This is a genomic window from Burkholderia sp. ABCPW 14 (genome assembly GCF_001523835.1).
Taxonomy (GTDB): domain Bacteria; phylum Pseudomonadota; class Gammaproteobacteria; order Burkholderiales; family Burkholderiaceae; genus Burkholderia; species Burkholderia mayonis.
The window spans coordinates 110,810-166,093 of record NZ_LOVS01000072.1; the positions used below are offsets into that span (position 1 = coordinate 110,810).

The window sequence follows — 55,284 nt, forward strand, 5'->3', positions numbered from 1 at the left end:
CGACTTCACCCAGCTCCGGTACGCGACGTTCGCTTCCGCGATCGTCGACGCGCCCGCGATCGCGCTGCGCGCCGCGTCGAGCATGCGCTGCGCGTTGCGCTTCGGGCGCTTGAGCGGCGCGCGCTCGAACAGCAGCTCCGCGTCGCGCGCGAACAGCACGATCGATTCGTGCTGGTACGCGATCCCGCGCGCGTCGCCCTTCGGATTGCGCTTGTCCCACACCGCGACGCCGAGTTCGTTGTCCTCGCCGAAGATCTCGCGCATCACGAGCACGAGCGCGTGCTGTTCGTGCTCGTCGATATGCACGGCGATCACGCCGTCGTCGGCGAGCAGGTCGCGCGCGAGCTTCAGGCGCGGATAGATCATGTTGAGCCAGTCCGTGTGGAAACGGCCGCTCGCGTCGGTGTTGCTGCTGACCTTCTTGCCGCCCGTCGTCTGGCCGGTCAGCTCGAGATAGTGGCGCAAGCTGTCGGTGAAATTGTCCGGATAAACGAAATCCTTGCCGGTGTTGTACGGCGGATCGATGTAGACGAGCTTCGCGCGCCCCGCGTAGCTCTTCTGCAACAGTTTCAGCACCTCGAGGTTCTCGCCCTCGATCATCAGGTTGCGGGTCGACGCCCAGTCGACGCTTTCGCGCGGGTACGGGCGCAGCGTGCCCGTCGACGGCGTGAGCGCGAGCCGGCGCGCGCGGCGCTTGCCGTGCCAGTTGAGGCCGTATTTCTCGTCGGCATCGGCGACGGCCGGCGCGCCCACGAGCGCCGCGAGCGCATCGAGGTTCACCGACGCGCCATCCGGCCCTTCGGTCACCACGTCCGGAAAGAGCGCCTTCAGGCGCTCGACGTTCGCGGACACGAGATCCGCGGATTGCGCTTCCGGGCTCGCCGCATCGAGTTTTTGCATCATCCTTCCCATCCATTGCATGTCTTCGCGTCGGCGCGCGCCCGATTCCCGGGCTCGCGCGGCGCGGCAAAGGCGAAACGCTAGCGATCCGTCCGCCGCAGGTCAAGGACTTGCGGCCGGGGCGCCGGCGCGTGCCGCCGGGCAGGGGCCGCGGCGTCGGTGCCGGGGATCGCGCCGCGTTCGGCGACGCAGATGTTTACCACAGGTTCGAAAGGCGGCCGTCTTTGTGCGGTTTTGCCGGTGCCGAGGATCGAAAACAAAAAGCCCGGCGTGTGAGCCGGGCTGTCGAATACCGCATTGTCTCGCTGGAGATCGAGCGAACGGAACGGGAGAAGCGGAGGCGCGCGACACGGCCGCGTCGCGGCCGGCCGTACCGCGCAGTGGATCAGAATCGCGTGCGGATGCCGGTCGTCAGCTCGAGCTGATTGGTTGAGCCGTGCGTCGATGCAACCGTGTAGCCGCCGTGCAGCCGCATGTAGTCGCCGGCGAGATAAAGCTCGGTGCGCTTCGACAGGTGATAGAACACCGATCCGTACAGCGTCTCCTTGAAGCCGTTGCCGACGCCGGACGTCAGGCTGAAATTGCCGAGGTTCGCATTCGGAATGTCGCCGTCGGTGTTGTACGCGGCGTTGTGCACGCGCATCTGCTGATAGCCGAGCTCGTAGTCGAGCGGGCCCTTCGGCGCGACCTTGAACGACACGGTCCAGGCGTTGTCCTGGCGCTGGCCGAGCGCGCCCTGATCGCCGAGATAACGGAAGTAGCCGGCATTCATGCGGAAGATGTCGAACGTGTAGTTGCCGCCGACCGAGAACGACTTGTTCGCGTAGCCCGCATGGTTCACGTGGCTGAAGAAACCCGATACGTTGAACGGGCCGCCGTTGTAGCCGAGCGCGACCTGGTAGGTCGAGTTCTGCGCGAAGCTCGTCGAATTGCTGAACGCGTAGCCCGCGCTCGCGAAGATGCCGTTGCTGAACAGCTTCTTCCACGCGAGGCCGTTGTTGTAGCGCGTGCCCGTCGCGCCCGCCGCGTAGAAGATCATCTGCTTGAAGTTGTTCGCGTTCGTCCAGCCGCCTTCCTCCGTCGTCAGCTTCGCCGAACCGTACGGGTCGCCGTAGATCGCGGCCGCATCGCGCGCGATCGTGTTCTGGAAGCCGGCGGTAAGCTTGCCGAACGTGTCGTTTTCGATGCCGACCCACGCATCGCGGTCGAAGATCTGGCCCGGATCTTCCATATTGCCGTCGGCGGCGGTGTATTCGCTTTCGAGCCGGAAGATCACCTTCGTGCCGCCGCCGATGTCTTCCGCACCCTTCAAGCCCCAGCGGCTGCCGCTGAACCACGGCTCGCCGCCGAGCCCCATTCCGATCACGTGGTCGCCCTTCGCGTTCGCGTGCGACTGATAGGTGGGCACGCTCAAGTCGATGAGCCCATAGAGCTGGACGCTCGACTGCGCGTGCGCTTGCGGCGCCGCACAGGCGGCCGTCGCGATGGAAAGTGCCAGGTATTGTCGTTTCAAGATCGTCCCCTCCGATATCGTGTTGACCGCCATTCTTTCGTACTACGCAGCGTTGGCCGCGCCTACGCGATGCGATGCGCATCGAACGGCCACGTCATCGTAGTCGGCGCAATCCTTCGCGCCGCTTTCGCGCGCGGGTCGGATATCTCGGGATAAACACGGGTAGTACGCGTCTTTCCGATGCGTCAGGCGGACGAGCGCCGTCGCGTGACGCGACACCGGAAAACGTCGGACGATTCGCGAAGCAGGACGAAATAATTGCGCGCGGCGCATCCGCCGCGAGCGTGCGGCGTGCGACGAATCGAGCGGCGGCCTACTCGGCCGCGTCCTTCGTTCGAAGAATGTAGCCGAGCCCGCGCAGCGTGATGATTTGCGCGACCGAGCCTGACAAATGCTTGCGCAGCCGGTGGATGTAGATGTCGATCGCGTCGGCGCTCGGCTCGTCGTCGAGGCCGTACACGCTGTCCATCAGCCGCGCCTTCGGTACCGTCTTGCCCTGCTGCAGCATCAGCGTCTCGAGGATCGCGTGCTCGCGGCGGCGCAGCACGAGCGGCACGCCGCTGCATTGAAACTCACGCGTCGCGAACAGGTAGACGAGATCGCCGCATGCGAGCTGCGTCGCGCCGACGCCGCATTGCCGCCGGATCAGCGCACGGATTCGCGCGACGAGCTCGCGCGACTCGAACGGCTTCACGACATAATCGTCGGCGCCCGCACTGAAGCAATCGACCTTGTCGTCGATCGAGCCGTGCGCAGTCAGCATCAGCACGGGCACGTTGTCGCCGCGGCGGCGCAGCCGCGCGAGCAGTTCCTTGCCGCTCATGCCGGGCAGCCGCATGTCGAGCAGCAGCGCGTCGTAGCGTTGCGCCTTCAGTACCGTGTCCGCGCTCTCGCCATCCGGCGCCGAATCGACGCCGAAGCCCTCGCCGCGCAACAGATCGACGATCCAGTGCGCGAGTTCCGCATTGTCTTCCACGAGCAGCAGTTTCATCGAGACTCTCTCAATTGCGATAGGCGGGCAGGCGCACGGTCATCTTGACGCCGCGGTTGCCGGGGCCCGTCGCGAGCGCGACCGTGCCGCCGTGCAACTGCGCGATCTCTTCGACGATCGCGAGTCCGAGGCCCGTACCTTCCTCGTCCTTCGCGACCCGGTAGAAGCGCTTGAACACGTGCGGCCGCGCTTCGGCCGGAATGCCGGGGCCGTCGTCGACGACTTCGAGCACGGCTTCATCGCCGTCGCGCCGCGCGCTCACCGTCACGCGGCCGCCTTCGTTCGCGTAGCGCACCGCATTGTCGACGAGATTCATCAGGAGCGCCGACAAAAGGCTTTCGCTGCCCGCGACCTGCAGGTCGTCGTCGAGCTCCGCGCCGAGATCGATGCGGCGCCGCTCGGCGAGCACGATCACCTCCTCGAGCACGCCGGACACGACGGCCGCGACTTCGACGCGCGCGTTCAGGCGCGCGGACGACGCCGCTTCCGCGTGGGCGAGCAGGAGCAGCTTGTCGGTGACGTCCGCCATCTTGCGGCTGCTGCGCTGCATCGACGCGAGCAGCCCGGCGAGCGCCGCATCGCCGTTCTCGCGCTGCCGCGCGCACTGGATCTGCGTGTCGATCACCGCGATCGGCGTGCGCAGTTGATGCGCGGCGTCGGCGATGAAGCGGCGCTGCGTCGCCGCATGCAGGTTGAGCCGCGCGATGCATTGATTGATCGCGTCGACGATCGGCCGCAGCTCGAATTGCAGACGCTCGGTGCGGATCGGCTCGAGCTCCATCGGCTCGCGGTCCGCGACGTCGTCCTTCAGTTTCATCAGCGGCCGCAGCTCGAACGTGAGACCGAGATAAACGAGCGCCATCGCGAGCGCGAGCATCAGCGCGAGCCGCCAGAGCTGCGGATGCCAGATCGCCGCGATCATCATCTGCCGCGACGTCTGCGTCTTGCCGACGACGACCGTCACCGTCTCCGTGTCGCCCGCGTTGTACAGCTCGCGCGTGTATGCGACCGCGCGGATCGCGAGCCCGTTGAGCGTCGTGTCGAACAGCACCGGCTGAGCGCCGGGCCGGGTCGCGGCGGGCGGGCCGTCGAGATCGGGGCTGCCGGCGAGCAGCCGGCCGCCGCCCGTACGGACCTTGTAGTACACGTGGTCCTGCGCGGGCGATTCGAACAATTCGAGCGCCGCGGGCGGCACGTTCGCGACGAGCGCACCGCTTTCCCAGTCGACGTCCTCCGCGATCGCGCGCGCCGACGCGACGAGCGCGCCGTCCTGCACGAGGTCGGCCGTCTTGCGCGCGGTGTCGTACGACATCGCGCCCGCAATCACGACGAATACGGCAAGCGGCAGCAGCAGCCACCAAAGCAGCCGGCCGCGCAGGCTGTGCGACATGCCGTCATCTCCCACATTCCAGCCCAAAAACGAAACGGCGCACCGAAGATGCGCCGTTTCGCTGATGCATCGTCTTCAGAACGCGGCGGGCCGCCACTTCAGGAGCCGCTTCTCGAGCCGCGTCAGCAGGAAGTCGGCAGCGAGCGCCACGACGGCGAGCACGATCATCGCGGCAAACACGCCGCTCGCGTTGAACGCGCCCTGAGCGGTCGAGATTAGCAGGCCGATGCCTTGCTTGGAACCCAGAAATTCCCCAACGACCGCGCCGACGAGCGCGAAGCCGAAGCTCACGTGCAGGCTCGCGAGAATCCAGCTGAGCGCGGACGGAATCACGACGGACGTCGTGATCTGCCGGCGCGACGCGCCGAGGATCTGCGCGTTCGCGATCAGATAGCGGTCCGCTTCGCGCACGCCCTGGAACGCGTTGCCGAACACGACGAAGAACACCATCACGACAGCGAGCGCGATCTTCGACGCCATCCCGAGGCCGAGCGCGATCACGAATATCGAGCCGAGCACGACGCGCGGAATCGAGTTCGCGATCTGGATGTAGAGACCGAACACGTCGGCGAGCAGCTTGTTGCGGCCGAGCACGATTCCGCAGAAGACGCCCGCGACCGAGCCGATCAGGAAGCCGGCGATCGTCTCTTCGAGCGTCACCCAGACCTGCAGCAGCAGCGGGCCCTGCGACGTGCCGTTGACGAACCAGTCCTGGATCTGCGCGACGATCAGCGACGGCATCGAGAAGAAGAACGGGTCGATCCACTTGAGCCGCGCGGCGATTTCCCAGCCGCCGAGCGCAACGACGAGCACCGCGATGCGCAACCCGACGATCAGGTGCCGGCGCCGCCGCAGTCGGCGCTGCGCGGCGCGCTCGTCGTCTTCGAGCGATGGGGTGGTGGTGCCAAGCGGCGTCGGAAGCGTCATGTCAGTCATGCTCCAATCCTTTCCTGTTTATCCGATCTGCACTTCTTCGCGCAGATCGTGCCAAATGTCCTTCGAGATTTCGATGAAGCGCTGCTCGTAGCGCACTTCCGACGTGACGCGCGGGCGCGGCAGATCGATCTCGTACACGCGCTTGAGCGTCGCCGGGCGCGACGTCAGCACGAACACACGGTCGGCGAGTGCGATCGCCTCTTCGAGATCGTGCGTGACGAACACCACCGAGCCCTTGTTCGCCGACCAGAGCTGCAGCAGCTCGTCCTGCATCAGCGTGCGCGTCTGCATGTCGAGCGCCGAGAACGGCTCGTCCATCAGCAGGATTTCCGGCTGGTTGATGAACGTCTGCGCGAGCGCGACGCGCTTTCTCATGCCGCCCGACAACTGGTGCGGGTAGTGCTTCGTGAATTTATCGAGCCCGACGCGGCGAATCCATTCCTCCGCCTGCGCGTACGCGGATTCCTTCGAGCGGCCGCGAAACATCGGGCCGGCCGCGACGTTGTCGATCACCGTGCGCCACGGGAACACCGCGTCGGCCTGGAACACGAAGCCGATTCGGGGATCGATGCCGTCGACGGGCTTGCCCATCACGCGGACCTCGCCCGACACGGGCTTGAGGAGCCCCGTGATCATGTTGAGCGTCGTCGATTTGCCGCAGCCCGTCGGGCCGACGATCGCGACGAACTCGCCGCGCGCGACCGACATCGTGAAGTCGTGCAGCGCGACGGTTGCACGGCCGTCCGGCGAGATGAAGCGGCACGACACGTTGCGAAACTCGATCGCGGGTGCATTGGCCGAAACATGTTGATTCATCGCTTGAAGTCCTGCATCGAAACCGGCGCCTCCGTGCGGCGCCGGCGGCCCTCGTGAGCCTGGTTCAAAACTGGCCGCTTGTCGTTCGGATCGCTTACTTCGCGTTCACGAACTCGTTCGTATAAGTCTTCGACAGATCGATGTGCTTGCCCTTCACCGAAGGATTGAACGCGGACAGCACCTTCAGCACCATCGCCGGACCGTCGGCGGGCATCTTGCCGTCGGGCGTGTACATCGGCAGCGACGCCTTCAGCGCGCTCGCGTAGAGCGCCTTGTCCTTCTGATAGTCGGCGGGCATCTTCGCGGCGATCTCTTCCGCGCTGTGCGTGTGGATGAACTGCATCGTGCGCGCGAACGCGTGCGCGAGCTTCGTCGCCTCCGCCTTGTGCGTGTCGGCCCAAGCGGACTGCACGTACAGGCTCGCCGCCGGATACGTGCCGCCGAGCGCGGCGCGCGTGCCGTCGAGCGTGCGCATGTCGACGAGCACCTTCGCGTCGCCGCTCTTCTCGAGCACCGACACGGTCGGCTCGGTCGTCATCCCCGCATCGATGCGGCCTTGCTTCACGGCCGCGATGAAGCTCGCGTCGGCGCCGACGGGCAGCATCGTGTACTGGTTCGCCGCGATCCCGTGCTGCTGCGCGAGATACTGCGTGAGGAAGCTCGTCGACGAGCCGAGGCCCGTCACGCCGAGCGTCTTGCCCTTCACGTCGGCCATCGACTTGATCGATCCGGCCGCCTTCGTCGATACCACCTCGACCTCGCCCGGCACCTGGCAGAGCACGGCGATCGCCTTCACGTCCTTGCCCTTGCTCTGCAGGTCGATCGTATGATCATAGAAGCCGACGACGCCCTGCACCGCGCCCGCGAGCAGCTCGTTTTCGGCGTCGACGCCGGCCGGCTGCGACTGCAGGTCGACGTCGAGCCCTTCGGCCTTGAAGTAGCCGAGTTCCTGCGTGAGCCGCGCGGGCAGGTAGATGAGCTTCGTGATGCCGCCCACCATGATCGTGATCTTGCCGCCGTCGTCGGCGAAGGCGGACTGCGAAGCGAAGCCGAAGGACAGGCCTGCCGCGACCGCGGCCAAGCTGAGCGCGCGAAGAGTGGTGCGCATCGGGAGTCTCCAATGTTGTCTGTATGAAGCGATGCTTGCTGCATCGTCGAGACGAGTATAGGGAGACGAAGCCTTCCGCAACCTTTCGCGGGCGCGGCTTTCTTTTAGGGGTTTTCCAGCAAGTCGGAGACCGGGAGGGCGAGGGGCTGCTTGGTCGCGCTAGCCGATGCCGAGCATCGCAAGCGCGCCGAGCCGGTTCGCCGCCCAGCCCGCGCCGTACAGGCCGATGCCGAAGATCTGCAGCCGATGCCGCAGATCGCGTGCGTGACGACGCTATGGAAGCGCGCGGCCGCCGGGCGCGCCGCGCGCCGACGCCGCCGCGCGCGCACCGCTCAATGCAATCCGGCCGCGACGCGCCCGACCAAATCGACGCCGGTATTGAAGAGCCGTCCGACGAACGGCACCAGGTTCGGCGCCATCAACTGGACGAGCAGCAGGCCGACCAGCATCGTCACTGGAAAGCCGACCTGGAAGATCCCGATCTGCGGCGCCGCGCGGTTCAGGATTCCGAGCGCGAGGTTCGCGATCAGCAGCGCGGCGACGACAGGCAGCGCGAGCAGGAGCCCCATCTCGAAAATCGCCGCGCCGAACCCGACGATCGTCTGCCAGCCGGGCGCGCGCAACAGGTCGGCCGAGATCGGCACGAGCCTGAACGAATCGACGAGCGCGGCGAACACCTGCAAATGGCCGTCGAACGCGAGAAACGCGAGGATCGCGATCGCGTTCAGGAAGCGGCCCATCACGGGCGTCGCGCCGCTCGCGTGCGGATCGAAGAACGTCGCGAAGCCGAGCCCCATCGACAGGCCGATGATGTCGCCCGCCGCCTCGATCGCGGCGAACACGATCTGCATCGTGAAGCCGAGCGCCGCGCCGATCAGGAACTGATTGACGATGATCCACACGCCCTGCGCGGAGAACACGGTGACGGCGGGCATCGGTCCGAGCGTCGGCGCGACGACGAGCGCCATGAAGCCCGCGAGCGCGATCTTCACGCGCACGGGCGTCGCGCGGTGCCCCGTCACCGGTGCGATCGCGACGAGCGCGAGCATCCGCACGAACGGCCACAGAAATGCGGTGAGCCAGCCGTTCAGTTGCGCGTAGGTGACGGAGAACATCGGTCGATGGCGAAAGCGGGGCGGATCGGGAAATGCGCACGAGAGCGCCGCGCTCGGCGGCGTCAGCCCGCGCCGAGCGTCGCGACGCGCAGCAGGACCTCGCGCAGGTAGTCGGTCATCGTCGACAGCATCCACGGACCGGCGATCACCATCGTCGCGGCAACCGCGAGCAGCTTCGGGATGAACGACAGCGTCGCCTCGTTGATCTGCGTCGCCGCCTGGAACAGGCTCACGACGAGGCCGACCGCGAGCGCGACGAGCAGAAGGGGCGCGGCGAGCAACAGGCCGATGTACATCGCCTGATGCGCGAGCGTCATCACGTTTTCGGGGGTCATCTCGACTCTCCTCGTTGAACGGAGCCTAGGTGAAGCTCTGCGCGAGCGAGCCGATCAAGAGCTGCCAGCCGTCGACGAGCACGAACAGCATCAGCTTGAACGGCAGCGACACCGTCGCGGGCGACACCATCATCATCCCCATCGACATCAGCACGCTTGCGACGACCATGTCGACGATGAGGAACGGGATGAAGATCGTGAAGCCGATCTGGAAGCCCGTCTTCAGCTCGCTCGTGACGAACGCGGGCACGAGGAGCGACAGCGGCACGTCTTCCGGCCCCTGCATCGGCGCCGCCTTCGAAATCTTCGCGAACAGTGCGAGATCGGTCTCGCGCGTCTGCTTCAGCATGAACGCCTTGAACGGCGCGGTGCCGCGCTGGACCGCCTGGTCCATCTGCAGCGTGCCTTCGGAAAACGGCTTGTAGGCGTCGGTGTAAGCCTTGTCGAGCACGGGCGACATCACGAACAACGTGAGGAAGAGCGCGAGGCCGACGAGCACCTGGTTCGGCGGCGTCGACGCGGTGCCGAGCGACTGCCGCAGCAGCGACAGCACGATGATGATCCGCGTGAAGCTCGTCATCATCAGCAGCATCGCCGGCAGAAACGACAGCATCGTGAGCAGCAGCATCGTCTGCACGCTCAGCGAATAGGTCGTGCCGCCGTTCGGGCCGGGCGCCGAGTTGAATGCCGGCAAACCGGCCGCCTGCGCGCAGGCGAGCGCCGGCGCGACGCCGATGGCGAGCGCGGGCAGCCAGCGCACGGCGCCGCGCAACAGAGTGATCTTCATCGAACGACGGTCGGAGTGGGCGCGCGCGGCGGAATGCGCGCGCGGCGCGACGAAACGAAGGCGCGGCATCTCAGCGATCCCTGCCGCCGTCGCGCTTGAAGCGCTTCGCGGCTTCGCCGAGCATCGCGTCGCGAAAGCGCGCCCCGAAGGACGTGCCCTCGGGAAATTGGCCGGACGCGCCGGACATCGCCGTGCCGCCCGGCGCGCCGGGCGCACGGGGCATCCCGCCGCCCGCGGACGCGCCGCCTGCCGCGCCGAGCACGCCCGCCGAGCCGGCGGGCAGCGTGTGCAGCAGGCGCACGTTGCCGGGCGCGACGCCGAGCACGAGCCACGTGTCGCCGATCTCGACGACGGTCGCGCTTTCCTTGCCGCCGACTGCGACGCTCGCGACGACCTTCAGCGCGCCGCCGCGACGAGACGGCTGGAAGCCGAAGCGGCGCGCGAGCCAGGCGCAGCCGAACACGAGGCCGATCACGACCGCGAGCCCGACGAGCGTCTGCAGCACCGCGCCGACGCCGAGCGACGGCGCGGCCGAACCGACGACGACGCCCGACGCGATCGACGCCGCGTGATTCACCGCGTTCATGTCGGCGGCCGATGCGGGCAGCGCCGCCGCGCCGATCGCGAACACGGCGAGCCCGGCGAGCGTGCGCCTCACGCCGCGCGGCGGCGCCGCGAGCGGGCGCGCGACGCACACGGCCGGCCGGCGCGGCGAAACGAGCGGCGCGACGCGCGGTTTCATCGGTTGAGCTTCCGGATGCGTTCGGACGGCGTGATGATGTCGGTGAGCCGGATGCCGAACTTGTCGTTGACGACGACCACCTCGCCCTGCGCGATCAGGCAGCCGTTGACGAGCACGTCCATCGGCTCGCCGGCGAGCCCGTCGAGCTCGACGACCGACCCCTGCGCGAGCTGCAGCAGGTTGCGGATCGCGATCTTCGTGCGGCCGAGCTCGACCGTCATCTTGACCGGGATGTCGAGGATCAGGTCGATGTCGTTGTGCGTCGACGCCGCCGCGGCCTTCGACAGCGGCCGAAACACGCCCGCGCCCGTCGCGCCCGGCTCGATCGGCAATTGGTTCTGCTCCGCGAGCGCTGCCGCCCAGTCGTCCATGCCGGCGTCTTCCTGCTGCGCGTCGGCGGGCGCCTTGTCGGCCGCGGCGGCGCGCATCGCGGCGTCCGCGAACGCCTGTTCGTCGACGCCGTCGGTCTCGGGGGTCGAATTCAACTCAGTCATATCCACCTTCCTTCATCGTGTCGCTTGCGCTGACCATCTTCTGCACGCGCAACGCGTACTGACCATTGAAAATGCCGTATCCGCACTCCATCACCGGCACGCCGTCGACCGTCGCGGTGAGCGACTCCGCGATGTCGAGCGGCAGCACGTCGCCGGTGCGCAGGTTGAGAATCTTCTCGAACGTCGTCGGGATCTCGGCAAGATCCGCGACCAATTCCACCTCGGCCGACTGCACCTGCTGCGACAGCACGCGCACCCAGCGGCGGTCCACCTCGAGCGCCTCGCCCTGGATCGGCGAGCTCAGCACGTCGCGGATCGGCTCGATCATCGAGTACGGCATGCAGATGTGCAGCGTGCCGCCCGTCGGCCCGAACTCGATCGAGAACTGCGTGACGATCACGATCTCGTTCGGCGTCGCGACGTTCGCGAACTGCGTGTGCATCTCCGAGCGGACGAATTCGAACTGCAGCGGCCGCACGCTCTTCCACGCGACCGCGTAGTGCTCGAACACGAGGTTGAGCAGCTTGCCGATGATCCGCTGCTCGGTCGCGGTGAAGTCGCGGCCCTCGACGCGCGTGTGGAAGCGCCCGTCGCCGCCGAACAGGTTGTCGACGACGAAGAACACGAGGTTCGGATCGAACACGAACAGCGACGTGCCGCGCAGCGGCTTCACGTGCACGAGGTTCAGATTGGTCGGAATCGGCAGGTTGCGGGTGAATTCGCTGTACTTCTGCACCTTCACCTGGCTCACGGAGATTTCCGCCGTGCGCCGCATGAAATTGAAGATGCCGATCCGCAACAGACGCGCGAAGCGGTCGTTGATGATCTCGAGGCCCGGCATCCGGCCGCGGACGATCCGTTCCTGCGTCGCGATGTTGTACGGGCGAACGCCGGATGCCTCGGTCGGTTCGTCGGCCGAATCGTCTTCGCCCGTGACGCCCTTGAGGAGTGCATCGACCTCCTCCTGGGACATGAATTCTTCGTGGCCCATGCGCGTTCGTTCCTTTGCCGGCGGCGTTATTGAACGACGAACTCGGTAAACAGCACGTCGTCGATGCGTGCGCTCCGATTGCCGGGCTGGGTCGGCTGCTCGATCAGCGTCTTCAGCTCGTCGGCGAGCGCGCGCTTGCCTTCGAGCGTCGCGAGCTGCTCGGGGTGCTTGTTCGACAGCGCGAGCAGGATCCGGCTGCGCAGCTCCGGCATGTGCTGGGTCAGGTATTCCTGCGCCTTCGCATCGGTGAGCTTCAGCGACAGGCCGACGCGCAGGTAGTGCTGCATGCCGTCGTCCGACTGCAGGTTCACGGTGAGCGGCTCGAGCGCGAAGAAGACGGGCACCGCGAGCGGCGCGGGCGCGCTCGGCGCCGCGCCGCGCACGCCTTCCTTCGCCAGCACGAAATACGTGCCGCCTGCCGCGGCGGCGGCGGCGACGAGTCCGATCAGCAGGAAAAGGACGAGGCGCTTGAGCTTGCCGGACGAGGCCGGTTTGTCGACGGTCGGGTTTGCGGTCGTGGTAGCCATGGCGTGCATGCGAAAAGACTCTAGGTAGCCTGCATTGTTCGGCATCCGAGCCGGGCGCGATGGGCGGAATAGAAGGGGGATTTGCGGCTATCTCAGCCGTTTGTTTGTCGCTCGGGCGGGCGGGACGGGATGCGATCGGGTCGAACGGGCGCGGGCGGGACGGGACGACGCGAAAGGCGGAGGCGGGCGGAAGCCGCGAGCGGGCGCGTCATCGGGGCCGAAGGCGCGGAAACGGCGGGCGCGGCAGCACCGGTGGCGGGCCGCCGGCACGGGCCGGACGAATCGGATGGTCCGACGCCCGTCGGGCGCGCATCGCGAAAGCCGAAGGCGGAACGACAAGGCGATCGGCCGCGCGTCGCGGGCGCGCCCGGCCGGACCGGCAAGTCAGATCGGCAGCAGCGTCAGCAACGGCGCGATCAGCACCATCGCGACGCCCGCGATCATCATCGTGAGGCTCGACACGACGCCTTCCTCGCTGCCGATCTCGCGCGCCTTCGCCGTGCCGACCGCGTGCGCGGCCGCGCCGAAGAGCGCGCCGCGCGCGAGCCGCGAGCGCAGCGGCACGAGCGCGAGCACGAACTCGCCGACGAGCATCCCGCAGATCCCGGTCGCGATCACGAAGAGCGCGGTGAGATCGCGCGGCGCGTGAATCTTGTCGGACACGGCGAGCGCGAACGGCGTCGACACCGAGCGCGTGACGAGGCTGCGCTGCAGCTCGGGCGACAGGTGCAGCAGCTTCGACAGCAGCAGCGATCCGCAGATCGCGACCGTGATCCCGACCACGACGCCGACCGTCAGCGAGAACCAGTGGCGCTTCATCAGCGCGCGGTATTCGTAGATCGGCACGGCGAACGCGATCGTCGCCGGGCCGAGCAGCCACATCAGCCAGCGCGTGTCGTGGAAATAGACCGCGTACGGGATGCCCGTCAGCGCGACGAACGCGACGAGAACGGCCGGCACAAGCACGAGCGGCGAGAAGAGCAGCGTCTTGCGGTACGCGTAGAGACGCTTCGACGCGAAATAGAGCGCGATCGTCAGTGCGAAGCAGCCGGCGGAAATCGCGGCGCTCGCGGGCGCGGAGAGAAGCGAAGGATCGGGCGTCGTCATGATGCTCTCGATGAAACCGGTGCCATAAACAGATGGGGGAAAAGCGGGCGCGGCGGGGGCGTCAGGCCCGCGCGCGGCGGCGGCCCACACGCACGCGCATCACCGCGAGACGCCGTTCGAAGCCTGCCGCCATGTCGACCGCGACGGCGACCGCGAGCATCACGAAGGTCGTCCCGGCGACGACGACGAGCGCGAGCCGCCAGCCGTCCTCCTTGAAGAGCCCGCCGTACTGGACCGCCGCGACGGTCGCCGGGATGAAGAAGAGCAGCATGTCGGACAGCAGCCAGTTCGCGCCGTCCTTCACCCAGCCGGGCGCGACGCCGCCCGACAGCAGCAGCACGAGCAGCACCGCGAGGCCGACCACGCCGGACGGCACGGGCACACCGAGCGCGCGCACCGTCCAGTCGATCGCCGCCCACAGCGCGCCGAGCGCCGCCGTTTGCAGCGCGATGCGCGCCGCGCGGCTGGCGCGCGCATGCGGCGCTGCCGGGTAGGTCGCCGCCGTAGCCGAGAGTTTGGTCATGGATGCCCCGAAATGCCTTGCTTTACAGAATGGAGGCAGTATAGGATTCACGCGATCATAAATAAAATGACTTGCTTCTATAAAAATCATTCCGTTTAGGAATCTTCACCGACTCGCTCACTGAAGGAGGCGCCGATGGAGCTGCGCGCGTTGCGTTATTTCGTCGAGGTGGTCAGGCAGCAGAGCTTCACCGTCGCGGCCGAGCAGATGCACGTCACGCAGCCGACGATCAGCAAGATGGTGAAGGCGCTCGAGGACGAAATCGGCTCGCCGCTCCTGCTGCGCGACGGTCGCCAGATGGTGCTGACGGACGCCGGCCGGATCGTCTATCAGCGCGGCCAGGACGTGCTCGCCGCGCAGGCGCAGCTTCAGGCCGAGCTGAACGATCTCGGCACGCTCGGGCGCGGCGAGCTCACGATCGGCATCCCGCCGCTCGGCGGCTCGCTGTTCACGCCGGCGATCGCCGCGTTCAAGCAGCGCTATCCGAAGATCGAGCTGAAGCTGTTCGAGCAGGGCGCGCGGATGATCGAAGAAGCGCTCGCCACGGGCGAGCTGGAGCTGGGCGGCGTGCTCGAGCCCGTCGATCCGGCCGTGTTCGACGTGCTGCCGATGGTGCGCGCGCCGCTTTGGCTCGTCGCGCGCCACGGTTCTCGCTGGGACGACGACGAAACCGTGCCGCTTACCGATCTTGCGGACGAGCCGTTCGTGTTCTACGCGGAAAGCCTCGCGCTGCACGACGCGGTGCTCGACGCGTGCCGGAAGGTCGGCTTCACGCCGCAGATCGTGAGCCGCAGCGGCCACTGGGATTTCATGGCGGCGCTCGTGCATGCGGGCGTCGGCATCGCGCTGCTGCCCGAGCCTTATTGCCGGCGGCTCGACACCACGCAGTTCACGTGCCGGCCGATCGTCGAGCCGGAGATCACGTGGGCGGTCGCGATCGGCTGGCTGAAGAAGGGCTACCTGTCGCACGCGGCGCGCGCATGGCTCGACGTCGCACGCGAGACGGGCGCCGTCGATCCGGGCGACGACCTCGCGTTCGGCAGCCTGCGCGCACGCTGAAGCGGCGGGCGAGCGCCGCGCCATCGATACCCGGCGTCCGGCTCCGCCCGGTCTCGGCCGCCGCCCGCAACCGTGCGCCGCGCGGCGCGCGCGAGCGCCCGCTCAATGCCCCATCGCGGGCCCGGCGCCTTTCTTCGGCTTCGTCACCCACACGAGCGCCGCGAGCGCGACGAACGCGAGCGCCGAAATGTAGAAGAAGTCGTTGGTCGCCATCATGAAGCCCTGCTGCGTGACGATCTGGTTGATCTGCGCGGCCGATACCGGGCCGGCGATGCCGAGCTGCGCGAGCGCGCCCTGGTAGTCGACCGTGCTCTGCGCATAGGCGCTCACCGATTCCGCGAGGCGCGCGTGATGATAGATCGCATCGTTTTCCCAGAACGTCGAGCTGACCGCGGTGCCGATCGCGCCCGACAGCGTCCGCAGGAAGTTCGACAGCCCCGACGCGCTCGCGAGCCGCTCGTCGGAGATGCTCGACAGCGTGATCGTCGTCATCGGCACGAAGAAGCACGCGACGCCGATCCCCTGCACGAGCCGCGGCAGGATCACGTGGCTGAATGGCACGTCGAGCGTGAACGTCGAATTCCAGATCGACACGACGGCGAATACGACGAACGCGAAGCTCGCGACCATCCGCAGGTCGAGCCGGTGCATGTTGCGCCCGATGAGCGGCGACAGCACGAGCGCGAGGAAGCCGACTGGCGCGGTCGCGAGGCCGGCCAGGCCCGCCGTGTAGCCCATCACGGTCTGCAGCCACAGCGGAAAGATCACGACCGAGCCGAAGAACGCCATGAAGCCGAACGAGATGATCATCGCGCCGAGCGCGAAATTGCGGTCCGTGAAGAGCGACAGATCGACGACCGGCTCCTTCTCGGTCGACTCCCAGACGAGCATGAATGCGAGCGACACGACGGCGATCAGCGCGAGCGCGGTGATGAACGTGGAATTGAACCAGTCGCGGTCCTTGCCGAGGTCGAGCATCATCTGCAGGCACGACACGCCAATCACGAGGAGCGCGAGCCCGATCGCGTCGATCCGCTGCCTGGTCGTCTTCGTCTCGCGGCCGCGCAGCAGGAAGAACGCGCACACGGCGGAGAAGATCCCGATCGGCAGGTTGATGTAGAAGATCCACGGCCACGTGTAGTTATCGGTGATCCAGCCGCCCATCACCGGGCCGAAGATCGGCGCGACGATCACCGTCATCGCCCATAGGCCGAGCGCGAGCCCGCGCTTCGCGGGCGGATAGCTGCGCATCAGGATCGTCTGCGACAGCGGCACCATCGGGCCGGACACGAGGCCCTGCAACAACCGGAACGCGATCAGCGATTCGAAGTTTTCCGCAAGGCCGCAGAGCGCGGACGCGATCGTGAACGCGAGCACCGACAGGGTGAAGAGCCGAACCTCGCCGACCCGCCGCGCAAGCCAGCCGGTCAGCGGCACCGCGATCGCGGACGCGACCGAGTACGACGAGATCACCCAGGTGCCCTCGCTCGTCGCGACGCCGAGGCTGCCGGAGATCGTCGGCACGGCGACGTTCGCGATCGACGTGTCGAGCACCTCCATGAACGTGCCGAGCGCGAGCCCGACCGTCAGCAGCGCGAGCATGCCGCCCGACAGCGGCGCCGGTTCGGCGGAAGGGGAAGCGGAAGCGGGGGCCGTCGCAGCCATGCGTCTCTCCTACGGGGCGACAGTTGCCCCGACATCCTTTTGTGCATCGGCATCGACCGACAGTAAGTGACTTGTCAGCTTCTGCCCAGACAGATAAATACGCGGCGTACGGGCCGCGATCCAGTGGCTACCCAGTGTTTTTCCCGGTCAGTCGTCGTCCGGCCGCAACGCCGCCGCCGCGGCGCACGCGGTGTCGGCCGCGCCCGGCGCGTTCGCGATGAAGCGCTGTAGCAGGTTCGTCAGGAGCGCGAGATCGTCGGGCGAAAAGCCTTCGAGCTGCGCGTTCAGCTCGGCCGCGATCAAGCCCGGCAGCGCCTGCGCGGCGTGCGCGCCGCGCTCGGTCAGCGCGAGCTCGATCACGCGCCGGTCCGATTCGCTGCGCGCGCGCACGACGAAACCCTTCTTCTCGAGCCGGTCGAGCATCCGCGTCATCGAGCCGCTGTCGTACGACATCTTGCGCGACAGCTCGAACGGCGTGCGCGCAAAGCCGCGCGCGAGCAGCAGGATCACGCCGATCTGCTGCGCGGTCAGGTCGAGCGGGCCGAGCGCGCGGTCCAGCCGCTCGACGAGCGCCTGCCGCGCCTTCGTCAGGTAATAGCCGAGGCTCGATTCGAGCTCGATGTGCTCGGGGTCGTAAAGGCCGCTCATCGTTTAGCTGTCCGTTCGATTGCACGAACCGCAACAGTGCATTCCAGGAAAAACGCCGCCAGTATCTTGAATATTTATTGCATAGTCAATATTATTTCAGTCAATGAGTTATGCGCTTAACGCGCCGCCAGAGACGATGTTCTGACCAGATCGCTTTGCCCACGCAGCCGCATTCGTTCGGCGTGCGTCCCGAGGATTTCCCATGCCGTTCCTGAAACATGCCGCCGGCGCGCTGCGCCGCAACCTGTCCGACACCGCCCGCCACACGCTTTCCGGTCCGCATCGCGGCTGGAAGATCGCGCTGTACGCCGCGCTGCTGATCGTGCCGGGCGGCTCGCTCGCGGTGCTCGGGTTCGCATGGTTCGATCAGCGGCGGCACCGCGCCGCGCGCAACGGCGGCGGCCGGGCCACGTCGGCTCAGGAGCCTTCGGCGCGGCAGCTATGCCTCGCCGCCCCGCAGTGCGATCCCGTGCGCTGCTCGTAACAAGCCGCCGGCACGCCGCACCGGTGCGTAACACCCGGTAAACCGGCGCCCCGCGCCGGTAACACATCCGCCCCCGTCCGCGCTTTAACCTAACGCCTGCGCATTCCCGCTTCCGTCAGTTACCATTTCGGCCACGCCTTCGGTGTTTCGGCCGCATCGTTCGCTCGCCCGGTCCACGGGCGGCCGCCTCCCTCGACAGGAATCCAGAACATGTCGCAAGTCCCACACCCGCGCGCGCGCCGCGCGCTGAGCGCCGCCGTCGCGGCCGCCGCGCTGCTCACCGGCTGCGCGGTCGGGCCCGACTATCACCGTCCCGACGCGGCGATCCCCGCCGCATACAAGGAAGCGCCGCCCGGCTGGAAGGTCGCGCAGCCAGCCGACCGCGCGGATCGCGGCCCATGGTGGACGATCTACGACGATGCGCAGTTGAACGCGCTGATCGACAAGCTCAACGCATCGAACCAGACCGTCGCGCAATACGCGGCCGCGTATCGGCAAGCGCGCGCGCTCGTCGCCGAGGCGCGCGCGTCGTATTTCCCGACGCTCGGGCTGACGGCGAGCGAATCGCGCGCGTCGAGCGCGCTGTCGTCGAGCAGTTCGGTCTCGCGCGGCACGACGCGCACGATCGGCAACACGTATAGCGTCGGCCTCGACGCGTCGTGGGAGCCGGACCTGTGGGGCAAGGTGAGCCGCACGGTCGGCGCGCAGAAGGCGAGCGAAGCGGCGGCGGCCGCCGATCTCGCGAACGCGCGACTGTCCGCGCAGGCGACGCTCGCGCAGACCTATTTCCAGCTGCGCGCCGCCGACGCGACGCAAAAGCTCCTCGACGACACCGTCGCGTCGTACCAGAAATCGCTGCAGTTGACGCAGAACCAGTATGCGCAGGGCGTCGCCGCGCGCTCGGACGTGATCCAGGCGCAGACGCAGCTCCAATCGGCGCAGGCGTCCGCGATCGACAACGGAATCGCGCGCGCGCAATTCGAGCACGCGATCGCGACGCTCGTCGGCGAGCCCGCATCGACGTTCTCGCTGTCGCCGATGCCGCTCACGGCCGAGCCGCCCGCGATGCCGATCGACGTGCCGTCGGCGATCCTCGAGCGGCGGCCCGACGTCTCCGCCGCCGAACGGCGCGCGGCCGCCGCGAACGAGCAGATCGGCGTCGCGATCGCCGCGTTCTTCCCGACACTCACGCTGTCGGCGTCCGGCGGCTTCCAGAGCTCGGTGTGGTCGCAGCTCTTCACGCTGCCGGCGCGCTTCTGGTCGGTCGGCCCGCAGCTCGCCGCGACGCTGTTCGACGCGGGCCTGCGCGCCGCGCAGACGGAGGCCGCGCGCGCGACCTACGATCAGGACGTCGCCACGTATCGGGCCGCCGTGCTGTCCGCGTTCCAGGATGTCGAGGACAACCTCGCGTCACAGCGGATCCTCGAGCAGGAGATCGGCGTGCAGCGGCAGGCGGTCGAGTCCGCGCAGCACGCGCTCGATATCACGCTCAATCAGTACAAGGCGGGCACGGTCGGCTATCTGAACGTGCTGACCGCGCAGACGACCGCGTTCAGCGCGCGGCAGAAGCTTTCGACGATCTCCGGGCAGCGGATGGTGTCGTCGGTCGGGCTCGTGAAGGCGCTGGGCGGAGGCTGGGACGTCGCGCAGATCGCGCGCGAGACGGGCGGCGTGCAAGCGCCGGTGCCGGCGTCCGCGCCTGCCGGAGTGCCGGCGCCGGCGGCGACGCAACCGGCAGCGGCAGCCGCTGCCGCTGCGCAGGCCGCAACCGGCGGCGGCGCGGCCGGTGGTTCGACGACGACGGCCGCGCAACCCTGAAACGCGGTGGCGGCCGCTGACGGCCCGCGACGCTCGCGGGCACGGTCTCACCTCGTCGCATCCGGCGCGACGGTGGCCGTCGGCACGCCGGTGAAACGGCCGGCGCAGCCGGATCGATCTCGCGTCGCCGCCGCCCGGCATCGACCGCAGCTTCGGCGCATTGCCGGAATCGCCGCTCGAAATCAAGCGACCCAACCCGCTCGCTTCGCCGCATCGCCCGCGCCCGTGACGACGCGCGACTCGACGCAGTCGAGGCCGCGCGCTCAGCGCGCCGCGTCGCCGTAAATCAACGACACCGTGCCGTCGCCGATCGGGTGGCCTAACAGATTCAAGAGACCCGCGAGGTTGTCTCGCTGCTCGGGCGTGGCGCTCGCGGTGCCGCGGAACGACGCGCCCGTCGCGCCGAAATTCCCTTGCCCCGACATCATCAGCGGCCCCTTCAGCGTCGACAGATCGAGCGCCGAGTTCGCGCCGCGCGCCTCGATCACCGCGCGGTACGACCCGAGCGGCTTCACGCGCGACACGCGCGAGCTCATGTCGGTGATCGTCACGGTCAGCCGGCCGAACGCGTCGTTGCCGAAGAGCCGCCAGTCGGTCCAGTCGATCCGCATGTTGCCTTGCAAATCGAGCGTGTTGAACGGCGTGCCGAGGCCCGCGAGCAGCGACGCCGGCACCGCCATCGAGCCCGACGACAGCACCGCGCCGCGCAGCGTCGCGTCGAGCGTGACCGCGTCGGGCATCGCATCGGTCTGGCGCAGCCGCATCCGCACGCGCCCCGTGAAGAGCGGCCAGAACTGCGTGCGCCATTCGACGCGCCCCGGCAGCAGCGTCGACGTGCTGCGATCCGCACCAGGCGCGAGGAGGAGCGTCGCCGAGCCGCGCCAGAGCGAGCCGTCCGGGTCGACGAGATTGACGTGGCCGCCCGTCGCCCGGGCGAACCGTGGCGTGACCCACGACGCGGGCAGCAGCGCGACGAGCGTGACGAAAATCGCGAGGCCGCCGACGACGGCCCACGGCACGAGGCGCCGAATGCGCATCGGCCAGGTCATCGGCATTCGCACTCCGCCTTGTCGGCCGTATCGTGCATCGACGCCGCTCACTTGACCGACGCCGGCTGCAGCACCGCCGTCAGGTCGACCTGACCGTCTTCCTTCAGCCCGGTCACGTGCGCTTCGACGACCTGCGCCTTGAACTGGCGGCGCACGTCGTCGAGCCACTGCGTCCACGCGGGGAACGACGCGTTTTTCAACTGGATCTGCACGCCGCCGCCGACAATCTGCGGCGCCGCCGCAGCGAGCCCGTGATCGGACAGCGACGCGGTGAGCGCATCCTTCAGCGCGATGCCCGTCGGCGCGACGCCCTGCGCGGCGGCCGCGAGCGAGCGCGCCTCGTTCGCCTGCGCGGTCATCTCCGCGAGTTCGTGGCGCATCGTCGGCAGTTGGCGCTGGATCTGCGCGCGGCCTTCCTGCGCGGGCGACCACAGCACCGAATACGCGATCACGACCACGAGCACCGCTCCGCCCCAGCCGAGCAGCAGCTTCTCGCGCGCGGTGCGGCCTTCCCAGAACTGGGTCAGCGTTTCGTTCAATTCCGTTTTCATGAGCGGCTCCGAATGGTCCACTTGCCCGTGCTGCTGTCGATCTCGCCCGACAGGCCGTTGCGCGCGAGGCGCTGGGCGAAGTCCGGATCGACCTTGATCTCGGGCTTGAAGCCGACGTCGAGCCGGCGATCGTGATAATCGAGCGATGCGATGCCGTTCGGCGGCAGCGGCCCGAGCGAGCGCGCGAGGCCGCTCGCGAGCGACAGGAAATCGTTCGGCGACAGCTCGCCCGCCGCGATCCGCAGCCGGTCGAGCTGGCGCGTCATCTGCGCGGCCGGATCGAGCACCGTCGTCGTCTTCGGGAACGCCGACAAGAGCGTCTCGGTGATCTGCGCGGACAGCGCGTCGCGTTCGCGCGCAAGCTTCCACCAGTGCGCGTTCATCCCGATCACCGCGACCGCGAGCGATACCGCCGCGAGCGCGAGCGGCACGCGCAGGCGCGTGAGCGTCGCGCGGTCGAAGCGCCACGGCGCGAACTCGAATTCGAACTGGCAGAGGTCGAAGCGCACGTCGAGCGCGCGGCGCACGAGTGCGTCGAACGGCCAGATCGCGGCGCCCGGCAAGAGACGCTTGTCGTCGAGCGGCCGCACCGACGCGAGTTGCGGCTCGGCGCCCGGCTCGCCCAATTCGTAGAGTTCGAGCGGCGTGCCGTTCGCGAGCGCCTCGAGCGTCATCACCGCGCTCGACACCGGCGCTGCGAAGCCCTCGCCAAGCGCGCCGCGGGCGAGCGCGAGCTCGACGCGCGGCGCGGCGGCCGTCTCCGGCAGCAGCGTCGCCGATTCCTCGGCGAGCGACGGCGCGCTCGCCGTCGCGGCAAGACCGAGCGCGACGGCGACGATCGATTCGGACGGCTTCACGGCGTCCGCCGCCGCGCCTTTGGCGGCCGCATGGCCGTCGCTCGCCTTGCCGGCCGCCGCTGCGTGCCCCGCTTGCAGCTCGTGCGCGACCTCGGCTTCGGCCACGACTTCGGCCGCTTCGCGCCGCGTCGGCAGGGGCAGGCAGCGCGTGACGGGCACCGCGCGCAGATGGCGGTGTCCCGCCGCGGTGAACGCGTCGACGATGAACTTGAACCACGCGCGATCGATCACGGCAAGCACGCGGCGTCCGCCGTCGAGCGCCGCCGGGTCGACCACGATGTGGCAGCCCTGCGGATCCTGGATCAACTGATCCTCGATGATGTTCGGCAGCGCCTGCTTCAGTCTCGGCCCCTTCAGCGGCGGCACGGTCTGCTTGAGCATCAGCAGGTCGCGCGCGGCGACGACGAGCACCGTCGTCGCCGCCTGCGGCAGCAGCGACAGCGACGCGCGGCCCGCGCGCTGCGTGTGGCCGCTCTTGTCGACGAGCGCGAACGGCAGCTCGGGCCATTGCCATTCCTGCAACGGCACGGCCGGCTCGCGCGGCGGCAATAGGACAATCAACGTGCTCAAGAGCTCCTCTCCCGGATGGCGTTGTTATAGCTGATCGCGAATGCGCACGATGCGCGTCGTGTGCGTGGTCGGATCACGATACACGAGCGACGTGCGATCGACGACTGCACGATCGTGCTCGATCCGGCCATGGACGATGAAATAGCTGGACGTCACGTCGATCTGGCTCGAATCGAGGTTGATGTTCGGCGCGCCGGCGCCGCGCAGCGCGAGCTGCACGTCGCCGACATTGCGGAAAAACACGGTCTCGCGCCGCGACACGAGCGCCTGCGCGGACGACACCGACATCCCCGGCACGAGCGCCGCGATCACCTCGGCGGGCGCGGTGTTCAGATTGACGGGCGTCACCGTCGGCAGCACGGTGACGAACGGGCGCAGCCGCTCGACCATTTCCGGCGTGAAGCCTTCGACGTCGAGCAGCGAATCGGCGCCCGTCATCATCAGCGGCGCGGGCCCGCGGCCTTCGCCGCCCGCGAGGCCCGGCTCGTCGGTGAAATTGCCGCCGCTCTCGGTGCCGCCGTCCGGCAGCGGAATGGGCACGCCGCTCGCGGCGCCCGGCAGTTGGGCCGCCTGGAAGCGCGTCGCGGATTGCTTGAGCCCCGCGCGCACATGGCGCGCGACGACCTTCGCGAGCTGCTGGTCGAGCCCGAGCGTCGACAGGAGGCGCTGGAACGTCTGCACCTGCGCCGCGTTCAATTGCAGCGCGCCGGGCGCGGGCGACGACACGAGGTTGCGCAGATTGAACTTCGCCTGCGCGTCCTCGATCGAGCCGGACAGATAGGTGTCCGCGCCTTCGGCCGCGTCGGTCACGCCGATGCGGCCGAGAAAATCCGACAGCTTCGTTTTCGCGATCGGCACGGCCCAGATCCCGCCGAGATAGGTGATGCCGGGCGCGGTGTCGCCTTCGGAGCGCAGCACCATCCGGGTCCAGTCGAGCGCGCCGCGCGCGACCCATTGCGCCTGCGCGAGCAGCCGCTGGTTTTCGATCCGGCGCACCTGCACCTGCTGGCGCCACAGCATCCCGGACACGAGGATCGCCGACAGCGCGACGACCAGAAGCGCGTTGATGATCGCGACGCCGCGCTCGCGGCGGGCGCAGGCGCGGTTGCCTGCGCGGGTGCGCTTGCCCGCGCGGGCGCCCGCGACGCTCGGCGACCGTGGCGCGCGCGACGTGCTCGCGGTATGCGCCGCGAGCGGCGCACGCGGGCGGCGAAGCGAAGCAAGGCAAGCGAAGAGGGCGAGGAGGGCAGACGCGCGCATGTCACTCCCCGATCAGAAAGATGCGCGTGATCGGCACGCGCAGCGACGTCGCGCCGATGCTGACCTCGAGCCCCGTCACCGCACGCGGCGGCGGCGCATTGCCGAGGAGCGGCACCTTGAGCGCGTTGTTGTTCTGCTCGAGCGCGCTGTCGGCGTCGGGCATGCTGGTCGTCCAGCCGACCTTCGGCACGTACAGGCGCGCGTTGATCATGCCGACGCCGCGCATCAGCGGCACCGAGCTCCAGCCTTCGGTGTCGCCGCCGCGCACCGCGTCGCGCAACGCGTTGACGTCGCCGATCGGCGGCGACGCGTAGCGCACGACGCGGCCGTTCGAGATCCGGTAGCGCACGACCTGCAGACGCGGCGCCGCCCCCGGCGCGTCGAGCTCGCGCACGATCTGCAGCGTGTCGCCCGCGACGCGCACCGCGGGCTGGCCCGCTTCGTCGTCGGTCGCGGCGCGGCGCGCGTCGATGCGCATCTGGTCGAACATCTGCGCGAACACGCGCTCGTCCTCCATCGCGGCCGACACCTTCTCGCGGCCGCGGATGATCTGGTCGAGCCCGCGCCACGACAGGATCGCGATCACCGCGAGGATCGTGATCGCGATCATCATTTCGATCAACGTGAAGCCGCGGACGTCCCGAGGCGCGCTTCCTTGGGATGCGCGCCGCCTCCCCCGAGGAGACTGCCCGCGGGGCGCGCGGCGCTCAGAGCGAACGGCTGGTTTCATTCGCGACCACCGTGACCATCTGCGCGAGCACGCCGGCGCGGCCGTTCATCGACACCGCGATCTCGACGCGCCGGAACACCGGATTCGGCGTCGAGCTCACGCGCTGCGTGCAGGTGAGCGCGACGTTGCCCTGCGAGCAGTCGAACGTCTGCGTGCCGATGTCGGGCCACGCGTGCGCGAGGCGCAGCTGGGCGAGCGCGTTGTCCGCGCTCCAGCCGGCCAGGAGGCGCGTGTGAAGATCGGACGCGCCCGTCGCCATCGAGCCGACCGCGCGGATCGACGCCGCGAGCGCGACCGCGATGATCGCGAGCGCGACGAGCACCTCGATCATCGTGAAGCCGCGCGAACGCGCGGGCGAGCGGGGGAGAGCATGGGCGCGCATCGTCAGCGCACCTCGTAGCGGCCGTTGCCGGTGCCGACGATCGTCGCGCTGCCGACCGCGGAATAGAGCGTGACGCGCACCGGCACGTCGATGCTCTCGGTGCCGAACACGACGGCGTCGGTGCGCGTGTCGGAGCCGGGATAGTCGATCGCGGCGCCCGTCACGCCGCCGTCCCAGCCGCGCGCGCGCAGTACGTCGTCGCGCAGCGGACGCCAGCCGTCGCCCGTGCGGATGTCGAAGCGAAAGCCGTGATCGGTGGCGCGCCACGCGATCGGGCGCGCGCGCACCTGCGCCTCGTCGCCCGCCGTCTCGAACAGGAGCGCGACGCGCTGCGCTTCCTCGCGCAGATCGGTGCGCGGGTTGCGTCTGAGCGTCAGCGACGCGACCGACACGAGGATGCCCGCGATCACGAGCACGACGAGCATTTCGAGCAGCGTGAAGCCCCGCGCGCGACGACCGAAGGGAGCCCCAAAGGAAGTCGCTGTAGGGCGACCGAAGGAAGCCCCCGTGGCATGCCCGAACGAAGTCCCCGTCGAGCGACCGAAGGAACCCTCTACGGAAATCCCGAGGAAAGCCTCCGCGAATCGACCGCGGGAAGCCCCCGCGTGACGCCGCGTACCGAAAACGGAAGACGTGCCGGGTAGTGCGTACATCGAAACGTGCGTGGGTCGCGCGTGAGGGTGGCGTCAGCGGCTCATTGCCACGAGCCGATGTCGGAATCGTTGCCTTCGCCGCCTTCCTTGCCGTCGGCGCCGTAGCTGAATACGTCGATCTCGCCGTGCACGCCGGGGTTCAGGTACTTGTACGCGTTGCCCCACGGATCGTTCGGCAGGCGCTCGAGATAGCCGCCGTCCTTCCAGTTGTTCGGGATCGGATCGGTGGACGGCTTCTGGATCAGCGCGGTCAGGCCCTGATCCTGGGTCGGATAGCGGCCGTTGTCGAGGCGGTACAGCTTGAGCGCCTGCATGATCGTACCGATATCCTGCTTCGCCGCGATCCGGCGCGCTTCATCGGGACGGCTCATGATCTTGGGCACGATAAGCGCCGCGAGAATGCCGAGAATCGCCACCACGACCATGATCTCGATCAGCGTGAAGCCGCGTTGACGGCGTGCTGCCTGAGAACGGCGAGTGATCCACGTTTGCATGAGTGACTACCTCTTCTTCAAAAAATGAGCGGTGAGTGAGTAACGCGCGCGGCGCGAGCCGCTCGGCGTCCGCTGCGTGAAGCCGCATTGTAAGGCGCGACTCGCTTCGGGCTTCCACTCAACGCAAATTTCATATTCCTCCGTACAATAACGCGCATGAACGCGCTATCGATCCGGCTCCTTTCCCTCGCCCTCTTCGCGGTGCTCTGCGCGACGACCACCTACTGGTTCGTCACGCTGTCCGCGCATCAGGCTCCGCTACCTGCCGCCGCCGCCCGCACGCCGGTGCGCACGGAGGACGCCGCCGCGCTCTTCGGCGGGCAACTGACCCGCAATCCGATACAGGACATCCACCTGTTCGGCATCCTCGCGCTGCAGCGCGGCGCGGCGGCCATCGTCGGCATCGGCGGCGACGCACCGCACGCGGTGTCGCTCGGCAGCGAGATCGCGCAGGGCGCGAAGCTCGCCGAAGTGCGCGACCGCTCGATCATCGTCGAGCGCAACGGCGCGCGCTCCGAGATCTTCCTGCCCGCCAACACGCCGTCTCCCGCCATCTACGTCCGCTAGAAGCGCCGCGCCGCCGAGCGCGCCGCCTCGTCTCGGCCGGCCCGCCGCCGCGGGCCGCGCCGGTCTTCCGTCACTGCACCATGTTGTTGAGCTCGATGATCGGCAGCATCACCGCGAGCACGATCACGAGCACGATGCCGCCCATCGCGAGAATCAACAGCGGCTCGAGCAGGCTCGTCAGGAACATCGTGCGCCGCTCGAGCTCGCGCGATTCGCCCTCCGACGCGCGGTCGAGCATCGTCGTCACGTCGCCCGTCGCCTCGCCCGAACGGATCAGGTGCACGAGCACGGGCGGAAACGTCTTCACGTTGTTGAGCGCGCGCGACAGCGCCGAGCCTTCGCGCACGCGCACGATCGCGTCCTCGATGTTGCCGCGCATCGCGCGGTTCGACAGCGTCTCGCCCGCCGCCTGCAGCGCGCGCAGGATTGGCACGCCCGCCGCGGTCAGGATGGCGAGCGTGCTCGCGAAGCGCACCGTGTTGTAGCCGCGCACGAGCTTGCCCGCGAGCGGGGCGGTCAGGAGCCACCGGTCGAACGCGAGGCGCGGGCCGTCGCGCGACAGCGTCGCCTTCACCAGATAGACGACGACCGCGATCCCGATCAGGATCGCCCACCACCAGTGCCGGACGAAATCGGACAGCGCCATCATCACGATCGTCAACAGCGGCAATTGCTGTTTCGTGCTCGCGAACACGTTGACGACCTGCGGCACCACGTAGCTCAACAGGAACGTGACGATGCCGAACGCAATCACCGTGACGATCGCCGGATACGTGAACGCGAGCACGATCTTCTGCTTGAGCGCGTTGCGCTCCTCGATGTAGTCGGCAAGCCGCGACAGCACGATCCCGAGCTTGCCGGTGTGCTCGCCCGCCGCGACGAGCGCGCGATAAATTTCCGGGAAATCGCGCGGGTGCTCGGCGAGCGCGACCGCGAGCGAGTGTCCGCCCAGCACCTCGGCGCGGATCGCCGCCATCAGTTCGCGGATGTAGTCGCGCTCCGCCTGCTCGGTCAGCACCGAGAGCGCCTCGTCGAGCGGCAGCCCGGCGATCAAGAGGCTCGCGAGCTGACGCGTCAGGATCGCCTGCTCGCGCTGCGACAGCTTGCGGCCGAGCGCGAGGCGCTGGCTGCGTTCGCCGCGCTTGCGGCTCGCCGCCGGTTCGACGACGAGCGGCGTGAGCCCTTGCGTGCGCAGGTGGCCACGCGCATTGCGCGCGCTGTCGGCCTCGATGACGCCCTTTTGCGCGCGCCCCGCTGAGTCGATCGCTTCGAAACGAAAGGCCGGCATGACGCTATGCGCCTCCCGTCACGCGCAGCACTTCCTCGAGCGACGTCGCGCCCGCCGCGAGCCAGCGCTCGGCGTCGTCGCGCAGCGTGCGCATCCCGTTCGCGCGGCCGGTCGCGAGGATCTCGGCGTCCGCCGCGTTGCGATGGATCAGCGAGCGGATCGGATCGTCGACGGTGAGCAACTCGTAGACGCCGCGCCGGCCGGTATAGCCAGAATGCCCGCACTTGTCGCAGCCGACCGGATGCCAGACGGTGCGGCCGTCCTCGTGCCGCTCTTCCTTGCACACCGGGCAGAGCTGGCGCACGAGCCGCTGCGCGAGCACGCCGAGCAGCGACGACGCGAGCAGATACGGCTCGACGCCCATGTCGGTCAGGCGCGTGACGGCCGACGCGGCATCGTTCGTGTGCAGCGTCGCGAGCACCAGGTGGCCCGTCAGCGACGCCTGCACCGCGATCTGCGCGGTCTCGAGATCGCGGATTTCGCCGATCATGATGATGTCCGGGTCCTGCCGCAGGATCGAGCGCAGCGCGCGCGCGAACGTCATCCCGATCCGCTCGTTCACCTGCGTCTGGCCGATGCCGGACAGGTCGTATTCGATCGGATCCTCGACCGTCATGATGTTGGTCGTCGCGGTCTCGAGGCGCGACATCGACGCGTACAGCGTCGTCGTCTTGCCCGAGCCGGTCGGGCCCGTGACGAGCACGATGCCGTGCGGGCGCGAGATCAGCTTGTCGAATTGCACGAGCGTGTCGCGGCCCATCCCGAGCGCTTCGAGGTTCAGGCGCTGCGCATCCTTTTCGAGGAGACGCAGCACTGCGCGCTCGCCGTGCCCGGTCGGCAGCGTCGACACCCGCACGTCGACGGGCCGGCCGCCGACGCGCAACGTGATCCGGCCGTCCTGCGGCAGACGCTTCTCCGCGATGTCGAGCTGCGCCATGATCTTGATCCGCGAGATCAGCGCGCCGTGCAGCGCCTTCTTCGGGCGCACGACGTCGCGCAGCGTGCCGTCGACGCGAAAGCGCACGACCGACGCGTTCTCGAACGGCTCGATGTGAATGTCGGATGCCTGCTCGCGCGCCGCTTGCGTGAGGAGCGCGTTGATCATCCGGATGATCGGCGCGTCGTCTTCGGACTCGAGCAGATCCTCGACTTCGGGGATGTCCTGCATCAGCCGCGACAGGTCGACTTCGCCTTCGACCTCGCCGACGATCTGCGCCGCGCTGCCGTCCTGGCGCGCATAGGCCTGGTTGATCGCCTGCGCGAGCTCGTCGGCCGATACGCGCTGCACCGAGATTGCGCCGAAGTTGCGCGCGACCTCGGCGAGCGCGGCCGCGTTCGTGCGCTCGCTGATCCACACTTCGAGCGTGTCCGCGTGCTGGTGCGCGATCAGGATCTGGCCGGTTTTCGCAAACCCGTACGGCAAAAGACGCGCGGCGAGCGGCGACGGCGCGCCGCCCGCCGGCTGGTCCTGGGTGGCTTGCGCGAGCGCTTGCGTCACGGACGAGCTCCTGGCGACGCGGCACCGGCATCGCTCGCCGCCGCGGGCGCGCTGGCGGGCGCGGGCGGAGCGGCCTGCTGACGCCGCATCTTGTCGATGTCGAACAGGTTCATCGCGGGCGAGCCGCCCTGGCTCGGGCCGAGCGGCATCGGCGGCACCACCGGGTCGTCCTTGTCGCGGATGATGTTGTTGTCCGACTTGTACGCGCCCGTCACGCCCTGGATGTAGTCGTAGCGGTTGGACGTCACCGCCTGCGCGGTTTCGCGATCGCCGATGATGACGGGGCGCAGGAACACCATCAGGTTCGTTTTCTGCCGCTGCTTCGTCTCGGAGCGGAACAGCTGGCCGATCCACGGGATGTCGCCCAGCAGCGGCACCTTCTGGTTCGACACCTGGTAGTTATCCTGCATCAGGCCGCCCAGCACGATGATCTCGCCGTTGTCGGCGAGCACCGTCGACTGGAGCGAGCGCTTGTTGAACGTCGGGCCAGCCGGGTTAGACGTCGTGTTCGTCGTGCCGCTGACGACCGACGAATCCTCGGTATAAAGCTGCAGCTTCAGAATCCCGCCGTCGGTGATCTGCGGCTTCACGTGCAGCGTGAGGCCGACGTCGCGGCGGTCGTATGTGTTGAACGCCGACGTGTTCGAGGTGCCGCCCGTCAGGTTCGAATACGAGCCCGTCGCGATCGGCACATTCTGGCCAACGACGATCTTCGCTTCTTCGTTGTCGAGCGTGACGAGGTTAGGCGTCGACAGCACGTTCGCATCGCTCACGCCGGCGAAATACTGTAGCAACCCGCCGAGTCCCTTGACGCCGAACATGTCGTGCAGCCAGCCGATGTTGAGCCCCGGCGTAAGCGCATTTAGCACGTTGAGCGGGTTCGTCGCGCTGGCCGTCAGATTGGTGATGCTGTTGGCGGCAACGTTGCCCGCAGTGCTCGCCAGATTGGCGCCCGCATAGAGCGCGTTGTTCGCAACCTGCCACTGGATCCCGAGATTACCGGCCGTCGTCGAATTCAGCTCGACGATCAGCGCCTCGATATACACCTGCGCGCGCCGCGCATCGAGTTGATCGATCACTGCGCGCAAATTCCGGTACACCGGATCCGACGCGGTGACGATGAGCGAGTTCGTCGCCGCATCGGCCTGAATCATGCCGCCCGGCTGGTTTTCGTCGCTCTTGTCCTTGTCGCCGCCGAGGAGGCCGCCCGTGCCGAGACCGCCGCCGCCCATCGTGCCGCCGGTGCCGCCCGACGAGCTCGACGACGACAATCCGGAGGGCAGCGGCGGCGTGCCCGACGTGCCCGTCGAGAAACTCGAGCCGCTCTGCGAGCCGCTTTGATTGAACGCATTCGCATCGTTCGAGCTCGCCGACGAGCCGCTTTCGCTGCCGCCCTTGCCAAGCATCCCGCGCAGCGTCTTCGCGAGCTTCACCGCATCGGCGTTGCGCAGCGGCACGACGTGCATGTTGCCCGGCACCGCGCTCGGCGTATCGAGCTGCTGCGCGAGCTTCTTCGCCGCGGCAAGGCGCGACGTGTTCGACGCGCGCAGCAGCAGCGCATTGATCCGCGGATCGGCCTGCACGGTGACCTTGAGCGTCGCGTCGGTGTTGCCGATCGCGCCCGGATCGAGCAGCTTCGTGAGCTGCGTGGCGACGTCGATCGCGTTCGCGTTCTTGAGCGGCACGACGGCGACCTGCGCACCCGCCGCGCTGTCGACGCCCGAGATGATCTGCGCGATCCGGCGCACGTTGTCCGCGTAATCGGTGACGACGATCGTGTTGTTGGCCGGATATGCGGTGATCGTGTTGTTCGGCGAGATCAGCGGACGCAGCACCGGGAGCAAGTTGTTGGCCGATTCGTTGCGCAGTTCGAACACTTGCGTGACGACCTGGTCGCCGCGCGCCTGCGGCGTGTTGCCGATGTAGGTCGGCACGCCCTGCAGTTTCGCGTCGGCTTCCGGCACGACCTTCAGGACGCCGTGATCCTGGACGAGCGCGAAACCCTGCATCCGCAGCGCGGACTGCAGCGTCTTCAGCGCCTGATCTTCCGGTACGGGGCGTTCCGAAACGAGGTTCAGCTGACCCTTGACGCGCGGGTCGACGATGATCGTCTTGCCCGTCGCGGCGCCGATCGCCTTCGCGACCTGATCGATGTCTGCATTGACGAAATTGAGCGTGACCTGAGCGTGAGCGGCCTGCGCGACGACGATTCCGGCGACGACGAGCGCCGTTGCGACGCGCCGCAAAGCAAAGCGAGTTCTTGTCATGGAGTAATGGATCGATGCCGGCGGCGGCTGTGTCCGATGGTATTACGTAAGATCGATGTCAAAAAAGCAGACATTAGCAGTTTTTCATGTCCGAAATATCACATTGAACTGAGAACTGTCTCACATACGCCATAAAAAAAATCGAATGCGTATGCCGCATGTAAGTTTTTCCATGCGAAGTCTCGAGAGGAACCAACACGATAATGCGGTATAAACGTGCTTGGCAAACGCCGTAGTCCGAACCAACCGAACGGCCGCCCTGCATTGCGCACCGTTCGGTTGCAGGTATGATACGGGCGGCCGGAGCGGCTTCGCGCGAAAAGCGCGTGCGGGTTTTCCCGGTCTTCTGCGAAGCGTAAAACAATTCACCGGTTCATTTCTTTTCATATGACGATGCGGTTCGTTATTGTCGCGATGCTTGCCGCCGGCGCCTGGTTCGCCAGCGCACCCGCACGCGCCGACTGTTACGACGAAGCCGCGAAGTACCAGAAGGTGAATCCGCTGATCCTGCGCGCGATCGCCTGGCAGGAATCGCACAATCGGCCGGAGGCGCTCAACAAGAATACGAACGGCTCGACCGATTACGGCCTCATGCAGATCAACTCGATTCATCTGCCGACGCTGTCCCGCTACGGGATCACGAAAAACACGCTGATGGAGCCATGCAAGAGCGTCTATATCGCCGCGTGGCATCTGCGCCGCAAGATGGACAAGTACGGCAACACGTGGCAGGCGGTGGGCGCCTACCATTCGGAGACGCCGTCGCTGCGCGACAAGTACGCGAAGCAGATTGCCGACATTCTCGTTCGATGGAAGCTGATGCCGGCGCCGGTCGTACAGGATGCGCAGAGCGCGCAACGCTAGCCGGCCCGGCCGCGAAACATATATAGATAGACATAGCGAGACAGCATCGCCGGACCGCGCGCCTGCGCAAGCCCAACGCTCGCGCCGCGTGCAAACACTTCCACCGATCTCGTTCACGCCGCACGCATCATGAAATCGCCGCCGGCTGGCCGTCGCGCACGGCCGTCTGTCTATATTTGATGCACAATGCGGCTTTCCCGCCGCTTGTCCGCGCCGGCCGCTCGCCGGTGCCGCCCCGTTTTCCGGAGCACGGCGGCTCGCTTCCCGCTTTTTTTCGTTGGTGCGCACCGCAATGAACCAGCCGTTGCCCGTCACCGTGCTTTCCGGCTTCCTCGGCGCCGGCAAGACCACGCTGCTCAATCACATCCTCGCGAATCGCGCCGGCCTGAAAGTCGCCGTGATCGTCAACGACCTCGCCGCCGTCAACGTCGATGCGACGCTCGTGCGCGATGCGGCCGAGTTGTCGCACGTCGAGGAGCGTCTCGTCGAAATGTCGAACGGCTGCATCTGCTGCACGCTGCGCGACGACCTGCTCGTCGAGATCCGCCGCCTCGCGGCCGAAAACCGCTTTGACGCGATCCTGATCGAATCGACCGGCATCGCCGAGCCGATGCCGATCGCCGAGACCTTCACGTTCGTCGACGACGACGGCTCGACGCTCGACGACGTCGCGCGCCTCGACACGATGGTCACGGTCGTCGACGCGTTCAACTTCCTGCGCGACTACGGCCGCGACGACGCGCTCGCCGAGCGCGGCCTCGCCGCGACCGAAGAAGACGACCGCACGCTCGTCGAGTTGCTGATCGAGCAGATCGAATTCTGCGACGTGCTCGTCATCAACAAGGCGGATCTCGTCGATGCCGACGCGCTCGCGCGCCTGCAGCGCATCCTCGCGAACCTGAATCCGCGCGCGCGGCAGATCGTCAGCCGCTTCGGCGACGTGCCGCTCGCCGACGTGATCGACACCGGGCTCTTCGATTTCGAAGCGGCCGCGAATGCGCCGGGTTGGCTCGCGTCGCTCGAGCATCGCCATGACGAAGACGAAAACGACGAGCACGCCCCCGGCGATGCGCACGTGCACAGCGAAGCCGACGAATACGGGATCGGCCACTTCGTCTACCGCGCGCGCCGGCCGTTTCATCCGGAGCGGCTCTGGGCGCTGCTGCACGAAGAGTGGAAGGGCGTGCTGCGCAGCAAGGGGTTCTTCTGGCTCGCGACGCGCGACGACATCGCCGGCTCGCTGTCTCAGGCGGGCGGCGTGTGCCGGCACGGTCCGGCCGGGCACTGGTGGGCGGCGCAGGACCGCGCCGAATGGCCGGAAGAGGGCGACGAACTGTACGAAGAGATCGTCGCCGACTGGCACGGCGACCTCGCCGATACGGCGATCGGCGACCGTCGGCAGGAGTTCGTGCTGATCGGCATCGAGCTCGACGCGCCCGCATGGCGCGCGAAGTTCGACGCGTGTCTGCTCACCGACGCCGAGTACGTGCAAGGCAAGAACGCCTGGACGCGCTACGCGGATCCGTTCCCGGCATGGGACATCGACGAACATGACCATGAGCACGGCCATGACCACGGCGACGACAACGACCCCGGCGACGACGCTGAAATCGTCCATCGGCACTGATCGTCAAAGATTGAAAAAGACCATGCGGCGTGGCAAAAAAGCCGCGCCGAAAAGAAAAAACCCGCTGGCACCAGCGGGTTTTTCGTTCGCGAACAGTTCGTCTCAGCGCTTGTTCACTGCGTCCTTGAACGCCTTGCCAGCCGTGAACTTGACCGTCTTGGCTGCCGGGATCTTGATGGTCTCGCCCGTCTTCGGGTTACGGCCAGTGCGCGCTGCGCGCTTGCCCGAACCGAAGCTGCCGAAGCCGATCAATTGAACTGAGTCGCCTTTCGACACAGACTTCTTGATCACTTCGAGGAGCGTGTCCAGCGTTTCGCCGGTTTGAGCCTTGCTGGCGCCCGTCTGGGCGGCGACGGCGTCGATCAGTTCCTGTTTGTTCATTAAGGTTCCTTTCCAGGTTAGGTTGACACGAACAGCGCGAACGCGCCGATTATACGTGCGCGAACCGTGCCGTCTATAGTGTGTGGCGACGGCACGGCGCAAAGTATTGCGCCGCGCAACGCACCGCCGGGTGTGCCTCCTGGCAGCTCCGCGATACGGCGCTTGCTATGATAGCGCAGCGCAAACCCAATAACGACAAGGGTTTCAAAGATTTTCGAGCGAATTTTGTCGAGTTAGATGCTTCCCGTGCGGTTTCCGCGCCGCGCGATCCGGCTTCGCCGCGGCGCGTCGGAGGCCGACGCACCGTTCCGTTGGATTTTGCCAACGCCTTGCGGGACGGGGCTCGCGCGGCGGTTCGTCGCAATTTCGCCGCCTTCTTTTTTGTTTCGCATGCCCGATCGAATCGTTCCGGCGACGCTCGTCTTCCGCGAAGACGGCACCGTCGTCTCGCCCCTCTACGGCGACATCTACCATAGCGCAGCAGGCGCGCTTGCCCAGGCCGACCACGTGTTCATCCGCGGCAACGACCTGCCGCGGCGCTGGCAGCACAAGCGAACTTTCACGATCGTCGAGACGGGTTTCGGCATCGGCTGCAACTTTCTCGCGACATGGGCCGCATGGCGCGCCGATCCGTCGCACGGCGAGCGGCTTCACTTCGTGTCGGTCGAAAAGCACCCGTTCACGCACGACGACCTGCGTCGCGCTGCCGCGCATATCGTTGCATATACAACTATTGAGCCACTCGTCGACGAACTCGCGAACGCATGGCCCCCGCTCACACCGGGCGTCCACCGTCTCGAATTCGACAACGGCCGCGTGACGCTCATGCTCGTGTTCGGCGATGCGCTCGACGCGCTGCCGAATCTCGTGCTGCGCGCAAACGCGTTCTATCTCGACGGCTTCGCGCCGTCGAAAAACGCGGACATGTGGTCGCCCGCGATCTTCAAGTCGCTCGCGAAGCTCGCCGACGAGCATGCGACGTTCGCGACCTACACGAGCGCGGGCACCGTCAAGCGTGCGCTCGACGTAGCGGGTTTCACGTATCGGAAGGTCGAAGGCTTCGCCGGCAAGCGCGCGATGCTCGTCGGCGAATTCGCGCCACGCTGGCGCGTGCGGCGCCATGAGCCGCCGCGCGCGCGCGCTGTCGAGCCGCGTGATGCACTTGTAATCGGCGCGGGGCTCGCCGGCTGCGCCGTCGTCGAGCGGCTCGCCGCGCGCGGCTGGCACGTGACGCTGATCGAGCGGCACGCGGAGATCGCGAGCGAAGCATCCGGCAATCCCGCCGGCGTGTTCCATCCGATGATCGCGCGCGACGACAACCTCGCGGCCCGTCTGTCGCGCGCCGGCTTCCTTCATGCGCTGAACCGCTGGCGCGCGCTCGAGCGCGCGAGCCACACGTTTGCGCGCAGCACGCAAGGCCTCGTGCAGCTCGCGACATCGGACGACGAGTTCGAGCGGATGTGCGAGAGCATCGATGCGCTCGGCGTGCCGGCCGAACTCGCGTCGACGCTGTCGCGCGACGAAGCGCGAGCGCTGTTGCGAACGGACGTCGCGTACGGCGGATGGCTATTCCCGCAAGGCGGCTCGATCAGCCCCGCCGCGCTCGCGGCCTCGCAATGCGCGGCGGCCGGCGAAAAGCTCACGCGCATCGTCGGCATCGAAGTCGCGCGGCTCGAGCGCCGCGACGACGGCCGCTGGCGCGCGCTCGACGCATCGGGCGCAACGCTTGCGCAGGCGAGCGTCGTCGTCGTCGCGAACGCGGCCGATGCCGCGCGCATCGTCGGCCTGCGGCATGCGCCGACGCAGCGCGTGCGCGGCCAGCTCACGCTGCTGCCGCCGGGCAGCGCGCCGGCCGTGCCGGTGCCCGTGATCGGCGACGGCTACGTCGTACCGCTTGCCGATGGCGTCACGCTGACGGGCGCGACGTACGAGCCGGACGATGCGGATGCGACACTGCGCGAAGCGGGCCATCGCGAGAACCTCGAACGGCTCGAACGGCTGCTGCCTGCATTTTCCGCGGCCACGCTCGATGCAGGCATGCTGACGGGCCGCGTCGGCTTTCGCTGCGTCGCGAGCGACCGGTTGCCGCTTGTCGGCGAACTGGGCGACGAGACAGCGGCCGCTCGCGATGCGGCTGCGCTGACGGGCGCCAAGCTGCGCGACATTCCGCGCGCGGCGGGTCTGTACGGCGCATTCGGCTACGGTTCGCGTGGGCTTGTCTGGGCGGCGCTCGGCGCCGAGTTGATCGCCGCGCAGATCGAAGGGGAGCCGTGGCCGCTCGAGCGCGAACTCGCCGAAGCGATCGACCCGGCCCGCTTCCTCGTCCGCGCATTGCGGCACGGGCGCGTCGACTGACTCACCCGGCCGACTCACTATCCGGGCAACGGCGCCCTTCCTTTCTAGCGCGTCGCCGCTCCATTCTCGAACCCGACATCGACGCCGCACACAGAATCGTCGACCAGTTATCCACGCGACCCTGTGGATAACCACGCGAATTCCGAGCGCAATCTCTGTGCAATCGATGTGGACGTAAACGGGGCAACTTCGCACAGCCGCACAGATCCGAAAAAGTTGCTCATCGAAACCCTGTGCGGGCAAACAGGCTGTCCATCCGGTTATGCGACGCGCAAGTCCATGATCCGTCGTCGTAAACGCCGGTTATCCACAGAAATTCGGCCGCTTTGTTAACTTCTACTATGTATATATACAGGTTTACCTCAAGGTAAACGGGCTAGCCTTGGCGATCGGCCAACCCTTTGCCCAAATTCGGTCCGGCCCGGAATAGCTGTGGCACAATCGGTTTCCTTCACGCATGTCATGGCACTGCGCCACGCGTGCATCTATGGAACGGTCGGCTCGAATTCGAATCTGAGGATTTGAGATCGCGCTGTCCATTCACACACGCCAGGCCGACCCCAGATCGGCCGCAAGCCCGACTGACCGTCGCACCCTTTTCGGCGACGCGGGCTTACCCCATGTCCTACTGGTCGTACAGAACAACGAACGACGGGGCAACCACTCATCCAGCGCGCATCATTCGCTCGACTCGCTCGATCCGCGTCGCCGGAGGTTGCCTTCCAAAGGAGAAGTCACCACGATGAAGTCAGCGTTCTCGTTTCTACCCAACTGGCCCCTCGTCCCGGATGCGATTTTTTGGGCCGGCTTTGCACTCTTCGCCGCCGGTCTGTGCGGCGAGCTCTGCTATCGTGCGTGGCGCTTGCCGCGGATCACCGGCTATGCGGTGATCGGGCTCATCGCCGGCTCGTTCGGCTTCGGCGTGATCGATGCGAGCACCGACGACACGTCTCGGCTCCTCGTGAACGTCGCGCTCGGCCTGCTGCTGTTCGAGCTCGGCAGCCGGCTCGATTTGCGCTGGATCCGCCGCAATCCGTGGCTCATCGCGTCGAGTCTCGCCGAGGCGACGCTCACGTTCGTGCTCGTGCTCGCGGTGCTGCTGCTGCTCAAGGTGCCAGGAATGATCGCGCTCGTGCTCGCGGCGATCGCGATTTCCACGTCGCCCGCGATGGTGATCCAGCTGAAGACGGAATTGCGCGCGGAAGGGCAGGTGTCGCAGCGGCTCATCACTCTGTCCGCGCTGAACAGCGTCTACGCGGTCGTGCTGACGAAGCTCGTCACGAGCTGGCTGCATCAGGAAGCATACGGCAACGTGTTCGCGACGATCCTGCAGCCGATCTATCTGCTCGCCGGCTCGTTCATCGTCGCGTATCTGTTCGCTCGCGCATGCAATTATCTGTTCAGGCATGTTGCCTCGACGATGCGCGACGAACATTCGTTTGTCGCGCTGTTCGGCCTCGTCGTGCTCGCGATCGCGGTCGCGCAGGTGCTCAAGCTGTCGACGATGCTCACGCTCCTGCTCGCCGGCATCATCGTGAAGAATCTCGAGGCGCGTCCGCAGTTGTGGCCTGAGCATTTCGGCACCGCCGGGTGGCTGCTCACCGTGATTCTGTTCGTGCTGACGCTCACGTCGTTCGCCTCGCAGGACATCGTCGCGGGCGGACTCATCGCCGGCGCGCTGATCGCGACGCGCTTCGTCGCGAAGCTCGTCGGCGTGCTCGCGTTCGCGAAGCCGAGCGGCCTCGGTGTGAAGCAGGGCGTCGCGCTCGGCTTCTCGCTCGTGCCGATGTCGGCGCTCGCGTATCTGCTCGTCGACGACACGTACCAGCTCTACCCGAATTTCGATCCGCGCCTGCGTGCGGTCGTCATGTGCTCGATCGTCGTGCTGCAGCTGATCGGGCCGCTCATCGTCTATCGTAGCCTGTCGGCCGTCGGCGAACGGCGCGACGCCATCTGATCCGCGCGTTCGCCGCTTCCCGCCCCGTTATCCGGAACCACGCCATGGCACTCGAAACCTTTGTCAATTCCGAACCGTTCACGTTCGGCATCGAGCTCGAAATTCAGATCGTCAATACGCACAACTACGATCTGACGAAAGCGTCGTCCGATTTGATGCGGCTCATCAAGGATGTGAAATTTCCCGGGAACATCACGCCGGAAATCACCGAAAGCATGATCGAGCTGTCGACGGGCATATGCAGGACGCACGATCAGGCATTGGGCGAACTGCACGCGATCCGCGACACGCTCGTCAGCGCGGCCGACCAGTTGAACGTCGGCCTCTGCGGCGGCGGCACGCACGCGTTTCAGCAATGGAGCGAGCGGCAGATCTTCGATGCGCCGCGCTTCCAGTACATTTCCGAGTTGTACGGCTATCTTGCGAAACAGTTCACGGTGTTCGGCCAGCACGTGCACATCGGCTGTCCGGACGCCGACAGCGCGCTGTTCCTGCTGCACTCGATGTCGCGCTTCATTCCGCATTTCATCGCGCTTTCGGCGTCGTCGCCGTATGTGCAGAACGTCGACACCGGCTTTCATTCGGCACGCCTCAATTCGGTGTTCGCGTTTCCGCTGTCGGGCCGCGCGCCGTTCGTGCTCACCTGGAACGCCTTCGAGGAGTACTTCACGAAGATGGTGAACACGGGCGTCGTCAACAGCATGAAGGATTTCTACTGGGACATCCGCCCGAAACCCGGCTACGGAACGATCGAAGTGCGCGTGATGGACACGCCGCTTTCGGTCGATCGCGCGGCCGCGATCGCGTGCTACATCCAGACGCTCGCGCGCTATCTGCTGATCGATCGACCGCTGAAGCTGTCGGAGGATGACTACCTCGTCTACACGTTCAACCGTTTCGAGGCATGCCGCTTCGGGCTCGAGGGGACCTGCGTGAATCCGCAGACGGGCGAGCGCCGGACGATCGCCGAGGACATCCTCGACACGCTCGACCGCATTGCGCCGCATGCGGCAGCACTCGGCTCGCGTGCGGCGCTCGACGAGATCGGCGCGCTCGCGAAGGCGCGCGTCAACGATGCGTCGTGGCTCCGGACGATCTTCAAGCAGGAAAAATCGCTGAACGAAACTGTGCGCCAGCAGTGTCTGCGCTGGCGGGAATGAAAAATAGTTTTTCAAATCGTCGCATCCGACGAGCACGGGTTTAAGTTTACCCCAACGTAGACGTATGTAAACGTAGTAGTAGTTAACAAGCCTCCGCCGATTCTGTGGATAACTTGATATTTCGCCGCAAAGTCAAAGGCCTGTGGCATTGACAACGATGCGAATCGAGTGAGAATTCCAGCGGATGTCCCGGGGCGGAAAATTTCTCGGCGAGCCTGTGCCGCAAGTTGTCAAGAAACGACGCACAGTTCGTTCCTGTGCTTATTCAGTCGTTATCCACGGGTTGGGTGGGATAACTTAGCTGTGCGATTTTCCGCTCTCGCTTAGAATGTCGGCTTCGCGGTGGTCGGCGCCGACGGGGGTGCTGAAACCGCGTGCAGGTTCGCGGCGTGTGCCTCGCGGCGAACATGTCGGACGCGCTCGTCCGGGTGCGCCCCTTTGAGACAGAGATCGAGACCTGATCTCCCCACAAACGGCCGCCTTCAAAAGACGGCCGGCAACAGCGAAAAGACTATGAGCGAAGGTGTTTACGGGAACCAGGCTGCGGGGCGAGTGACCCACAGCCTGTTGCGGTTGAGCACGGCTATGCGGAGCCAGGCATGGGATTGGGCGGAAGGCGCGGGGTTGACGCCGACGCAGGGTGAAATCCTCGTGCTGCTGCTTCAACGCAAGGGGCCGATGCGGCTGGGCGAGATTGCGCGCGAAACGCAATTGACCGCGGCAACGACGAGCGATGCGGTGAGCACGCTCGAGCACAAGGGGCTTGTCGAGAAGCGCCGAGCGCTCGACGACGGCCGCGCGCTCGCGGTGCGCTTGAGCGCGCGCGGCCGCACGGCGGCGAAGAAGGCGCTGCAGTGGCCGGACTTCCTGTCGAAGGCGGTCGGCACGCTCGGCGGCGACGAGCAGGGCGTGCTGTATCGCGCGCTGCTGAAGACGCTGCGCGAGCTGCAGGTCAAAGGCGACATTCCGCCGCACCGGATGTGCGTGACGTGCAAGCACTTCCAGCCGGGCAAGGCGGCGCGCAAGCCGACCTACCGTTGTTCATTGCTCGACATGACGATGGCGGACAGCGACCTGCGTCTCGACTGCGCGGTGCACGAGGAAGCGGACGCCCTGACGCAGAAGAAGACCTGGAAACTGTTCGCGCAGGCGTAATGCGCGTCGAGCGGGGGCTCGTTCGAGCCGGAGGCGCCGATGAATGCTGAAGCCGTTGCGATTCGCCACGTGAATTTCGAGGACCTCGGGAGTTTCGAGCAGGTGCTCGGCGAACGCGGGCGGCGCGTGCGCTATGTCGACGTCGGCGGTTCTCGCGTCGACGCGCTCGACGCACTCGAGCCGTCGCTGCTCGTCGTGCTCGGCGGGCCGATCAGCGCGTACGACGACGATCTGTATCCGACGACGGCGCTGCTCGCGGCGCTCGTCGGCAAGCGGATCGAAGCCGGCTTGCCGACGCTCGGCGTCTGCCTCGGCTCGCAGCTGATCGCGCGTGCGCTCGGCGCACGCGTGTATCCGGCGGCGGCGAAGGAGCTCGGCTGGATGCCGCTCACGCTGACGGAAGCCGGGCGCGCGTCGCCGCTGCGATACGTCGACGGCGCGATCACGTCGATGATGCACTGGCACGGCGACACGTTCGATTTGCCTGCGGGCGCGATCCATCTCGCGTCGACGCCAACGTGCCGCAACCAGGCCTTCTCGTGGGGCACGCACGTGCTCGCGCTCCAATGCCATCCGGAGATTCGCGCCGACCGCTTCGAGCCCTGGCTGATCGGCCATGCGGGCGAGATCGCGGCGACACCCGGGGTCGACGCGAAACGATTGCGCGAGCAGACCGCGCAGCTCGGCCCGACGCTCGAATGCGCCGCGCGCAAGATGTTCGGCGAGTGGCTCGATTCGGTCGGGCTGTAGCGGCCGGTCGGCTTCGGTTGCGTTCGTTCGAAACGAAACGGTTCCGGGTTCGTCACCGATCCCGGCGCCGTTTCCATTTTCGTTCCATGGCGTGAGTCATCGTGCTCGCGGCAAGCCTGCGCGCCGCGTGCTAACCTCGGTCGCTCGACTTCTTTCGCGAGAGCGGCTGCCATGAGTGCGTTGTTTTCTCCGTTCACGCTGCGTGGCGTGACGCTTCCGAATCGCATCGTGATTTCGCCGATGTGCCAGTATTCCGCCGAAAACGGCGAGGCGCGTGCATGGCACCTGATCCATCTCGGCCATCTCGCGCTGTCGGGCGCGGGACTTCTCTGCATCGAAGCGACGGCGGTCGAGCCCGATGGCCGCATTTCGCCCGCGGACCTTGGCTTGTGGAACGACGCGACCGAAGCCGCGCTCGAACCCGTGCTCGCGGCGATCCGCAAGCATTCGCCGATTCGCGTCGCGATGCAGCTTTCGCACGCGGGCCGCAAGGCGTCGAGCGACGTGCCGTGGAACGGCGGGCAACTGATTTCGGTCGACAAGGGCGGCTGGCAGCAGTCCGCGCCGTCCGCGGTCCCGCATCGGGAAAACGAACCGTCGCCGCTCGCGCTCGACGCGGCCGGGCTCGAGCGCATTCGTCATGCGTTCGTCGAATCGGCGAAGCGTGCGGCGCGTCTCGGCATCGACGCGCTCGAAGTCCACGCGGCGCACGGCTATCTGCTGCATCAATTCTTGTCGCCGCTGGCGAATCATCGCACCGACGCATACGGCGGCTCGCGCGAGAACCGGATGCGCTTTCCGCTCGAAGTATTCGACGCGGTGCGCGCGGCGTTTCCGGACGATCGCCCGGTCGGCGTGCGCGTGTCCGCGACCGATTGGGTGCCGGGCGGCTGGGAGCTCGACGATACGATCGCCTTCGCGCACGCGCTGAAGCGGCGCGGCTGCGACTGGATCGACGTGTCGTCTGGCGGCGTGTCGCCGCTGCAAAAGATTCCGCTGTCGCCGGGCTATCAGGTGCCGTTCGCGCAGGCGGTCAAGCGCGCGGTCGACATGCCGACGGTCGCCGTCGGCCTCATCTCCGATCCCGAGCACGCGAATCGCCTGATCGAAGCGGGCGATGCGGACTTCGTCGCGATGGCGCGCGCAATGCTCTACGATCCGCGCTGGCCGTGGCACGCGGCCGCGAAGCTCGGCGCGACGGTCAATGCGCCGCCGCAGTATTGGCGTTCGCAGCCGCGCGAGCACAAGGCGCTGTTCGGCGACGTGTCGTTCGGCCAGCGTTGAGCGCCGCGTGTGCGTTGCACACGCGGCGCGTGGCGGACGATCAGCGTGAGCGCCGAACCGATTGCCGACTCGATCGGCGTTGCGTGATTTCGTGTGATTTCACGCGATTTCGTGCGTCGAGCGGCCGTTCGATGTTGAACGAAGCAATCCCTAACGTGTAGGATTCGGGTGATTCGCACTCGGCCGGCGCACGGCATGCAACGCCGCTTGCGCCGTGATCGACGAAGCGGCGCGAGGGACATGCGCTGCGCGTTCGTTTCAGTTTCAAGTCGTCTTCAAAGGATTCGTTCGATGAGTTCACGCAGGATCGTGGTGCGCCGCTCGGGCGTTCACGGCAAGGGCGTATTCGCCGCGGTACCGATCAAAGCGGGAGCGCGCGTAGTCGAATACAAGGGCGAGCGGATCTCGTGGAAAGAGGCGCTGCGCCGCCATCCGCACGACCCGGACGATCCGAATCACACGTTCTATTTCGCGCTCGAAGCGGGCGGCGTGATCGACGGCAAGATCGATGGCAACAGCGCACGCTGGATCAATCACTCGTGCGCGCCGAATTGCGAAGCGGAGGAGGTGGACGGACGCGTGTTCATCCACGCGCTGCGCGACATCGGCGAGCAGGAAGAGCTGTTCTACGACTACGGCCTCGTGATCGATGCGCGCCTGACGAAGAAGCTCAAGCGCGAATACGCGTGCCGCTGCGGCGCGGCGACGTGCCGGGGCACGCTGCTCGCGACGTCGGAAGAAGACGAGGGCAAGAAAAAGAAGAAGGCGAAGAAGGGCGGCAAGGACAAGAAGAAGTGACGCCGCCGCGGCGATGCGCGACGCCAGTGCGCACGCCGCGGTTTCGCCGGCTCTCGAACGGGCGGCCGAATCGAAAAAGGCCGTCCCGGTGCTTTCCAGTCCCAACTAATCAGCGTGCGGCTGCGATCCTTCGCAGGGGCAGCGCGCGTCATTTGCGCCGTGTCGTCGATGGGGCGTTCGTGAATGCCATGCGCAACGTCACGCGCGAACGCTGTTCGGCGCGGTTTCGATCGGGCCGCATGAGCGGTCGTCATTCGAGGATATCGATTCGCTGCGTGGATGCGGCGTAAAGTGGCAAGCCGTATCGGCCGTCCGCGCACATCGCTCGTGCGCGGCTCGTGCGGACACAAGCCGCTCACGAGCCGCCACCTTGTCAGACCGAAGCGGTCGGCGATTCGGACGAATGGGGCGCCGGCGCAGACGACGGCTTGTCGGCGAGCGGCACCCGCACGATGAAGCGCGAGCCGCCCTCGGGCGCGTCCGCGTACGATACGGTGCCGCCGTGCATCGCGATGATGTCGTGGACGATCGCGAGGCCGAGGCCCGCGCCTGTCTCGACGCCGCTGCCGCTTTGCGCGTCGCCGCGGAAGAATCGCTTGAAGAGGTCCGCCTGCTGCCCCGCCGGCACGCCGGAGCCGTTGTCCTCGACGACGATCTCGGCCGCCTGCTTGCCATCGTCGAGCGCGATCTGCGACACGTCCATCGTAATCCGCGCGCCTTGCGGCCGCGCGAGCGGCACGTACTTCAGCGCGTTGTCGAGCAGATTCGCGATCACCTCGCGCAGCAGCACCGGATTGCCGCGCACGACGAGCGGCTCGTCGTCGGCGCGGCCGTCGCCGCGTTGGAAGCCGAGATCGACGTGCGCGGCGAGCGCACGCGGCACCCATTCGGCGCCGGTTTCGAAAGCGAGGCCGGCGAGGTCGATGTCGACGAAGCGAGCGGCCTGCTCGCCAGGCTCCGCGCGCGCGAGCGACAGCAACTGATTCGACAGCCGCACCGCACGGTCAGCCGCCGAGCGCAGTTCGCGCACGGCGGTCAGCGCCTGCTGCGGATCGCGCGCAATGGCCGCCTGCTCCGCATGCAGCTTGATCGCGGTGAGCGGCGTGCGCAACTGGTGCGCGGCGTCGGCGATGAACTTGCGCTGCGCGTCGAGCGCGGTCTTCAGGCGGCCGAGCAGCGCGTTCATCGCGCTCGTGAGCGGCCGGATTTCGAGCGGCACTTCGGTTTCGTCGACGGGCTCGAGCGACGTGTGGGTCTGCCGGTTCAGCGAATCGGCGAGATGCGTGAGCGGGCCGAGCTGCTGGTTGACGACGCGCCACACGATCCCCCAGCCGGCGAGCAGCAACAGGAGGAGCGGCATCATGATCGCGACGAGGAATTCCGCTGCGATCCGGTAGCGGTAGCGCACCGGCTGCGCGACCTCGACGATCATCGGATTGCCGCTTTCCGTCTGCTCGACGCGCACTTGCGCGACCCGCACCGCCTGGTTGTCGTATTCGGCCTCGAACACGTACGCAACGTGCATCCGGCGCACGCTCGTGCCTTGTAGCGGCAGCTTCGGATCGCCGGCGAGCTCGTGCTCGCCGTCGCTGATCCGGTAGATCAGCTGTTCGGTGGGATCGGAGAACATCGCCTGCGCAAGCGGCGGCACCGTGAACGGCGCATCGGGGCCGGCGATCTGGATCTGTTTCGAGATGGCCGACGCGAGATCCGCGAGCGATCGGTCGACGACGTGCTGCGTGTATTGCCACGCAAGCCAGTACGCAATGAGGCCGCTCATCAGCGCGAGCATCGACAGCGGCGCGGCGAGGCGCCGCAGCAGCGTGCGGCGCAGGCTGGTCACAGCCGGATCAAGGGACATCGCGCGAAAGAATAGGATAAGCGCCGCTTCGCGAAGCGGTGCGGGTAGGGCGCGCGGCGCGCGCGGCCGCAGCGTGCCGCACGCGCGGCGTCAGACCGTCAGACGCTCGCGGTCTGGCGGATTTCCTGCAGCAGGTAGCCGAAGCCGCGCACCGTGACGATCTCGACACGGCACTGCTCGAGCTTCTTGCGCACCCGGTGCACGTAGACTTCGATCGCGGTGTCGCCGAGATCGCCGCCGAAGTGCGTCAGGTGATCCTGCAGTTGCGCCTTGCTGACGACGCGGCCGTGGCGAAGCAGCAGCATCTCGAGTACCGCGAATTCGCGCGGCGACAACTCGAGCGGCTTGTCGTCGTTGAAGATGCGGCGATCGACGCCCGACAGGCGCACGCCGCCGAGCGACACTTCCGGACGCGGCATGTCGCTGTGCGGGCCGCTGCGACGCATCACCGCGCGGATTCGCGCTTCGAGTTCGGCGGGCTCGAACGGCTTCAGCATGTAGTCGTCGGCGCCGGAGTTGAGGCCCTGCACGCGATCGTTCAGTTCGTCGCGCGCGGTCAGCACGATGACGGGCGTGTGGCGGTTGGTCTGGCGGAAGCGCGACAGCAGCGTCATGCCGTCGATGCCGGGCAGGCCGAGGTCGAGGATCACGAGTTCGTGGCGGTTTTGCGCGAGCGCCTGCTCGGCAAAGATGCCGTCGTGAACCATGTCGACGGTGAAGCCCGCCTGTTCGAGGCTGCTTTGAATGCCGCGTGCGATGGGGCGGTCGTCTTCGATCAGAAGGAGTCGCATGAGATTCGCTCAAGTACAATGGGTTGGCGGTTCAGGCACGCGGGACAGCACGACGCCGTTTCCACGAAAACGTCGCATGCCCGGCGGCAAGCAGGACGGCCAGCAACGAACATCTCGATCATGTCCGATATTTCGATCCACGAACTCGAAGCCGCGATCAATTTCTGGCGGGCCCGCTCGCCGGCGAGCGGCGACGAACTCGAACTCTGCGAAGAGGCTAGCGCGCTTTCCAAACCGTATGCATTGCTGATTGTACAGCGCCAAAGTGCGCTGCAACTGGAAGGATTGGACCCTAAGGCGCGCAACGCATGGGACGCTTACGTTCGACTTAACGACGGCTTGGAAAGCTGAAGGCTTTCGCTTCATTCAGCATAGAAAACGCTTACTGAAAGCGATACGTTGACGATCCGATTTCGAATCTCCATCAGGGTAATTACGCAGCCTTTGCGTGCTTGCCCACTTCCTCGATGAAATGCGCGAGCTTGATGTCGCGCTCGGTGAGACCGTCGGCGTCGTGCGTCGACAGCGTGATTTCGACGCGGTTATAGACGTTGAACCACTCGGGGTGGTGATTCGCTTCCTGGGCCTTGATCGCGACGCGCGTCATGAAGCCGAACGCTTCGTTGAAATCGGCGAAGCGAAAACTGCGCTGGATGGCGTCGCGGCCCGGCACGGCTGTCCAGTGAGGCAGGCTTTCGAGTTGCGTCTTGCGTTCTTCCGATGTGAGCTTGTGAACCATTTTCATACCTCGTCCAATAGCGGCGAGGCCGCGCGCCTTCGCGCGGCGAGGTGCCGTATCGGCCATTCTTTCATATTTGTTCGTCAAGCGTCTTCATCGATTGCCCAGCCTTTGCCCGTGCCGCGCGTGAGCACGTGATCGCCGTCCAGCACCGCGCCCGCCGTGTGCTCGGGCGCGTCGGCGAGCCGGGCGGCGAGTGCGCGAGCGTCGACATGCGCGAGCGCAAAGAGCTGCGCGAAATCGTCGATTACGAAGTAGGTCTTCTGGAACGTGTCGATCCGGTAACGGGTCCGCATCACGCGCTCGAGATCGAAGCCGAACCGGTTCGGCGCCGCGCTTTCGAGGCTGTAGAGCGTCTCGCCCTTGCTCGACACGATGCCCGCGCCGTAGATCCGCAGCTCGCTTTGCCGGCGCGCGTCGCGGAGCAGGCCGAATTCGACGGTATACCAATAGAGGCGCGCGAGCAGCGCCAGCGCGCGCGGATCGTCGGCGACGGCGAGCGCCGCGCGGCCATACGCGTGCATGTAGTCGGCGAAGACGGGATCGATCAGGAGCGGCACGTGGCCGAACAGATCGTGGAAGCAGTCCGGCTCCTGCAGGTAGTCGAGCTGGTCCGGCCGGCGCATCCACCAGGTGACCGGAAACCGCCGGTTCGCGAGATGCTCGAAGAATACCGCGTCAGGCACGAGGCCCGGCACGGCGACGATTCGCCAGCCGGTCGCGGGCTGGAGTCGCCGGTTCACGTCGGCGAACGACGGCACGCGCTCGGGGGACAAGTCGATGCATGCGAGGCCGTCGACGAATGCGTCGCACGCGCGGCCGCGCAGCAGCGACGCCTGGCGCGTATAGAGCTGCTTCCACACCGCGTGGTCGACCTCGCCGTAGCGGGCGAGCGGCTGATCGATGGTGAAATCGGCACGGGTTTCGAGGCCCGCGTCGAACTGTTCCTTCAGTTTCGCGGTGACGACGGTGGACATGGTGAACGCTTGCTTCGCATCGGTTGGGATGCATGCAAGTGTAGAGCGGGCGGCATGCGGATTGGGCGCAAAGTCGTCGAGTATTCGGTTATAAATGCGATAATCTCGCATCACAACGCAGAACTACGCGGAGAATCTTCATGGTGGAACTCGATCACTTCGATTTGGCGCTGCTCGACGTGCTGCAGCGCTTCGGCCGCGCGACGCATCAGCAACTGGGCGAGGAGGTGCCGTTGTCGCCGTCGCAGATCGGCCGGCGGCTGCAGCGGCTCGAGGCGGCGGGCGTGATCGACGGCTACCGCGTCGTGCTGCGGCCCGAACGGCTCGGGCTCGGCGTCACCGCGTTCACGAGCCTGAAGCTCAAGCATCACGGCGATTCGATCATCGAGCAGTTCCAGCAGCAGATCGACGTGCTGCCCGAAGTGCTCGAATGCCATGCGGTGGTCGGCGATGCCGATTATCTGCTGCGGATCGTCGCGCCGGATCTGAACGCGCTGTCATCGTTCGTGATGAAAAAGCTGATGCGGGTGCCGGGCGTCGACAGCGTGCGCTCGAACATCGTGCTCACGACGTTCAAGCGCAATGGGCCGCTGCCGCTCGGCCATCTGGCGTCCGGCACGCCCGCTGCATGACGCGAGGGGCAGGAGGGCGGCCGTCGGCGGCCGGCTGGCGCGCGGGCCACGTCGGCCGGCCCGCAACGCCGACGAGTCTCACGCGGCGGGTTCGGCCTGCGCGTTGAGCAGATCGACGTACGCGACCGCGACGAGATCGTCGCTCGGCACGCCGAGCTTCGCGAACACCGCTTGCGCCTCCGCGTGGCCGCCTTCCTCGTCGTCGTCCGGCGCGAGCACGACTTCCAACTCGACGAAGTCGCCGAGGCCGTCGACGCGGTCGAGATGGATTCGCGTGCGGCCCGCGAGGTAGACGTGCCGCTCTTTCGTCACGATGCCGCGGGTCGTCAGCGCAGTCGCGAGGAGCGCGTGCATCGCGTCCGGATTCGTCACCGGGCTGCGTGTGTAATACGACGCCTTCGGGCCGTCCTGGTCGTCGCGCTGGTAGAAGATCAGCTCGGCGGGCGTGCCGTCTTCGAAGCGGCGCAGCTTCAGGCGGCCGCGCGGCACGTCGTAGAAGAAATCCTGCTGCCGATAGAAGAGGGGTGCCTCGGTCGCCAGCTCGGCGGCCCGTTCGCGCAGTTGTTCGAATTCGCGCGCGCGGGCTTTGATCTCGATGTTGCGGGCCATGCGGGTCTCCTGTGAAGAGCGTTTGCGGGTCCGGACGAACCATCCAGAAGCCCTCATTCTATCGGGGCGCGAGCCGTTTTGACGCGACGCGGAAGACGGTGGGCCGCGCGCGGCGGATACGGTTGTGCCGCGGGCGTTTGCGCGGCGCGAGCGGTGCCGGGATGGGCGGTTGCCGGCGCGGCATGGCGCCGAATGCGGCGGGGCAGCGCGATGCAGCGCGGCGGCCGTCGCCGGTGCGGCATTGAGCTGCAGCCGTGCGGTTCGAAACCGGCACGAATGCGCGAGCGTCGTGCCGACGCACGCGGCGTCAGCGAGTCATTCTCCAACCCTTTATATCGAAGCCGCCGCGCCGATCATCATCAGCGGCGCTCATATTGCCCATTGCTCGTCGATGAGGCGCAGCGCGGCGGCGATCGCCGGCTCGTCGCGCCGCTCGGCGAGCGTGACGAACGTGAGCTCGGCGGGCACCGAGACATGCTCGACGATCGTGAGCGCATGCGCATGCGCTTCCCGCAGCGCGACCGAGTCACGCGCGAGCGTCAAGCCGACGCCCGATTTGACGAGATCGAGCATCGACGTCTCTTGATCGACTTCGGCGACCTTGACGGGCTGCACGCCGGCATCGGCGAAGCGGCGCGACAAGAGCCGCTGGTGCGCGGACGCGGCGGGCGTCCAGATCCACGGCAGCGCGGCGAGCTCGCGCCACGTGCGCGCGCGCTCGCCGCGCTCCTTCCAGCCGGCGGGCGCGAGCACGCGATAGCGGAACTGCGTGAGCGTCACCGTTTGGAAGCGCTCGGCGTCGCGCGGATCGTCCTCTTCCGGCCGGCCGATGTAGTAGCCGACGTCGAGCTCGCGCGCGCGAACCTGGTCGAGCACCCAGCCGGACATCCCGTGCCGGAGCGCCGTCTCGATCTGCGGATAGGTCTCGACGAGCCGCTTCAGGAAGCCGCCGAGCCGCAGGAATTCCGGATCGAGGATCGTGCCGATCCGCAGCCGCCCGCGCACTTCGTGCCGCAGCGCGGCGGCCGCGCGCTTCACGTCGGCCGCCGCGTCGAGCGCGCGTTCCGCATGCGGCAGCAGCGCCTGGCCGTCGCGCGTGAGCACGAGTCCGCGCGCCGTGCGCACGAACAGCGCAACGCCGAGCAGGTCCTGCAGATTCTTGATTTGCAGACTGACGGCGGGCTGCGTCAGATGCAGGTGCGTCGCCGCGCGCGTGAGGTTGCCCTCGCGCGCGACCGCGACGAACGCGCGGAGCAGAGTCAGGTCCATCGAGCAATATTAGATCGGCTTATAACGCAATTGAGCATAACTCATTGGATCGCGAACGGGGCTCGCGGGTACGCTTCATCCCCGAAGCACGCGATTCGCGTGCAACACGCAAAGCGGAAAGCGGCAACGGCAAACACGGAGGACGACATGACCGATACCCATTCGAACGATTCGCGCGTGCGCGCACTGACCCATTTCATCGGCGGCCGCGCGGTCGACGGCGTGAGCGACCGCTACGGCGACGTGTTCGACCCGGCGCTCGGCAAGTTGACGGCGCGCGTGCCGCTCGCGACGGTCGCGGAAGTCGACGCGGCCGTCGCGGCCGCGGCCGAGGCGTTCCCCGCGTGGAGCGAGACGTCGCCGCTTAAGCGCGCCCGCGTGATGTTCAAGTTCAAGGAACTGCTCGATCGCCATCACGACGAGCTCGCCGAGCTGATCACCCGCGAGCACGGCAAGGTGTTCTCCGACGCGAAGGGAGAAGTGATGCGCGGGATCGAGGTCGTCGAGTTCGCATGCGGCATTCCGAACTTGCTGAAGACCGATTTCACCGACCAGATCGGCGGCGGCATCGACAACTGGAACCTGCGCCAGCCGCTCGGCGTCGTCGCCGGGATCACGCCGTTCAACTTTCCGATGATGGTGCCGTGCTGGATGTTCCCGGTCGCGATCGCGTGCGGCAACACGTTCGTGCTGAAGCCGTCGGAGCGCGATCCTTCGGCGTCGATCCGGCTCGCCGAGCTGTTGAAGGAAGCGGGGCTGCCCGACGGCGTGTTCAACGTCGTGCACGGCGACAAGACGGCCGTCGACGCGCTGATTGCGCATCCGGACATAGCCGCGCTGTCGTTCGTCGGCTCGACGCCGATCGCCGAGTACATTCACACGGAAGCCGCGCGGCGCGGCAAGCGCGTGCAGGCGCTGGGCGGCGCGAAGAACCATCTCGTCGTGATGCCGGATGCGAACCTCGATCAGGCGGTCGACGCGCTGATCGGCGCCGCGTACGGGTCGGCCGGCGAGCGCTGCATGGCGATTTCCGTCGCGGTCGCCGTGGGCGGCGTCGCGGACGCGCTCGTCGAGCGGCTCACCGAGCGTGCGAAGACGTTGAAGATCGGTAACGGAATGGATGGCGATGTCGAAATGGGGCCGCTCGTGACGGCCGCGCATCGCGCGAAGGTGTCCGCGTACATCGACGCGGGCGTCGCGGCGGGTGCGAAGCTCGTCGTCGACGGGCGCAATCACGTCGTCGACGGATACGAGAACGGTTTCTTTCTCGGCGGCACGCTGTTCGACGACGTCGCGACCGATATGTCGATCTACCGCGAGGAGATCTTCGGGCCGGTGCTGGCCGTCGTGCGGGTGCCGGATTTCGCGAGCGCGGTCGAGCTCATCAACGCGCACGAATTCGCGAACGGCGTGTCGTGCTTCACGTCCGACGGCGGCGTCGCGCGCGCGTTCGCGCGGCAGATTCAGGTCGGGATGGTCGGCATCAACGTGCCGATTCCGGTGCCGATGGCGTGGCATTCGTTTGGCGGCTGGAAGCGCTCGCTGTTCGGCGATCACCATGCGTATGGCGAGGAGGGCGTGCGCTTCTACACGCGCTACAAGAGCGTGATGCAGCGCTGGCCGGACAGCATCGCGAAGGGGGCGGAGTTCACGATGCCCGTCGCTAAGTGACGCGATCGCGACCGTTGTTTTGACGACGCCGCGCGGCTCACGCAAAGAGGCCGCGCGGTCTATGCTTTAACGGCGCGCATCGATGCTATTTGCGCGGCCTGCGCCGCGGCGCATGACGACGGTCCGCGCAAGACCGCCGCACCAGAATCGAGGAGACAGAGACGGTGGCTACCGAACGGACGCTCGAAGGCGAATTCGATTATGTGATCGTCGGGGCCGGCACGGCCGGCTGCGTGCTCGCGAACCGGCTCACCGAAGATCCCGACGTAACCGTGCTGCTGCTCGAAGCCGGCGGCAAGGACGACTATCACTGGATCCACATCCCGGTCGGCTATCTGTATTGCATCGGCAATCCGCGCACCGACTGGCTCTACAAGACCGAGCCCGAAGCCGGGCTGAACGGCCGCGCGCTGTCGTATCCGCGCGGGCGCGTGCTGGGCGGCTCGTCGTCGATCAACGGCATGATCTACATGCGCGGCCAGCGCGGCGATTACGACGATTGGGCGCGCGCGACGGGCGACGACGGCTGGTCGTGGGACGCGGTGCTGCCGATCTTCAAGCGCAGCGAGGATCATCACGCGGGCGCGAGCGACGCGCACGGCGCGGGCGGCATGTGGCGCGTCGAGAAGCAGCGGCTGCGCTGGGAGATCCTGGAGGCGTTCTCGCAGGCCGCGCAGCAGACGGGCATTCCGTCGACCGACGATTTCAACCGCGGCGACAACACGGGTGTCGGCTATTTCGAAGTCAACCAGAAGCGCGGCATCCGCTGGAACGCATCGAAGGCGTTCCTGCGTCCCGCGCTCGCGCGGCCGAACCTGACCGTGATCACCGGCGCGCAGGCCGAGCGGCTCGTGTTCGACGGCAAGCGCTGCGCGGGCGTCGAGTATGGCGGCGGCGGCGTGCCTTACGTCGCGCGTGCGCGCGGCGAAGTGCTGCTCGCGTCGGGCGCCGTGAATTCGCCGCAGTTGCTCGAGCTGTCCGGCGTCGGCGACGGCGGCCGGCTGCAGGCGCTCGGCATCGGCGTCGTCGCGGATCTGCGCGGCGTCGGCGAAAACCTTCAGGATCACTTGCAACTGCGGATGGCGTTTCGCGTGCGCGGCGTGCGCACGCTGAATACGTTGTCCGCGCACTGGTGGGGCAAGCTGATGATCGGCGCGCAATACGCGCTGATGCAGCGCGGGCCGATGTCGATGGCGCCGTCGCAACTGGGCGCGTTCGCGAAATCGGACCCGAACGATCCGGCGCTCACGCGGCCCGATCTCGAATATCACGTGCAGCCGCTGTCGCTCGAGCGTTTCGGCGAGCCGCTGCATCGCTTCAACGCGTTCACCGCGTCGGTCTGTCATCTGCGGCCGACGTCGCGCGGCAGCATTCACGCGGGGTCGCCGGACCCGATGCACGCGCCGTCGATCGCGCCGAACTATCTGTCGACCGATTACGATCGCCACGTCGCGGCAAACGCGCTGCGCCTGACGCGCCGGATCGCCGCCGCATCCGCGCTCGCGCGCTATGCGCCTGAGGAAATCCTGCCGGGCGTCCAGTACCGAAGCCGAAGCGACGAAGAATTGATCGCGGCGGCGGGCGCCGTCGGTACGACCATCTTCCATCCGGTCGGCACGTGCAAGATGGGGCGCGCGGACGATCCGGACGCGGTCGTCGATAGCCGCCTGCGCGTGCGCGGCGTGGCGGGGCTGCGGGTCGTCGACGCGTCGGTGATGCCGACAATCACGTCGGGCAACACGAATTCGCCGACGCTGATGATCGCCGAGCGCGCGAGCGACATGATTCGCGCGGATCGTCGCGGCACGTCGGAGCGCGGCGCGGCTGCGCGCGCCGAAGCCGTGCTGCCGACGTAAAAATGACACGATCCGTTGAAAGAATTGGCAAAGAATCGACATAAGAAAAACGGCTGAGGGTTAACCCAAAAGCGCAACGAAGCATCTCGCATGTATTCGATCGCGGCGTTTGTTTCGATTCATGCCGGAACGCGTTTTTTTCTCCGAAGATCTTTTCGCCGCGCGTAGAAAAAATACGCATGTCATCAGGGTTTGCGCGAGGCCGGAAACGGTTTCGCGCGAGCCGGCAGGCGGCTCGGCAATGCGCGGACGCATTGATCTGGACGACAAAAAAAGCGTGTAAAAAATACTGATGGCCGTCGCGCCCTATAAGTGCAAATCCCGATGAATGCACTGCACCAACGGCGCGACAATGACACGCAGTCTGAATCTGCGACTTGCGTGAGGAGACCAGCCTCGACGCAATGACATAAAGCTCGGGGGCAGCCTCTCA

Annotated in this window: 54 protein-coding genes (1 of these 54 running past the window's edge); 17 read left to right on the plus strand and 37 right to left on the minus strand. The window is 67.0% G+C overall.

Going from position 1 to position 55,284, the window contains the following annotated elements:
- The 16 genes from WS62_RS11180 to WS62_RS11255 all read right to left on the minus strand — a co-directional run.
- Positions 1–903, minus strand: the 5' end (the start) of a protein-coding gene (locus WS62_RS11180) for a site-specific DNA-methyltransferase (RefSeq protein WP_066570897.1). The gene continues 1,122 nt to the left of window position 1, outside the view; 903 of the gene's 2,025 nt are visible here — the first part of the coding sequence; the start codon lies at positions 901–903; the stop codon falls past the left edge of the window.
- Between the two features lie 382 nt (positions 904–1,285).
- Positions 1,286–2,446 carry a porin gene (locus tag WS62_RS11185; RefSeq protein ID WP_066570898.1) on the minus strand — a complete coding sequence of 387 codons (1,161 nt, stop codon included), beginning with the start codon at positions 2,444–2,446 and terminating at the stop codon, positions 1,286–1,288.
- Positions 2,447–2,726: 280 nt separating this feature from the next.
- Positions 2,727–3,404 (minus strand): response regulator, encoded by a 678-nt coding sequence (locus tag WS62_RS11190; RefSeq protein WP_066570899.1) that lies wholly within the window; start codon positions 3,402–3,404, stop codon positions 2,727–2,729.
- A 10-nt stretch (positions 3,405–3,414) separates the two neighbouring features.
- Complete coding sequence (locus WS62_RS11195) at positions 3,415–4,794, minus strand: sensor histidine kinase (protein WP_066570900.1); 1,380 nt, start codon at positions 4,792–4,794, stop codon at positions 3,415–3,417.
- Positions 4,795–4,869: 75 nt separating this feature from the next.
- Positions 4,870–5,721, minus strand: coding sequence for an ABC transporter permease (locus tag WS62_RS11200; RefSeq protein WP_066570901.1), 852 nt, complete (start codon positions 5,719–5,721; stop codon positions 4,870–4,872).
- A gap of 27 nt (positions 5,722–5,748) precedes the next feature.
- Positions 5,749–6,546 (minus strand): ABC transporter ATP-binding protein, encoded by a 798-nt coding sequence (locus WS62_RS11205; protein WP_059473497.1) that lies wholly within the window; start codon positions 6,544–6,546, stop codon positions 5,749–5,751.
- Between the two features lie 94 nt (positions 6,547–6,640).
- On the minus strand, positions 6,641–7,654 hold the full coding sequence (locus WS62_RS11210; RefSeq protein ID WP_066570902.1) for an ABC transporter substrate-binding protein: 1,014 nt from the start codon (positions 7,652–7,654) through the stop codon (positions 6,641–6,643).
- A gap of 332 nt (positions 7,655–7,986) precedes the next feature.
- The gene (fliR, locus tag WS62_RS11215; RefSeq protein ID WP_066570903.1) at positions 7,987–8,769 is read right to left on the minus strand and encodes a flagellar biosynthetic protein FliR; all 783 of its coding nucleotides are present in this window, start codon (positions 8,767–8,769) and stop codon (positions 7,987–7,989) included.
- A 62-nt stretch (positions 8,770–8,831) separates the two neighbouring features.
- Positions 8,832–9,104 carry a flagellar biosynthesis protein FliQ gene (gene fliQ / locus WS62_RS11220; RefSeq protein WP_066488767.1) on the minus strand — a complete coding sequence of 91 codons (273 nt, stop codon included), beginning with the start codon at positions 9,102–9,104 and terminating at the stop codon, positions 8,832–8,834.
- Positions 9,105–9,129: 25 nt separating this feature from the next.
- Positions 9,130–9,960, minus strand: a complete 831-nt coding sequence (gene fliP / locus WS62_RS11225) for a flagellar type III secretion system pore protein FliP (RefSeq protein WP_442855074.1) — start codon at positions 9,958–9,960, stop codon at positions 9,130–9,132.
- Between the two features lies 1 nt (position 9,961).
- Entirely contained in the window at positions 9,962–10,633 is a 672-nt protein-coding gene (gene fliO / locus WS62_RS11230; protein WP_066570904.1) for a flagellar biosynthetic protein FliO, read from the minus strand.
- The gene (fliN, locus tag WS62_RS11235) at positions 10,630–11,127 is read right to left on the minus strand and encodes a flagellar motor switch protein FliN (protein ID WP_066570905.1); all 498 of its coding nucleotides are present in this window, start codon (positions 11,125–11,127) and stop codon (positions 10,630–10,632) included. Before fliN ends, fliO begins: the two co-directional genes overlap by 4 nt.
- Positions 11,120–12,118: a flagellar motor switch protein FliM gene (gene fliM / locus WS62_RS11240; protein WP_066488775.1), complete on the minus strand. Its 999-nt coding sequence runs from the start codon at positions 12,116–12,118 to the stop codon at positions 11,120–11,122. Before fliM ends, fliN begins: the two co-directional genes overlap by 8 nt.
- 26 nt (positions 12,119–12,144) lie before the next feature.
- On the minus strand, positions 12,145–12,645 hold the full coding sequence (gene fliL / locus WS62_RS11245; protein ID WP_066570906.1) for a flagellar basal body-associated protein FliL: 501 nt from the start codon (positions 12,643–12,645) through the stop codon (positions 12,145–12,147).
- Positions 12,646–13,029: 384 nt separating this feature from the next.
- Positions 13,030–13,752, minus strand: coding sequence for an LrgB family protein (locus WS62_RS11250; RefSeq protein ID WP_066570907.1), 723 nt, complete (start codon positions 13,750–13,752; stop codon positions 13,030–13,032).
- A gap of 61 nt (positions 13,753–13,813) precedes the next feature.
- Positions 13,814–14,275 (minus strand): CidA/LrgA family protein, encoded by a 462-nt coding sequence (locus WS62_RS11255; protein ID WP_066570908.1) that lies wholly within the window; start codon positions 14,273–14,275, stop codon positions 13,814–13,816.
- Between the two features lie 135 nt (positions 14,276–14,410).
- On the opposite strand from WS62_RS11255, the gene WS62_RS11260 reads away from it, so the two are divergent.
- The gene (locus WS62_RS11260) at positions 14,411–15,334 is read left to right on the plus strand and encodes a LysR family transcriptional regulator (protein WP_066488782.1); all 924 of its coding nucleotides are present in this window, start codon (positions 14,411–14,413) and stop codon (positions 15,332–15,334) included.
- A 102-nt stretch (positions 15,335–15,436) separates the two neighbouring features.
- Here WS62_RS11260 and WS62_RS11265 read toward each other — a convergent pair whose 3' ends face one another.
- Positions 15,437–16,999, minus strand: a complete 1,563-nt coding sequence (locus WS62_RS11265) for a DHA2 family efflux MFS transporter permease subunit (RefSeq protein ID WP_066570909.1) — start codon at positions 16,997–16,999, stop codon at positions 15,437–15,439.
- Positions 17,000–17,146: 147 nt separating this feature from the next.
- Positions 17,147–17,647, minus strand: coding sequence for a MarR family winged helix-turn-helix transcriptional regulator (locus tag WS62_RS11270; protein ID WP_066570910.1), 501 nt, complete (start codon positions 17,645–17,647; stop codon positions 17,147–17,149).
- Between the two features lie 202 nt (positions 17,648–17,849).
- On the opposite strand from WS62_RS11270, the gene WS62_RS11275 reads away from it, so the two are divergent.
- Both WS62_RS11275 and WS62_RS11280 read left to right on the plus strand, forming a co-directional pair.
- The gene (locus tag WS62_RS11275; RefSeq protein WP_066570911.1) at positions 17,850–18,131 is read left to right on the plus strand and encodes a hypothetical protein; all 282 of its coding nucleotides are present in this window, start codon (positions 17,850–17,852) and stop codon (positions 18,129–18,131) included.
- A gap of 210 nt (positions 18,132–18,341) precedes the next feature.
- Entirely contained in the window at positions 18,342–19,949 is a 1,608-nt protein-coding gene (locus WS62_RS11280) for an efflux transporter outer membrane subunit (protein WP_066570912.1), read from the plus strand.
- 263 nt (positions 19,950–20,212) lie between these two features.
- Here the strand turns inward: WS62_RS11280 and WS62_RS11285 are convergent, their stop codons facing one another.
- From WS62_RS11285 to gspG, 8 genes are read right to left on the minus strand one after another with little or no spacing between them, the layout of a single operon-like run.
- The gene (locus WS62_RS11285; RefSeq protein ID WP_066570913.1) at positions 20,213–21,004 is read right to left on the minus strand and encodes a type II secretion system protein N; all 792 of its coding nucleotides are present in this window, start codon (positions 21,002–21,004) and stop codon (positions 20,213–20,215) included.
- 41 nt (positions 21,005–21,045) lie between these two features.
- Positions 21,046–21,549, minus strand: a complete 504-nt coding sequence (gspM, locus tag WS62_RS11290) for a type II secretion system protein GspM (RefSeq protein ID WP_066570959.1) — start codon at positions 21,547–21,549, stop codon at positions 21,046–21,048.
- On the minus strand, positions 21,546–22,976 hold the full coding sequence (gene gspL / locus WS62_RS11295; protein ID WP_066570914.1) for a type II secretion system protein GspL: 1,431 nt from the start codon (positions 22,974–22,976) through the stop codon (positions 21,546–21,548). The genes gspM and gspL overlap by 4 nt, the downstream gene beginning before the upstream one ends.
- A 24-nt stretch (positions 22,977–23,000) precedes the next feature.
- On the minus strand, positions 23,001–24,236 hold the full coding sequence (gene gspK, locus WS62_RS11300) for a type II secretion system minor pseudopilin GspK (RefSeq protein WP_066570915.1): 1,236 nt from the start codon (positions 24,234–24,236) through the stop codon (positions 23,001–23,003).
- A 1-nt stretch (position 24,237) separates the two neighbouring features.
- Positions 24,238–24,966 (minus strand): PulJ/GspJ family protein, encoded by a 729-nt coding sequence (locus WS62_RS11305; protein ID WP_066570916.1) that lies wholly within the window; start codon positions 24,964–24,966, stop codon positions 24,238–24,240.
- The gene (gspI, locus tag WS62_RS11310; RefSeq protein ID WP_197419317.1) at positions 24,944–25,354 is read right to left on the minus strand and encodes a type II secretion system minor pseudopilin GspI; all 411 of its coding nucleotides are present in this window, start codon (positions 25,352–25,354) and stop codon (positions 24,944–24,946) included. The genes WS62_RS11305 and gspI overlap by 23 nt, the downstream gene beginning before the upstream one ends.
- Positions 25,351–26,001, minus strand: coding sequence for a GspH/FimT family pseudopilin (locus WS62_RS33320; RefSeq protein ID WP_082720880.1), 651 nt, complete (start codon positions 25,999–26,001; stop codon positions 25,351–25,353). The genes gspI and WS62_RS33320 overlap by 4 nt, the downstream gene beginning before the upstream one ends.
- Positions 26,002–26,042: 41 nt before the next feature.
- Entirely contained in the window at positions 26,043–26,495 is a 453-nt protein-coding gene (gene gspG / locus WS62_RS11320) for a type II secretion system major pseudopilin GspG (RefSeq protein ID WP_066570917.1), read from the minus strand.
- A 156-nt stretch (positions 26,496–26,651) separates the two neighbouring features.
- Here gspG and WS62_RS11325 point away from each other — a divergent pair, with 156 nt between their 5' ends.
- Entirely contained in the window at positions 26,652–27,062 is a 411-nt protein-coding gene (locus WS62_RS11325) for a general secretion pathway protein GspC (protein WP_066570918.1), read from the plus strand.
- A gap of 70 nt (positions 27,063–27,132) precedes the next feature.
- Here WS62_RS11325 and gspF read toward each other — a convergent pair whose 3' ends face one another.
- Genes gspF through gspD form a run of 3 tightly spaced genes read right to left on the minus strand, consistent with a single transcriptional unit; the run spans position 27,133 to position 32,115 of the window.
- Positions 27,133–28,350, minus strand: a complete 1,218-nt coding sequence (gene gspF / locus WS62_RS11330) for a type II secretion system inner membrane protein GspF (RefSeq protein ID WP_066570919.1) — start codon at positions 28,348–28,350, stop codon at positions 27,133–27,135.
- 4 nt (positions 28,351–28,354) lie between these two features.
- Positions 28,355–29,848 (minus strand): type II secretion system ATPase GspE, encoded by a 1,494-nt coding sequence (gspE, locus tag WS62_RS11335; RefSeq protein ID WP_066570920.1) that lies wholly within the window; start codon positions 29,846–29,848, stop codon positions 28,355–28,357.
- Positions 29,845–32,115 carry a type II secretion system secretin GspD gene (gene gspD, locus WS62_RS11340; protein ID WP_066570921.1) on the minus strand — a complete coding sequence of 757 codons (2,271 nt, stop codon included), beginning with the start codon at positions 32,113–32,115 and terminating at the stop codon, positions 29,845–29,847. Before gspD ends, gspE begins: the two co-directional genes overlap by 4 nt.
- Positions 32,116–32,502: 387 nt before the next feature.
- Here gspD and WS62_RS11345 point away from each other — a divergent pair, with 387 nt between their 5' ends.
- Both WS62_RS11345 and WS62_RS11350 read left to right on the plus strand, forming a co-directional pair.
- Positions 32,503–32,979 carry a lytic transglycosylase domain-containing protein gene (locus tag WS62_RS11345; protein ID WP_066570922.1) on the plus strand — a complete coding sequence of 159 codons (477 nt, stop codon included), beginning with the start codon at positions 32,503–32,505 and terminating at the stop codon, positions 32,977–32,979.
- A gap of 292 nt (positions 32,980–33,271) precedes the next feature.
- On the plus strand, positions 33,272–34,606 hold the full coding sequence (locus WS62_RS11350) for a GTP-binding protein (protein WP_066570923.1): 1,335 nt from the start codon (positions 33,272–33,274) through the stop codon (positions 34,604–34,606).
- A gap of 102 nt (positions 34,607–34,708) precedes the next feature.
- Here WS62_RS11350 and WS62_RS11355 read toward each other — a convergent pair whose 3' ends face one another.
- Positions 34,709–34,987, minus strand: a complete 279-nt coding sequence (locus tag WS62_RS11355) for an HU family DNA-binding protein (RefSeq protein WP_010100512.1) — start codon at positions 34,985–34,987, stop codon at positions 34,709–34,711.
- Positions 34,988–35,377: 390 nt separating this feature from the next.
- On the opposite strand from WS62_RS11355, the gene mnmC reads away from it, so the two are divergent.
- From mnmC to WS62_RS11370, 3 genes are all read left to right on the plus strand, one after another.
- Positions 35,378–37,342 (plus strand): bifunctional tRNA (5-methylaminomethyl-2-thiouridine)(34)-methyltransferase MnmD/FAD-dependent 5-carboxymethylaminomethyl-2-thiouridine(34) oxidoreductase MnmC, encoded by a 1,965-nt coding sequence (gene mnmC, locus WS62_RS11360; RefSeq protein WP_066570924.1) that lies wholly within the window; start codon positions 35,378–35,380, stop codon positions 37,340–37,342.
- 742 nt (positions 37,343–38,084) lie between these two features.
- Entirely contained in the window at positions 38,085–39,299 is a 1,215-nt protein-coding gene (locus WS62_RS11365; RefSeq protein ID WP_066570925.1) for a cation:proton antiporter, read from the plus strand.
- Positions 39,300–39,343: 44 nt separating this feature from the next.
- The gene (locus tag WS62_RS11370) at positions 39,344–40,459 is read left to right on the plus strand and encodes a YbdK family carboxylate-amine ligase (RefSeq protein WP_066570926.1); all 1,116 of its coding nucleotides are present in this window, start codon (positions 39,344–39,346) and stop codon (positions 40,457–40,459) included.
- Between the two features lie 297 nt (positions 40,460–40,756).
- On the opposite strand, the gene WS62_RS33345 is transcribed toward WS62_RS11370, so the two are convergent.
- Complete coding sequence (locus WS62_RS33345; protein ID WP_082720881.1) at positions 40,757–41,020, minus strand: diguanylate cyclase; 264 nt, start codon at positions 41,018–41,020, stop codon at positions 40,757–40,759.
- Between WS62_RS33345 and WS62_RS11375 the strand changes: the two genes are divergently transcribed.
- The 4 genes from WS62_RS11375 (at position 40,973) to WS62_RS11390 (ending at position 44,446) form a co-directional block, all read left to right on the plus strand.
- Complete coding sequence (locus tag WS62_RS11375; RefSeq protein ID WP_066488824.1) at positions 40,973–41,614, plus strand: MarR family winged helix-turn-helix transcriptional regulator; 642 nt, start codon at positions 40,973–40,975, stop codon at positions 41,612–41,614. The two genes, WS62_RS33345 and WS62_RS11375, sit on opposite strands and share 48 nt — an antisense overlap.
- A gap of 39 nt (positions 41,615–41,653) precedes the next feature.
- Positions 41,654–42,364, plus strand: coding sequence for a glutamine amidotransferase (locus WS62_RS11380; protein WP_066570927.1), 711 nt, complete (start codon positions 41,654–41,656; stop codon positions 42,362–42,364).
- Between the two features lie 171 nt (positions 42,365–42,535).
- Positions 42,536–43,648: an NADH:flavin oxidoreductase/NADH oxidase gene (locus WS62_RS11385; RefSeq protein WP_066570928.1), complete on the plus strand. Its 1,113-nt coding sequence runs from the start codon at positions 42,536–42,538 to the stop codon at positions 43,646–43,648.
- Positions 43,649–43,939: 291 nt separating this feature from the next.
- Entirely contained in the window at positions 43,940–44,446 is a 507-nt protein-coding gene (locus WS62_RS11390) for an SET domain-containing protein (protein ID WP_066570929.1), read from the plus strand.
- 373 nt (positions 44,447–44,819) lie between these two features.
- On the opposite strand, the gene WS62_RS11395 is transcribed toward WS62_RS11390, so the two are convergent.
- Together WS62_RS11395 and WS62_RS11400 are read right to left on the minus strand one after the other, a co-directional pair.
- Positions 44,820–46,289 (minus strand): sensor histidine kinase, encoded by a 1,470-nt coding sequence (locus WS62_RS11395; protein ID WP_066570930.1) that lies wholly within the window; start codon positions 46,287–46,289, stop codon positions 44,820–44,822.
- A 116-nt stretch (positions 46,290–46,405) separates the two neighbouring features.
- Positions 46,406–47,098, minus strand: a complete 693-nt coding sequence (locus tag WS62_RS11400; RefSeq protein WP_004195796.1) for a response regulator transcription factor — start codon at positions 47,096–47,098, stop codon at positions 46,406–46,408.
- 120 nt (positions 47,099–47,218) lie between these two features.
- On the opposite strand from WS62_RS11400, the gene WS62_RS11405 reads away from it, so the two are divergent.
- Complete coding sequence (locus WS62_RS11405) at positions 47,219–47,449, plus strand: DUF3717 domain-containing protein (RefSeq protein WP_059473578.1); 231 nt, start codon at positions 47,219–47,221, stop codon at positions 47,447–47,449.
- A gap of 82 nt (positions 47,450–47,531) precedes the next feature.
- Here WS62_RS11405 and WS62_RS11410 read toward each other — a convergent pair whose 3' ends face one another.
- Positions 47,532–47,837: a 4a-hydroxytetrahydrobiopterin dehydratase gene (locus tag WS62_RS11410; RefSeq protein ID WP_066488836.1), complete on the minus strand. Its 306-nt coding sequence runs from the start codon at positions 47,835–47,837 to the stop codon at positions 47,532–47,534.
- Between the two features lie 83 nt (positions 47,838–47,920).
- A complete protein-coding gene (gene phhA, locus WS62_RS11415) occupies positions 47,921–48,814 on the minus strand; it encodes a phenylalanine 4-monooxygenase (protein ID WP_066570931.1) in 894 nt (297 codons plus the stop codon).
- Between the two features lie 140 nt (positions 48,815–48,954).
- On the opposite strand from phhA, the gene WS62_RS11420 reads away from it, so the two are divergent.
- The gene (locus tag WS62_RS11420) at positions 48,955–49,446 is read left to right on the plus strand and encodes an Lrp/AsnC family transcriptional regulator (RefSeq protein WP_010107250.1); all 492 of its coding nucleotides are present in this window, start codon (positions 48,955–48,957) and stop codon (positions 49,444–49,446) included.
- A 78-nt stretch (positions 49,447–49,524) separates the two neighbouring features.
- Here WS62_RS11420 and WS62_RS11425 read toward each other — a convergent pair whose 3' ends face one another.
- Together WS62_RS11425 and WS62_RS11430 are read right to left on the minus strand one after the other, a co-directional pair.
- Positions 49,525–50,055 (minus strand): class IV adenylate cyclase, encoded by a 531-nt coding sequence (locus WS62_RS11425; protein ID WP_066488840.1) that lies wholly within the window; start codon positions 50,053–50,055, stop codon positions 49,525–49,527.
- Between the two features lie 369 nt (positions 50,056–50,424).
- On the minus strand, positions 50,425–51,324 hold the full coding sequence (locus WS62_RS11430; RefSeq protein ID WP_066570932.1) for a LysR family transcriptional regulator: 900 nt from the start codon (positions 51,322–51,324) through the stop codon (positions 50,425–50,427).
- Positions 51,325–51,471: 147 nt separating this feature from the next.
- Here WS62_RS11430 and WS62_RS11435 point away from each other — a divergent pair, with 147 nt between their 5' ends.
- The gene (locus tag WS62_RS11435; protein ID WP_066570960.1) at positions 51,472–52,995 is read left to right on the plus strand and encodes a CoA-acylating methylmalonate-semialdehyde dehydrogenase; all 1,524 of its coding nucleotides are present in this window, start codon (positions 51,472–51,474) and stop codon (positions 52,993–52,995) included.
- Between the two features lie 164 nt (positions 52,996–53,159).
- Positions 53,160–54,851 (plus strand): GMC family oxidoreductase, encoded by a 1,692-nt coding sequence (locus tag WS62_RS11440; protein ID WP_066570933.1) that lies wholly within the window; start codon positions 53,160–53,162, stop codon positions 54,849–54,851.
- Positions 54,852–55,284: the final 433 nt, after the last annotated feature.

What these genes read in the sequence shown, in the direction of transcription:
- WS62_RS11185 (WP_066570898.1), bottom strand. Translation starts at nt 2,446, where the DNA reads ATGGCGGTCAACACGATATCGGAGGGGACGATCTTGAAACGACAATAC.
- WS62_RS11190 (WP_066570899.1), bottom strand. Translation starts at nt 3,404, where the DNA reads ATGAAACTGCTGCTCGTGGAAGACAATGCGGAACTCGCGCACTGGATC.
- WS62_RS11195 (WP_066570900.1), bottom strand. Translation starts at nt 4,794, where the DNA reads ATGTCGCACAGCCTGCGCGGCCGGCTGCTTTGGTGGCTGCTGCTGCCG.
- WS62_RS11200 (WP_066570901.1), bottom strand. Translation starts at nt 5,721, where the DNA reads ATGACGCTTCCGACGCCGCTTGGCACCACCACCCCATCGCTCGAAGAC.
- WS62_RS11205 (WP_059473497.1), bottom strand. Translation starts at nt 6,546, where the DNA reads ATGAATCAACATGTTTCGGCCAATGCACCCGCGATCGAGTTTCGCAAC.
- WS62_RS11210 (WP_066570902.1), bottom strand. Translation starts at nt 7,654, where the DNA reads ATGCGCACCACTCTTCGCGCGCTCAGCTTGGCCGCGGTCGCGGCAGGC.
- fliR (WP_066570903.1), bottom strand. Translation starts at nt 8,769, where the DNA reads ATGTTCTCCGTCACCTACGCGCAACTGAACGGCTGGCTCACCGCATTT.
- fliQ (WP_066488767.1), bottom strand. Translation starts at nt 9,104, where the DNA reads ATGACCCCCGAAAACGTGATGACGCTCGCGCATCAGGCGATGTACATC.
- fliP (WP_442855074.1), bottom strand. Translation starts at nt 9,960, where the DNA reads ATGCCGCGCCTTCGTTTCGTCGCGCCGCGCGCGCATTCCGCCGCGCGC.
- fliO (WP_066570904.1), bottom strand. Translation starts at nt 10,633, where the DNA reads ATGAAACCGCGCGTCGCGCCGCTCGTTTCGCCGCGCCGGCCGGCCGTG.
- fliN (WP_066570905.1), bottom strand. Translation starts at nt 11,127, where the DNA reads ATGACTGAGTTGAATTCGACCCCCGAGACCGACGGCGTCGACGAACAG.
- fliM (WP_066488775.1), bottom strand. Translation starts at nt 12,118, where the DNA reads ATGGGCCACGAAGAATTCATGTCCCAGGAGGAGGTCGATGCACTCCTC.
- fliL (WP_066570906.1), bottom strand. Translation starts at nt 12,645, where the DNA reads ATGGCTACCACGACCGCAAACCCGACCGTCGACAAACCGGCCTCGTCC.
- WS62_RS11250 (WP_066570907.1), bottom strand. Translation starts at nt 13,752, where the DNA reads ATGACGACGCCCGATCCTTCGCTTCTCTCCGCGCCCGCGAGCGCCGCG.
- WS62_RS11255 (WP_066570908.1), bottom strand. Translation starts at nt 14,275, where the DNA reads ATGACCAAACTCTCGGCTACGGCGGCGACCTACCCGGCAGCGCCGCAT.
- WS62_RS11260 (WP_066488782.1), top strand. Translation starts at nt 14,411, where the DNA reads ATGGAGCTGCGCGCGTTGCGTTATTTCGTCGAGGTGGTCAGGCAGCAG.
- WS62_RS11265 (WP_066570909.1), bottom strand. Translation starts at nt 16,999, where the DNA reads ATGGCTGCGACGGCCCCCGCTTCCGCTTCCCCTTCCGCCGAACCGGCG.
- WS62_RS11270 (WP_066570910.1), bottom strand. Translation starts at nt 17,647, where the DNA reads ATGAGCGGCCTTTACGACCCCGAGCACATCGAGCTCGAATCGAGCCTC.
- WS62_RS11275 (WP_066570911.1), top strand. Translation starts at nt 17,850, where the DNA reads ATGCCGTTCCTGAAACATGCCGCCGGCGCGCTGCGCCGCAACCTGTCC.
- WS62_RS11280 (WP_066570912.1), top strand. Translation starts at nt 18,342, where the DNA reads ATGTCGCAAGTCCCACACCCGCGCGCGCGCCGCGCGCTGAGCGCCGCC.
- WS62_RS11285 (WP_066570913.1), bottom strand. Translation starts at nt 21,004, where the DNA reads ATGCCGATGACCTGGCCGATGCGCATTCGGCGCCTCGTGCCGTGGGCC.
- gspM (WP_066570959.1), bottom strand. Translation starts at nt 21,549, where the DNA reads ATGAAAACGGAATTGAACGAAACGCTGACCCAGTTCTGGGAAGGCCGC.
- gspK (WP_066570915.1), bottom strand. Translation starts at nt 24,236, where the DNA reads ATGCGCGCGTCTGCCCTCCTCGCCCTCTTCGCTTGCCTTGCTTCGCTT.
- WS62_RS11305 (WP_066570916.1), bottom strand. Translation starts at nt 24,966, where the DNA reads ATGAAACCAGCCGTTCGCTCTGAGCGCCGCGCGCCCCGCGGGCAGTCT.
- WS62_RS33320 (WP_082720880.1), bottom strand. Translation starts at nt 26,001, where the DNA reads ATGTACGCACTACCCGGCACGTCTTCCGTTTTCGGTACGCGGCGTCAC.
- gspG (WP_066570917.1), bottom strand. Translation starts at nt 26,495, where the DNA reads ATGCAAACGTGGATCACTCGCCGTTCTCAGGCAGCACGCCGTCAACGC.
- WS62_RS11325 (WP_066570918.1), top strand. Translation starts at nt 26,652, where the DNA reads ATGAACGCGCTATCGATCCGGCTCCTTTCCCTCGCCCTCTTCGCGGTG.
- gspF (WP_066570919.1), bottom strand. Translation starts at nt 28,350, where the DNA reads ATGCCGGCCTTTCGTTTCGAAGCGATCGACTCAGCGGGGCGCGCGCAA.
- gspD (WP_066570921.1), bottom strand. Translation starts at nt 32,115, where the DNA reads ATGACAAGAACTCGCTTTGCTTTGCGGCGCGTCGCAACGGCGCTCGTC.
- WS62_RS11345 (WP_066570922.1), top strand. Translation starts at nt 32,503, where the DNA reads ATGACGATGCGGTTCGTTATTGTCGCGATGCTTGCCGCCGGCGCCTGG.
- WS62_RS11350 (WP_066570923.1), top strand. Translation starts at nt 33,272, where the DNA reads ATGAACCAGCCGTTGCCCGTCACCGTGCTTTCCGGCTTCCTCGGCGCC.
- WS62_RS11355 (WP_010100512.1), bottom strand. Translation starts at nt 34,987, where the DNA reads ATGAACAAACAGGAACTGATCGACGCCGTCGCCGCCCAGACGGGCGCC.
- mnmC (WP_066570924.1), top strand. Translation starts at nt 35,378, where the DNA reads ATGCCCGATCGAATCGTTCCGGCGACGCTCGTCTTCCGCGAAGACGGC.
- WS62_RS11365 (WP_066570925.1), top strand. Translation starts at nt 38,085, where the DNA reads ATGAAGTCAGCGTTCTCGTTTCTACCCAACTGGCCCCTCGTCCCGGAT.
- WS62_RS11370 (WP_066570926.1), top strand. Translation starts at nt 39,344, where the DNA reads ATGGCACTCGAAACCTTTGTCAATTCCGAACCGTTCACGTTCGGCATC.
- WS62_RS11375 (WP_066488824.1), top strand. Translation starts at nt 40,973, where the DNA reads ATGAGCGAAGGTGTTTACGGGAACCAGGCTGCGGGGCGAGTGACCCAC.
- WS62_RS11380 (WP_066570927.1), top strand. Translation starts at nt 41,654, where the DNA reads ATGAATGCTGAAGCCGTTGCGATTCGCCACGTGAATTTCGAGGACCTC.
- WS62_RS11385 (WP_066570928.1), top strand. Translation starts at nt 42,536, where the DNA reads ATGAGTGCGTTGTTTTCTCCGTTCACGCTGCGTGGCGTGACGCTTCCG.
- WS62_RS11390 (WP_066570929.1), top strand. Translation starts at nt 43,940, where the DNA reads ATGAGTTCACGCAGGATCGTGGTGCGCCGCTCGGGCGTTCACGGCAAG.
- WS62_RS11400 (WP_004195796.1), bottom strand. Translation starts at nt 47,098, where the DNA reads ATGCGACTCCTTCTGATCGAAGACGACCGCCCCATCGCACGCGGCATT.
- WS62_RS11405 (WP_059473578.1), top strand. Translation starts at nt 47,219, where the DNA reads ATGTCCGATATTTCGATCCACGAACTCGAAGCCGCGATCAATTTCTGG.
- WS62_RS11410 (WP_066488836.1), bottom strand. Translation starts at nt 47,837, where the DNA reads ATGGTTCACAAGCTCACATCGGAAGAACGCAAGACGCAACTCGAAAGC.
- phhA (WP_066570931.1), bottom strand. Translation starts at nt 48,814, where the DNA reads ATGTCCACCGTCGTCACCGCGAAACTGAAGGAACAGTTCGACGCGGGC.
- WS62_RS11420 (WP_010107250.1), top strand. Translation starts at nt 48,955, where the DNA reads ATGGTGGAACTCGATCACTTCGATTTGGCGCTGCTCGACGTGCTGCAG.
- WS62_RS11425 (WP_066488840.1), bottom strand. Translation starts at nt 50,055, where the DNA reads ATGGCCCGCAACATCGAGATCAAAGCCCGCGCGCGCGAATTCGAACAA.
- WS62_RS11430 (WP_066570932.1), bottom strand. Translation starts at nt 51,324, where the DNA reads ATGGACCTGACTCTGCTCCGCGCGTTCGTCGCGGTCGCGCGCGAGGGC.
- WS62_RS11435 (WP_066570960.1), top strand. Translation starts at nt 51,472, where the DNA reads ATGACCGATACCCATTCGAACGATTCGCGCGTGCGCGCACTGACCCAT.